General features: G+C 46.4%; 48 protein-coding genes. 29 read left to right on the forward strand and 19 right to left on the reverse strand.

The annotated features are described in order from the left end of the window. Window positions 1-583: BspA family leucine-rich repeat surface protein (locus tag D2V93_RS17365; RefSeq protein ID WP_119620320.1), on the forward strand; the 583-nt coding region annotated here is incomplete at its 5' end. A 242-nt stretch (window positions 584-825) separates the two neighbouring features. On the opposite strand, the gene D2V93_RS18720 is transcribed toward D2V93_RS17365, so the two are convergent. Beyond that, entirely contained in the window at window positions 826-996 is a 171-nt protein-coding gene (locus tag D2V93_RS18720; RefSeq protein ID WP_182850017.1) for a hypothetical protein, read from the reverse strand. 30 nt (window positions 997-1,026) lie between these two features. Between D2V93_RS18720 and D2V93_RS17370 the strand changes: the two genes are divergently transcribed. After that, a complete protein-coding gene (locus tag D2V93_RS17370) occupies window positions 1,027-2,757 on the forward strand; it encodes a BspA family leucine-rich repeat surface protein (protein WP_182850018.1) in 1,731 nt (576 codons plus the stop codon). 442 nt (window positions 2,758-3,199) lie between these two features. Then, window positions 3,200-4,603 carry a dihydrolipoyl dehydrogenase gene (lpdA, locus tag D2V93_RS17380; protein ID WP_119620323.1) on the forward strand — a complete coding sequence of 468 codons (1,404 nt, stop codon included), beginning with the start codon at window positions 3,200-3,202 and terminating at the stop codon, window positions 4,601-4,603. 65 nt (window positions 4,604-4,668) lie between these two features. Here the strand turns inward: lpdA and D2V93_RS17385 are convergent, their stop codons facing one another. Continuing rightward, window positions 4,669-5,865, reverse strand: coding sequence for an acyltransferase family protein (locus D2V93_RS17385; RefSeq protein ID WP_119620519.1), 1,197 nt, complete (start codon window positions 5,863-5,865; stop codon window positions 4,669-4,671). A gap of 130 nt (window positions 5,866-5,995) precedes the next feature. On the opposite strand from D2V93_RS17385, the gene D2V93_RS17390 reads away from it, so the two are divergent. From D2V93_RS17390 to D2V93_RS17420, 7 genes are all read left to right on the forward strand, one after another. Further along, entirely contained in the window at window positions 5,996-6,529 is a 534-nt protein-coding gene (locus D2V93_RS17390; RefSeq protein WP_119620324.1) for an NADPH-dependent FMN reductase, read from the forward strand. A 6-nt stretch (window positions 6,530-6,535) separates the two neighbouring features. Continuing rightward, complete coding sequence (locus D2V93_RS17395) at window positions 6,536-7,825, forward strand: anthranilate synthase component I family protein (protein ID WP_119620325.1); 1,290 nt, start codon at window positions 6,536-6,538, stop codon at window positions 7,823-7,825. A 349-nt stretch (window positions 7,826-8,174) separates the two neighbouring features. Further along, entirely contained in the window at window positions 8,175-9,482 is a 1,308-nt protein-coding gene (gene tilS, locus D2V93_RS17400; protein WP_119620326.1) for a tRNA lysidine(34) synthetase TilS, read from the forward strand. Further along, entirely contained in the window at window positions 9,479-11,458 is a 1,980-nt protein-coding gene (locus D2V93_RS17405; protein ID WP_119620327.1) for a protein-disulfide reductase DsbD family protein, read from the forward strand. The genes tilS and D2V93_RS17405 overlap by 4 nt, the downstream gene beginning before the upstream one ends. Before the next feature lie 83 nt (window positions 11,459-11,541). Continuing rightward, window positions 11,542-13,935: a penicillin acylase family protein gene (locus D2V93_RS17410; protein ID WP_119620328.1), complete on the forward strand. Its 2,394-nt coding sequence runs from the start codon at window positions 11,542-11,544 to the stop codon at window positions 13,933-13,935. A gap of 119 nt (window positions 13,936-14,054) precedes the next feature. Further along, window positions 14,055-15,590: a YifB family Mg chelatase-like AAA ATPase gene (locus D2V93_RS17415; RefSeq protein WP_119620329.1), complete on the forward strand. Its 1,536-nt coding sequence runs from the start codon at window positions 14,055-14,057 to the stop codon at window positions 15,588-15,590. 163 nt (window positions 15,591-15,753) lie between these two features. Then, window positions 15,754-16,164 (forward strand): hypothetical protein, encoded by a 411-nt coding sequence (locus D2V93_RS17420; protein WP_119620330.1) that lies wholly within the window; start codon window positions 15,754-15,756, stop codon window positions 16,162-16,164. On the opposite strand, the gene D2V93_RS17425 is transcribed toward D2V93_RS17420, so the two are convergent. Beyond that, window positions 16,161-16,619, reverse strand: coding sequence for a hypothetical protein (locus tag D2V93_RS17425; RefSeq protein ID WP_313791659.1), 459 nt, complete (start codon window positions 16,617-16,619; stop codon window positions 16,161-16,163). The two genes, D2V93_RS17420 and D2V93_RS17425, sit on opposite strands and share 4 nt — an antisense overlap. A 169-nt stretch (window positions 16,620-16,788) precedes the next feature. Here D2V93_RS17425 and D2V93_RS17430 point away from each other — a divergent pair, with 169 nt between their 5' ends. From D2V93_RS17430 to D2V93_RS17480, 11 genes are all read left to right on the forward strand, one after another. Beyond that, window positions 16,789-17,985, forward strand: a complete 1,197-nt coding sequence (locus D2V93_RS17430; protein ID WP_119620331.1) for an Nramp family divalent metal transporter — start codon at window positions 16,789-16,791, stop codon at window positions 17,983-17,985. Window positions 17,986-18,099: 114 nt separating this feature from the next. Beyond that, window positions 18,100-18,843 carry a 5-oxoprolinase subunit PxpA gene (gene pxpA / locus D2V93_RS17435; protein WP_119620332.1) on the forward strand — a complete coding sequence of 248 codons (744 nt, stop codon included), beginning with the start codon at window positions 18,100-18,102 and terminating at the stop codon, window positions 18,841-18,843. Further along, a complete protein-coding gene (pxpB, locus tag D2V93_RS17440; protein ID WP_072881620.1) occupies window positions 18,840-19,574 on the forward strand; it encodes a 5-oxoprolinase subunit PxpB in 735 nt (244 codons plus the stop codon). The genes pxpA and pxpB overlap by 4 nt, the downstream gene beginning before the upstream one ends. After that, window positions 19,567-20,406: a 5-oxoprolinase subunit C family protein gene (locus D2V93_RS17445; RefSeq protein WP_119620333.1), complete on the forward strand. Its 840-nt coding sequence runs from the start codon at window positions 19,567-19,569 to the stop codon at window positions 20,404-20,406. Before pxpB ends, D2V93_RS17445 begins: the two co-directional genes overlap by 8 nt. A 369-nt stretch (window positions 20,407-20,775) precedes the next feature. Continuing rightward, window positions 20,776-22,452 (forward strand): dihydroxy-acid dehydratase, encoded by a 1,677-nt coding sequence (ilvD, locus tag D2V93_RS17450; protein WP_119620334.1) that lies wholly within the window; start codon window positions 20,776-20,778, stop codon window positions 22,450-22,452. Window positions 22,453-22,500: 48 nt separating this feature from the next. Further along, on the forward strand, window positions 22,501-24,234 hold the full coding sequence (ilvB, locus tag D2V93_RS17455) for a biosynthetic-type acetolactate synthase large subunit (RefSeq protein ID WP_119620335.1): 1,734 nt from the start codon (window positions 22,501-22,503) through the stop codon (window positions 24,232-24,234). Between the two features lie 26 nt (window positions 24,235-24,260). Next, window positions 24,261-24,818: an O-methyltransferase gene (locus D2V93_RS17460; protein ID WP_245978297.1), complete on the forward strand. Its 558-nt coding sequence runs from the start codon at window positions 24,261-24,263 to the stop codon at window positions 24,816-24,818. 1 nt (window position 24,819) lies between these two features. Then, complete coding sequence (ilvN, locus tag D2V93_RS17465) at window positions 24,820-25,347, forward strand: acetolactate synthase small subunit (RefSeq protein ID WP_072881625.1); 528 nt, start codon at window positions 24,820-24,822, stop codon at window positions 25,345-25,347. Window positions 25,348-25,371: 24 nt separating this feature from the next. After that, window positions 25,372-26,847: a ketol-acid reductoisomerase gene (ilvC, locus tag D2V93_RS17470; protein WP_119620337.1), complete on the forward strand. Its 1,476-nt coding sequence runs from the start codon at window positions 25,372-25,374 to the stop codon at window positions 26,845-26,847. A 15-nt stretch (window positions 26,848-26,862) separates the two neighbouring features. Beyond that, window positions 26,863-28,131 carry a threonine ammonia-lyase gene (gene ilvA / locus D2V93_RS17475; protein ID WP_119620338.1) on the forward strand — a complete coding sequence of 423 codons (1,269 nt, stop codon included), beginning with the start codon at window positions 26,863-26,865 and terminating at the stop codon, window positions 28,129-28,131. 163 nt (window positions 28,132-28,294) lie between these two features. Next, complete coding sequence (locus D2V93_RS17480) at window positions 28,295-29,887, forward strand: NADP-dependent glyceraldehyde-3-phosphate dehydrogenase (RefSeq protein ID WP_119620339.1); 1,593 nt, start codon at window positions 28,295-28,297, stop codon at window positions 29,885-29,887. Window positions 29,888-30,073: 186 nt separating this feature from the next. On the opposite strand, the gene leuB is transcribed toward D2V93_RS17480, so the two are convergent. The 4 genes from leuB to leuC all read right to left on the reverse strand — a co-directional run bounded on the left by leuB (window position 30,074) and on the right by leuC (window position 34,881). Further along, entirely contained in the window at window positions 30,074-31,132 is a 1,059-nt protein-coding gene (gene leuB, locus D2V93_RS17485; RefSeq protein ID WP_119620340.1) for a 3-isopropylmalate dehydrogenase, read from the reverse strand. A gap of 112 nt (window positions 31,133-31,244) precedes the next feature. Next, a complete protein-coding gene (locus D2V93_RS17490; RefSeq protein WP_119620341.1) occupies window positions 31,245-32,762 on the reverse strand; it encodes an alpha-isopropylmalate synthase regulatory domain-containing protein in 1,518 nt (505 codons plus the stop codon). Between the two features lie 20 nt (window positions 32,763-32,782). Next, window positions 32,783-33,379 carry a 3-isopropylmalate dehydratase small subunit gene (gene leuD / locus D2V93_RS17495; protein WP_119620342.1) on the reverse strand — a complete coding sequence of 199 codons (597 nt, stop codon included), beginning with the start codon at window positions 33,377-33,379 and terminating at the stop codon, window positions 32,783-32,785. A 92-nt stretch (window positions 33,380-33,471) separates the two neighbouring features. Continuing rightward, entirely contained in the window at window positions 33,472-34,881 is a 1,410-nt protein-coding gene (leuC, locus tag D2V93_RS17500) for a 3-isopropylmalate dehydratase large subunit (RefSeq protein WP_119620343.1), read from the reverse strand. 259 nt (window positions 34,882-35,140) lie between these two features. Here leuC and D2V93_RS17505 point away from each other — a divergent pair, with 259 nt between their 5' ends. The 3 genes from D2V93_RS17505 to D2V93_RS17515 are packed head-to-tail and all read left to right on the forward strand — an operon-like array spanning window position 35,141 to window position 36,967. Next, a complete protein-coding gene (locus tag D2V93_RS17505; RefSeq protein WP_119620344.1) occupies window positions 35,141-35,965 on the forward strand; it encodes a sigma factor-like helix-turn-helix DNA-binding protein in 825 nt (274 codons plus the stop codon). A 43-nt stretch (window positions 35,966-36,008) separates the two neighbouring features. Beyond that, complete coding sequence (locus D2V93_RS17510) at window positions 36,009-36,599, forward strand: FMN-dependent NADH-azoreductase (protein WP_119620345.1); 591 nt, start codon at window positions 36,009-36,011, stop codon at window positions 36,597-36,599. After that, window positions 36,596-36,967 carry a nuclear transport factor 2 family protein gene (locus tag D2V93_RS17515; RefSeq protein WP_119620346.1) on the forward strand — a complete coding sequence of 124 codons (372 nt, stop codon included), beginning with the start codon at window positions 36,596-36,598 and terminating at the stop codon, window positions 36,965-36,967. Before D2V93_RS17510 ends, D2V93_RS17515 begins: the two co-directional genes overlap by 4 nt. 30 nt (window positions 36,968-36,997) lie before the next feature. Here D2V93_RS17515 and recG read toward each other — a convergent pair whose 3' ends face one another. Beyond that, on the reverse strand, window positions 36,998-39,103 hold the full coding sequence (gene recG / locus D2V93_RS17520; RefSeq protein WP_119620347.1) for an ATP-dependent DNA helicase RecG: 2,106 nt from the start codon (window positions 39,101-39,103) through the stop codon (window positions 36,998-37,000). Window positions 39,104-39,149: 46 nt separating this feature from the next. On the opposite strand from recG, the gene D2V93_RS17525 reads away from it, so the two are divergent. Both D2V93_RS17525 and D2V93_RS17530 read left to right on the forward strand, forming a co-directional pair. Then, a complete protein-coding gene (locus D2V93_RS17525) occupies window positions 39,150-41,264 on the forward strand; it encodes a M1 family metallopeptidase (RefSeq protein ID WP_119620348.1) in 2,115 nt (704 codons plus the stop codon). Then, window positions 41,261-42,175 (forward strand): patatin-like phospholipase family protein, encoded by a 915-nt coding sequence (locus D2V93_RS17530; RefSeq protein WP_119620349.1) that lies wholly within the window; start codon window positions 41,261-41,263, stop codon window positions 42,173-42,175. Before D2V93_RS17525 ends, D2V93_RS17530 begins: the two co-directional genes overlap by 4 nt. A 23-nt stretch (window positions 42,176-42,198) precedes the next feature. Here D2V93_RS17530 and D2V93_RS17535 read toward each other — a convergent pair whose 3' ends face one another. The 5 genes from D2V93_RS17535 to D2V93_RS17555 form a co-directional block, all read right to left on the reverse strand. Further along, the gene (locus tag D2V93_RS17535; RefSeq protein WP_072881648.1) at window positions 42,199-42,720 is read right to left on the reverse strand and encodes a DUF7935 family protein; all 522 of its coding nucleotides are present in this window, start codon (window positions 42,718-42,720) and stop codon (window positions 42,199-42,201) included. Between the two features lie 74 nt (window positions 42,721-42,794). Then, complete coding sequence (locus tag D2V93_RS17540) at window positions 42,795-43,568, reverse strand: coiled-coil domain-containing protein (RefSeq protein WP_072881650.1); 774 nt, start codon at window positions 43,566-43,568, stop codon at window positions 42,795-42,797. A 26-nt stretch (window positions 43,569-43,594) separates the two neighbouring features. Then, window positions 43,595-45,169 carry an FMN-binding glutamate synthase family protein gene (locus D2V93_RS17545; RefSeq protein WP_119620350.1) on the reverse strand — a complete coding sequence of 525 codons (1,575 nt, stop codon included), beginning with the start codon at window positions 45,167-45,169 and terminating at the stop codon, window positions 43,595-43,597. Window positions 45,170-45,278: 109 nt separating this feature from the next. Beyond that, on the reverse strand, window positions 45,279-46,565 hold the full coding sequence (locus D2V93_RS17550; RefSeq protein WP_119620351.1) for an amidohydrolase: 1,287 nt from the start codon (window positions 46,563-46,565) through the stop codon (window positions 45,279-45,281). 11 nt (window positions 46,566-46,576) lie between these two features. Next, window positions 46,577-47,116, reverse strand: a complete 540-nt coding sequence (locus D2V93_RS17555; RefSeq protein WP_119620352.1) for a DsrE family protein — start codon at window positions 47,114-47,116, stop codon at window positions 46,577-46,579. Between the two features lie 142 nt (window positions 47,117-47,258). Between D2V93_RS17555 and D2V93_RS17560 the strand changes: the two genes are divergently transcribed. Beyond that, on the forward strand, window positions 47,259-49,589 hold the full coding sequence (locus D2V93_RS17560) for an ATP-dependent helicase (RefSeq protein WP_119620353.1): 2,331 nt from the start codon (window positions 47,259-47,261) through the stop codon (window positions 49,587-49,589). On the opposite strand, the gene D2V93_RS17565 is transcribed toward D2V93_RS17560, so the two are convergent. After that, a complete protein-coding gene (locus D2V93_RS17565) occupies window positions 49,586-50,197 on the reverse strand; it encodes a hypothetical protein (protein WP_119620354.1) in 612 nt (203 codons plus the stop codon). The two genes, D2V93_RS17560 and D2V93_RS17565, sit on opposite strands and share 4 nt — an antisense overlap. Window positions 50,198-50,577: 380 nt before the next feature. On the opposite strand from D2V93_RS17565, the gene D2V93_RS17570 reads away from it, so the two are divergent. Beyond that, on the forward strand, window positions 50,578-51,198 hold the full coding sequence (locus D2V93_RS17570) for an L-threonylcarbamoyladenylate synthase (protein WP_119620355.1): 621 nt from the start codon (window positions 50,578-50,580) through the stop codon (window positions 51,196-51,198). A gap of 51 nt (window positions 51,199-51,249) precedes the next feature. Here the strand turns inward: D2V93_RS17570 and D2V93_RS17575 are convergent, their stop codons facing one another. From D2V93_RS17575 to D2V93_RS17585, 3 genes are all read right to left on the reverse strand, one after another. Next, the gene (locus tag D2V93_RS17575; RefSeq protein WP_072881676.1) at window positions 51,250-52,122 is read right to left on the reverse strand and encodes an OmpA family protein; all 873 of its coding nucleotides are present in this window, start codon (window positions 52,120-52,122) and stop codon (window positions 51,250-51,252) included. A gap of 96 nt (window positions 52,123-52,218) precedes the next feature. Further along, window positions 52,219-53,220, reverse strand: a complete 1,002-nt coding sequence (locus D2V93_RS17580) for a glycosyltransferase family 2 protein (RefSeq protein WP_119620356.1) — start codon at window positions 53,218-53,220, stop codon at window positions 52,219-52,221. A gap of 12 nt (window positions 53,221-53,232) precedes the next feature. After that, window positions 53,233-53,679: a type I restriction enzyme HsdR N-terminal domain-containing protein gene (locus tag D2V93_RS17585; protein ID WP_072881680.1), complete on the reverse strand. Its 447-nt coding sequence runs from the start codon at window positions 53,677-53,679 to the stop codon at window positions 53,233-53,235. Between the two features lie 26 nt (window positions 53,680-53,705). On the opposite strand from D2V93_RS17585, the gene holA reads away from it, so the two are divergent. Next, a complete protein-coding gene (holA, locus tag D2V93_RS17590; protein WP_072881682.1) occupies window positions 53,706-54,707 on the forward strand; it encodes a DNA polymerase III subunit delta in 1,002 nt (333 codons plus the stop codon). Window position 54,708: 1 nt separating this feature from the next. On the opposite strand, the gene D2V93_RS17595 is transcribed toward holA, so the two are convergent. Then, complete coding sequence (locus D2V93_RS17595) at window positions 54,709-55,086, reverse strand: DoxX family protein (RefSeq protein WP_072881684.1); 378 nt, start codon at window positions 55,084-55,086, stop codon at window positions 54,709-54,711. A 99-nt stretch (window positions 55,087-55,185) separates the two neighbouring features. Continuing rightward, window positions 55,186-57,597, reverse strand: a complete 2,412-nt coding sequence (locus tag D2V93_RS17600) for an alpha-ketoacid dehydrogenase subunit alpha/beta (RefSeq protein WP_119620357.1) — start codon at window positions 57,595-57,597, stop codon at window positions 55,186-55,188. Window positions 57,598-57,671 lie beyond the last annotated feature (74 nt).

The following is a 57,671-nucleotide window of genomic DNA, read 5'->3' on the forward strand; positions in this document are numbered from 1 at the left end:
TATGTTCTATGGGGCCACTGCCTTCAATGGGGATATCGGTGGCTGGGACACTTCCCATGTGACCAATATGTCCTTTATGTTCGTCTATGCCGCTCTCTTTAACCAAGACATCAGTGGTTGGGACACTTCGAGTGTGACCAATATGCAGAGTATGTTCGAATTGGCCACTTCGTTCAACCAGGACATCAATGATTGGGACACCTCGAGTGTGACCAACATGGGCAGTATGTTTAATGGTGCTGTTGAATTCAATGGTGCCATCTTAGATTGGGACACGGGCGAGGTAACCAATATGGCCAATATGTTCAAAGGGGCCACCTCCTTTAACGGTATCTTGGATACCTGGGACGTTTCCAATGTGACCAATATGGAAAACATGTTGGACAACTCGGGGATGAGTGCCTTGAGCTATGGTAGTACCTTAGTAGGCTGGTCCCAGCTTCCCAATCTTCCCTCAAACATTGTTTTGGGTGCTGTTGGCCTGTCCATAGATTGTAGCCATGCCCCGAGTGTTAACGCCTATACCTTTCTCCGTGCAAACAAGAGCTGGGATATCAATGACGATAGTGGCCATTGCTTCTAAGTACCTCGTGAGAAGATTATTTTTTTAAGACCAAGACCGGGAGGACCAAGTGTCCTTCCGGTTTTTTATTTTATTGCAAATTGGATTGTTGGATGTTTCGATTGTTGGGGTTTGGATTTTTTATTGGCGTTGCTTGTCATTCTGAAAACGCGGAGTGTTTGAAGAATCTTTGGCTCCAGTAGGAGATTCTTCGCTTTGCTCAGAATGAAAATGATTAAGGTATTCCCTTGTTGAATTATTGTTCATTGCAAATTGGATTCTTGGATGCTTCGATTATTGGAATTTGAACTTTCACCCCCTGTTCCCTTCACCTTAAACCTGTAACCCAGTCCCATCAACCCAAAGACCCCATCCGTCAATCCAGCCTTGGCATCCGTCAGATCGTGCCCGAAACATTCTCCGGAACGCCCCATCTTGCCAAGATTAACTGTAAAAAAATGATTATGAAAAACATCACAAAAAAATTGGGTATCGCCATCCTCGCCATGGCCCTGCTATGGTCCTGCGGCAAGGACGATGCACCCACACCGCCCAAGAACGCCACCCCGGTGATCGCCGCACAGGAATTCACCGCTTCTGAGGACATTGCCGATACCGTGGTAATCGGTACCGTTGTGGCCACCGATGCCGACAAGGACGCCCTCACCTTCAGTATCAAGACCAATGACAACGAGTTCTTCGAGATCACGGCCACAGGGGCCCTGAGCCTGGCACCGGGCAAGACACTGGACTTTGTCAACAAGACACAGCACACCATCACCGTGGAGGTCAGTGACGGTGAGGACAGTGCAACGGCCACCATCACCATAAAAGTGACCCAGGCCACCGCACAGAACATTCTACCTGTTATCGGCAATTTTGAATTCACCGTGGCAGAGGACATTGCCGACACCGAAGTGATCGGTATCGTTGAGGCCTTCGATGTTGATGGGGATGAACTGACCTACGAAATAACGGACAATGCGGACGGTCTTTTTGAAATCGATGGGACCACTGGCGAACTTTCCCTTGCAACAGGCAGGAGCCTCGACTTTGAGACCGCCACACAGCACAACATCACCGTGCAGGTAAGCGATGGTGCGGGCACTGATTCGGATATAGTAACCATCAATGTCACGGACGTGTACGAGTCCCTTGCCAGCGACCCCAACGCCTTTGTCACCACTTGGAAGACCACCGTGGCCAATGAGGAAATTGTTATCGGTACGAACATAAACCTTACGTATGACTACACCATCGACTGGGGCGATGGCACGGTGGAAGAGATCGGCACCAGCGACAGACCTTCCCATGTCTACGCCTCGGCCGGTAACCACACTGTGGCCATTTTGGGACAGTTTCCTGCCATCGTCATGTTTGAGAGTGCTTCGTCGGAACTTCTGCTGTCCTTGGATCAATGGGGCAGCATCCAATGGGAAAGCATGAACGGGGCCTTTGGCACATGCCAGAACATGACCTATAAAGCCACCGACATACCCGACCTTTCCCAAGTGACCGATATGTCCTATATATTCTATAATGCAAGCTCTTTTAATGGAAACATCGGGAATTGGGACACCTCCAACGTGACCATTATGACAGGAATGTTCAACGGAGCCACATTGTTCAACCAAGACATCAGCGGTTGGAATACTTCCAATGCGACCAATATGTCCGGAATGTTCGGTGGAGCCACTTCTTTTAATCAGGACATCAGCGATTGGGACACCTCCAATGTGACCGGTATGAACTATATGTTCTCTGAAGCCACGGCCTTCAATCAAGACATTGGCAACTGGAACACTTCCAGTGTAACAAATATGACCTTCATGTTCAATGAGGCCACCTCCTTCAATCAGGATATTGGCGGTTGGGACACCTCCAATGTCACCTTGATGTTCGGCATGTTCAAAATTGCCACGGTCTTTGACCAAAGTATAGGTGGCTGGGATATTGGAAATGTGACCGATATGCGAAATATGTTCGATGGTTGTGGGATGTCGGTAGCCAGTTTCAACGCAACTATAGTGGGTTGGAATGCCTTTGTGGAACAAAATGGTGGTCCTATGGACATCACTTTAGGTGTAGATGGCCTTACCTTTTGCGCTAATGGCCTTTCCGCTGGTAACAATTTGGAGTTCAACCATGGATGGACATTTACCGGAACCTATTCAGGACAGTTAAGCTGTAATTGATTTCCAACAAGATAGAATAGCATGCAATACTAACCACCGGGAGGCTTTAGGATCTTTCGGTGGTTTTTATTTACTGATGTCTGAAATCAGAGGTCAGAAGTGTCACGTTGAGCGTAGTCGAAACGTCGGAAGTATTTCGTGCCTATTCGTGAAATTCGGTCAAAATAGACCATAGAACATGGACAATAGAGAATAGACTTTTGTTTTTGGGGTATTCGGTAACTGAGTTATTCGTCATTGCTTATTGTACATTGTTTACTGCCCAACCCGCATCCCGAAATTTTGCTCCTTCCTTGCACTTTCACCTTTGACCCTTCAACCCAAAACCCGTAACCCGTAACCCACAACCCGAAACTTTCCGCATCCCACTGTTCCAACGAAAAAACATTCGTATTTTTACCACTGTTTTTAAAGAACGGATTATCCTTACAAACCATACAATATGAATCAATATGATGTAGCTGTCATCGGCTCGGGCCCCGGAGGCTATGTGGCAGCGATTAGATGTGCCCAATTGGGAATGAAAACCGCAATCATTGAAAAGTACGACACCTTGGGAGGCACCTGCCTCAATGTGGGCTGTATTCCCTCCAAGGCCCTTTTGGACTCATCGCACCACTACGAGGATGCCATAAAGCACTTTGCCGAGCACGGAATCGATATTCCTGGTGAAGTTAAGGTGAACCTAAAGCAGATGATCGCCCGCAAACAGGATGTCGTGGAACAGAACACCAAGGGCATCGAGTTTTTGATGGGCAAGAACAAGATAGATGTCCTGCACGGACTCGGAAGTTTCAAGGATGCCACCCACATTGCTGTTGAAAAAGATGGAAAAACGGAGACCATCGAGGCAAAGAACATCATCATTGCCACGGGATCCAAACCCTCTACCTTGCCGTTCATTCAACTGGACAAGGAACGCATCATCACGTCCACTGAAGCGCTTAAGCTAAAGGGAATCCCCAAACATCTGATCGTTATCGGGGGAGGGGTCATCGGTCTGGAATTGGGCCAGGTATATAAGCGCCTTGGTTCCGAAGTGACCGTTGTGGAATATATGGACCGCATTATCCCAACGATGGATGCCGCCCTTTCCAAAGAATTGATGAAAGTGCTGAAAAAGCAAAAAATGGCCTTCAACCTGTCCCATAAAGTGAAAGCAGTGGAGCGCAAAGGAAAAGAGGTCATTGTAAAGGCAGACGACAAAAAGGGACAAGAAGTGGTATTGACCGGCGATTATTGCTTGGTCTGTGTGGGACGTAGGCCCTATACCGATGGACTGGACCTTGAAGCAGCTGGCGTGAAACTGGACGACAGGGGCAGGGTAGCGGTGAACGATCACCTACAGACCAACGTATCCAACATCTACGCAATCGGGGATGTGATCAAAGGGGCCATGTTGGCACACAAGGCCGAAGAAGAAGGCGTTTTGGTGGCCGAACTCTTGGCCGGACAAAAACCGCACATCAACTACGACCTCATTCCCGGAGTGGTCTACACCTGGCCGGAAGTGGCCGCTGTGGGCAAGACCGAAGAGCAGTTGAAGGAAGAAGGCGTGGACTATAAAGTGGGGCAGTTTCCCATGAGGGCATTGGGCCGCTCACGTGCCAGTATGGACCTGGATGGGTTTGTAAAAATATTGGCGGACAAAAAGACCGATGAGGTGTTGGGCGTCCACATGGTGGGTGCGCGTTGTGCCGATTTGATTGCTGAGGCTGTTACCGCAATGGAATTCAGGGCTTCTGCCGAGGACATTGCAAGAATGAGCCATGCACACCCGACGTATGCCGAAGCTGTCAAGGAAGCTGCCTTGGATGCAACGGACAAAAGGTCGTTGCATAGTTAGTCAATAGATAAGAAAAAGTAAAAGGGCATTCGGTCTATCAAGATGGGATGCCTTTTTTGTTGAGGTTAACCTCTTGCGGTGCGGAACAGTCTTTTGAGGATCAAGCCTGCCCGGGACAACAGTTCCTTCAGCACGGAAAATGAGATGTCCTTGATTTCGAGCACTTGTTTCTTCGCAGTCTCCAAAGCCCAAGCAATGCTGGACTTGATACTCTCTTCGTATTGGCTATATTTCAAAGCCAAAAAGGTACAGACGAACATAAACAGCACAGCTCCGGGGATAACCACAGAAGGGGTCAGGGAATGGTGGAAGAACCGATAGAGCCCCAATCCCGTCAAACTTCCATAGAGAACCATATAATGGATCACATAGATGGAAAGGGTGCTGGAGCCAATATTCAGGATGGTGCGGTTGTTTATAAGCCGTCGAAGCAACATGAACACAGCAAATACCACAAATACATTGCCCAATCGGATAAACAGGTAGTTGTTGAGTTGCAGCAAGTTGAAAAGTTCTACTCCCGTCCATTCGTAAATGGCAAGGAAGGTTGGTGACAATGCATAGCACAGAACGGCGCCAAGTCCCAACGAAATGGCAATGGCCACTGGATAAAGGTATTTGAAATCCTTGAACCTCAAGAACAAGATAGAAATGAAAGCTCCGATGGTGGCATATCCAAGCCATGGGATGATGGTAAATACAGAGCCGTTGGCCTTGGTGAAATAATTGGCGATGAATTCCGGTAAAAAGGAAAAGGACCACTGCTTGTAAAGTGGTTCAAACAGGAACAGGACCAAAGTAATGCCCAGCAGGACCAATGGAAACATATGCTTTCTTCTGTTGATGGTCAACAGATAGATCCCGATCAAGGCCAAAATGGAAAGCCCGATACAGTGCAGTACGTCCACAAAGTAAAAAGAAGGGTAAATTTCCCCTTTGAGCAGTCCAAAGAGATTGGAACGTAACAAATAGCCAATAAAAACGAGTTGAAGCCCGCGGCGAATACCTTTGACCACTCTTGGGTTGTCCATCCCTTTTTGGGGCATCCGCACGAGTAGGTAGGTAAAAATGAACCCGGAAACCGTAAAGAAAACAGGCGCTGTGATTCCCCGGAAATAAAGCCAAACACGGAAGGCACCATTGTTGAGGTCCCTAAAGGCCGGTTCCAAAAGCCCATCGATGAAATGTCCTTGGAGCATCATCAATATGGCCCAGGCACGCATGGCATCTACAAAAAATAACCTGTTGGTCTTAACTGTCATTTGGTTCAATCTCTTCCTATATACTTGTTTTGCAAGTACTTTGGATGCTTTCCGCGCCAAAATTATACAAAATACTTACAACTCTGCCCCAATTGGGGTATTTTAGCGAAACAATCAATGATTTTTTTCTATGGCAGCGATTTTGGCATTCGCCGGAAGCAATTCTTCAACATCCATCAATTTCAGGCTTGTACAATTTACCACTTCTTTGGTGGAAGGGCATGACCTTAGGTTGTTGAACATGACAAAATATCCATTTCCGATGTTCAGTGAGGATGATGAAAAAAGAAAAGGATATTCCAATGCTTTGGTGGAGTTCAAGGAGGAAATCCAGAAAGCAGATGGACTCATACTCTCCGTGAACGAGCATAACGGTAATCCATCGGCCTATTTTAAGAATGTTTTGGATTGGCTGTCCCGTTTGGACCGGAAATTTTTGGAAGGGACAAAGGTGCTCCTCATGTCCACTTCGGGAGGTAAACGAGGCGGTATGGGTTCTTTGGGTGTGATACAGAATATGTTGCCAAGGTTTGGAGCAGAAATCACCGCGACGTTTTCCCTGCCTTCGTTCCATGATACTTTTTCCGAGGACGGGATTCTGGATGAATCCTTGAAAGCAGAACACCAAAAAGCGCTACAGACTTTTTTGGATTCGTTAAAATAATGGGCATTGCGTACACAGCGTTCCTTTAAGACAGCATCACCTTTACAAAGTAAGAACGCCCTTTTGGAATGGTCCAAAAACTACACGGATGTGGTGTGGTTGGACAGCAACGGGCATCGGGGCAACTATTCATCCTTTGAAGCCTGTCTGGCCGTTGGGAAATCCAAGGGATTTTTCCATTTGGAAGAACTTAGGAGCTACTTTGAACACCGGTCTGACTGGCTGTTCGGCTATTTTTCATACGATTTGAAAAACCAGTTGGAGGATTTGATCTCCTGCAATGGGGATGGAATTGGGTTCCCTGACCTGTATTTTTTTCAGCCCCGTAAAATTATCATTTTGGATGGGGGCCAGCTCCAGTTCAACTACTTGGAAGCTGATGTGCCTGACATGGAAAAAGATTTTGCGGACATTGTCTCATTGTTGGGTGAAGATAGGACCAACAATGTCAAGACTTCCCCCATTCCCATAAAGATGCGTATCCACAAGGATGCCTATTTTGAAAAAGCGAACCGTTTTTTGGAGCACATCCATCGTGGTGATATTTATGAGGCCAATTTTTGTCAGGAGTTTTATGCCCAAGATGTACAGATAGCCCCTTTGGAGACCTATAAAAAGCTGAACTCCATATCCGAACCGCCGTTTGCGGCCTTTATGCGATTGGATGAAAGGTATTTGTTGTGTGCCTCCCCGGAGCGGTATTTGAGAAGGCAGGGCGAAAAAGTAATTTCACAGCCCATAAAGGGTACCGCACCACGGGGAAGGGATGCCGATGACGATTTGCGCATACGGGAACAACTGGCCAAAGATGAAAAGGAAAGAGCAGAGAACATCATGATTACGGATTTGGTGCGGAACGATCTTTCCAAAAACGCCATCAAAGGAAGTGTGGAAGTTGAAGAACTCTGCAAGGTATATGGATACAAACAAGTAAACCAAATGATCTCAACCATTACTTCAAAAATCTATCCAGATATAAACCCTGTTGACCTGATAAGGGAAACCTTCCCGATGGGCAGCATGACAGGCGCACCAAAGATATCCGCAATGAAGATCATTGAAGCTTTGGAGGAGACCAAACGAGGTCTGTACAGTGGGGCAGTGGGCTATTTTGACCCTCAAGGAAATTTCGACTTCAATGTGGTGATACGGAGCATTTTGTATAACGAAAAGCACAGGTTTGTCTCCTATTCCGTGGGAAGTGCCATCACTGCAAAGTCCGACCCCGAAATGGAGTATCAGGAATGCCTGCTGAAGGCGAGGGCCATGCGAAGTGTTTTGGGCGAAGAGGTTTAAGGTTAGAGGTTTAGGGTTTGAAGTTTCAAGTTCAAATTTCAAAAACATAAAAACAAGAGGCCAACATTGAGCATCAAGTGTCAAATCATAAATTCCAGTGGGCAGTAAACAGTTTGCAGTGAACTTTGTCATTCTGAGCAACGCGAAGAATCTCTTGCAGGATGAGATTCTTCAAACACTTCGTGTTTTCAGAATGACAGGAATGGTTGTCTTTTCTCTTTGTTCTTTGTTCTTCCTACATCGGGCACCAAGCTTGAAGCACCAAATTCCAATAACGAAATAACTCAGTAACTGAATAACCCATAACAGAATAACCCAATAACTCAACAACGAATCGTATTTTTGTGGTATGCTGGAAAAGTTCAAAAAGCATGTGGACCTCGATTTGCCTTTCTTGAAAGGAAAGCGCTTGTTGGTGGCCTGTAGCGGGGGAGTGGACAGCGTGGTTCTGGCCCATTTGACCCAAAGGTCGGGACTGAATATGGTATTGGCCCATTGCAATTTTGGGCTGCGTGCCGCGGAAAGTGATGGGGATGAAGATTTTGTGCGTCGTTTGGCGGAACAATTGGGTGTAGAGGTCTTGGTGAAACGTTTCGATACGGAAGCCTATGCGGAGAAGAACCGGGGTTCCATCCAAATGGCCGCAAGAGACCTGCGCTATCAATGGTTTCAAGAGGTTTTGGAAAAAGAGGGCTTTGACTTTTTGGTGACGGCCCACCACGCTGATGACAACGTGGAGACTTTTCTTATCAATCTTTCTCGTGGCACGGGCATCGAAGGCCTTTTGGGAATACCCGAAGTAAACGGAAAAACAGTCCGGCCCCTACTTGTCTTTTCACAAGAAGAAGTGATGGCATATGCCCAGGCTGAACATATCCTATGGCGGGAGGATAGCAGCAACACCAGTAACAAATACCTTCGGAACAGGATACGGCACGAAGTAGTGCCCAAACTGAAAGAACTGCACCCTACTTTTCTTCAAAACTTCATGCGCACCCAATCCCATCTGCTCCAGACCCATACTTTGGTGGACAACCATATCCAGACCATCAAAGCAAAGCTTTTTGTGGAGAATGGCGGAAGCATTACGATCGATATTGGGGAGTTGGAGCGTTTACAGCCCACAGCAGCTTATTTGTATGAAGTCTTTAAAGCATATGGTTTCACGGAATGGGACGATGTACACCACCTTTTGACTGCCATGAGCGGCAAGGAAGTGGTTTCCAAGACCCATAGATTGGTGAAGGATAGGCAACATCTGATCCTTTCAGAATTGGAGAATATACCGAAAAGATCATACTTGATCTTTGAAAATGAAGAACAGCCGGATCTACCTCTCAATTTAAATCTGGAAGATGTTAATAGCATTGAAAAATCAGGGCAGAATACCATCTTTATGGATAAGGAAAAGTTAAACTTCCCGTTGGTGTTAAGAAATTGGGAAAAAGGCGACTATTTTTATCCTTTTGGTATGCAAGGAAGAAAAAAGCTGTCCAAGTTTTTCAAGGACGAGAAGATGGATGTGGTGTCCAAGGAAAAACAATGGCTGCTTTGCTCGGACAACGATATTGTTTGGGTAGTGGGCAAAAGGGCAGACGAACGTTTCAAGGTCGAGGATTCAACCCGACAAATAGTAAAGATTACATGGGCTACATGAGAACAGCACTACTTTTTTTAGGACTTTTTTTAATCAACCTTTCCCTGTTTTCGCAAACAGATGCCAATCCGGCCGTCTGGAGTCATGAAGTCAATAAAATATCGGACACGGAATACGAACTGGTCTTCAAGGCAAAGATCATGGACGGGTGGCACATCTATTCCCAATATACGGCCGAAGGGGGTTCCCTGCCCAGTGAATTCACTTTTGAAAAAGCCGGCGAGGACTACGAACTTATGGGCCAAGCGGAAGAAAGTGAGACCATTACCGAATACAGCGACATTTTTGAGGTAGATGAGACTTTCTTCAAGAAAGAGGCCATCTTTACCCAGAAGATCAAACTGCTCGACCCGGAGGTCAACCAGATTTCGGTGAACCTGTTTTACCAGATCTGTAAGGAAGTCTGTATCCCCTTGGACCATCTTTTCCAGGTTTCTTTGGATGGAAGCGATTTTGTGGCAACTACCCAAGAACTGGATGGACATAGTGTGGCCTTGGGTGAATCGTTGAAGGTAGATTTCAAGAACAAGCACCTCCTGAACCAAGGAAGTTCCGTGGACGCCGAAGGGAAGTCCAACCTTTGGATGATCTTTGGGCTTGGATTTTTGGGCGGCCTCATCGCTTTGTTGACCCCTTGCGTGTTCCCCATGATCCCGTTGACGGTTTCTTTTTTCACCAAACAGTCGCAGAACAAGTCCAAGGGCATCGGAAACGCCGTTCTCTATGGATTTTTCATTGTGTTGATATACTTCTTGTTGAGTTTGCCCTTCCATTTGTTCAATTCGGTGGACTCGCAGATACTGAACACCATTGCCACCAATGTTTGGCTCAACGTGTTCTTCTTCGTCATTTTTGTCTTTTTTGCCTTTTCGTTTTTTGGCTATTACGAATTGACCCTGCCCAGCTCTTGGGCCAATAAAATGGACTCCGCCTCATCCAAAGTAGGAGGGGGATTGGGCATCTTCTTTATGGCGCTGACCTTGGCTATAGTGTCCTTCTCGTGCACCGGCCCTATTTTGGGAGGGCTGTTGGGAAGCACTACGCTGGCAGAGGGCAATGTAGCGACCAACCTATCGACAGGAATGGTCGGTTTTGGTCTGGCCTTGGCCCTGCCATTTGCGTTGTTTGCCATGTTTCCGGCCTGGTTGAACTCCCTGCCCAAATCGGGCGGATGGATGACCACCGTGAAAGTGGTCTTGGGCTTTTTGGAACTGGCTCTGGCCTTCAAATTCTTGTCCAATGCCGATTTGGTAGGCAATTGGGGATTATTGAAGAGAGAGATCTTCGTGGGCATCTGGATAGTGCTTTTTGTGTTGATGACCCTGTATTTGTTTGGGCTGTTCCGCTTTGCGCATGACGGTCCAAAGAAAAAACTGACCTCCGCCCGAAAAGTCTTCGGGATATTGAGTCTGGCCTTTTCGGTGTACTTGATATTGGGCCTTTTCCAAGTGACCCATCTGAAACTGTTGAGCGGATTTCCGCCTCCGGATTTTTACAGCGTGGTCGAAACCGAAAGCGATTGCCCCCTTGGCTTGGATTGTTTCAAGGACTTTGAGGAAGGTGTGGCCCATGCCAAAGCCGTGAACAAACCCATTCTGCTCGATTTCACGGGATGGGCCTGCGTGAATTGCCGAAAGATGGAAGAAAATGTATGGAGCCATAATACCATCTACCCCCTTTTGAAAGACGAATATGTGCTGATCTCCCTCTATGTGGACGACAGAAAGGAACTTCCCGAAGCAGAAAGGTTCAACTTCAAATATGACTCTGGACGGATAAAGGCCATTGAGACCGTGGGACAAAAATGGGGGACTTTCCAGACCATCAACTTCAATGCCGCGTCACAGCCCTACTACGTCTTGCTTTCTCCCAATCTGGAAATTTTGAACGACGCCGTCCAATATGTGGATGTGGAAACCTATGGGGAATGGCTAAGATCGGGCTTGGAAAAACATCACCTTTCCATGGACAAATGATGGACAACTCCTCCCACTTTTTTTTCATGGGATCGGGAAATTAGTTTTACCTTAGGGAGGTAATCGACTTAACCTAAAGGGAAGTGAAAAAACTAAAAAAAGGACTTTTGGTTCTTGCAGGCTTAATCCTGTTGGCAATCATTGGCATTGCTATTTTCTTGAATGGGCTCAAGCCCGATTATAGTGGAAAAAAGACATTGCCGGGACTGGACAGTGCGGTCAAAGTACTCTATGACACCTATGGGATTCCCCACATCTATGCGGACAATGAAGAAGATGCACTTAAGGCATTGGGCTATGTGCACGCCCAGGACCGTTTGTGGCAAATGGAACTTTTGAGACGGGTTGCCAAGGGTAGGCTATCCGAAGTATTTGGCAAAGACCTCTTGAAAACAGATAAGTTCTTCCTTTCCCTAGGCATTGATGACAATTCAACAGCAACAGTGGCCAGCATGGACCTGAATAGCAAAACGGCCATTCTTTCCCAAGCCTATTTGGATGGCATCAACGAATTCATCGAGAAGGGACCAACACCCCTCGAGTTTTACCTCACAGGCCTGGATAAGGAACCTTTTTCTTTGGAAGACATACACAATGCAGTGGGCTACATGGCCTTTAGTTTTGCCATGGCACATAAGACAGACCCTCTGCTCACCAGCATGAGGGACAAATTGGGCGAGGAGTACATGAGGGACCTTGCTATTGATTCAGACACCTCAACGGTTTGGATCAAGAACTACAAAGGATCTAACATGGATTCACTGGCTTCAAACATCATGGTAAGTGTCACGACGGCCTTGGAAAAATTGCCCATTCCGCAGTTTGAGGGGAGTAATAGTTGGGTAATTGCCCCCCAGAAGACCAAGAACGGCAAGGTGATCTTTGCCAACGATCCCCACATTGGATTTGCCCAGCCAACGGTGTGGTACGAGGCGCATATCAGCACGCCCACCTATGAAAAATACGGCTATCATTTGGCAGGGGTACCTTTTCCCTTATTGGGGCACGATAGGAATTTGGCCTATGGGCTGACGATGTTCGAAAATGATGACATTGACTTTTATTACGAAGAAACACATCCATCCGATAGTACCAAATACAAAACTGCCGATGGATGGAAGGAGTATGGATATGTGACCAAGACCATAAAGGTAAAAGGAGAGGATGATGTACCATTCACCTACCGAAAAACGCATCACGGACCTGTGTTGAACCACATTGCCGATCAGATTTCCGGGGATAGACCCGTGTCCATGTCGTGGATATACACCAAACCCAAGAACGAGGTGATGGATGCCCTTTACGGATTGAGCCATGCTGCCAATCTGGAAGAATTCAAGAATGCCCTGCCCAAGATCCACGCACCTGGACTGAATGTGATGTACGGCGATGCAAAGGGCAATGTGGGCTGGTGGGCCACTGCAAAACTTTATCAAATGCCGGACAGCCTGTCCACCAAGTATATTTTGGATGGCACCTCGGGAAAAGAGGAACCATTGCGCTATTTGGATTTTTCAGAAAACCCAAGTGCCGAAAACCCACCTTGGAACTATGTCTATTCGGCCAACAACCAGCCCGACTCCATTGCAGGGATGTTATACCCGGGATATTACCTGCCCGAGAACAGGGCAAGAAGGATAGTCCAGCTTTTGGATGCCAAGGACGATTGGGACAAAGAAGCTGTTTCTGAAATGATATTGGATGTGACCTCCACGGTAAACACGCAACTGGTGACCGAACTGATAAAACTGTTCGATGTGTCCCTCTTGACCCAGGAGCAATTGGTTCTGGTGGATTCCCTTGAGAATTGGAACGGAGAATATACGTTGACGAGCACCAGCCCAACATTGTTCCATCGTTGTGAATACTACATGGTGAAGAATACCATGGAGGACGAATTGGGGACAGAAATGTTCAACCAGTTTTTGGCCACACACATTTTCAAGCGACAGATTGCTTGGGGGGCTAAAATGGAAAGCGGAAAATGGTGGGACAATGTCCATACCAAGGACGTGGTGGAAACACGGAAGGACATAGTCATGAAATCCTTTGCCGATGCATGGGAGTCCTTGGTCAGTGATTTTGGGCCAGATCCGAGTGAATGGACTTGGGACAAAGTACATACCTTGGAACACCAACATCCTATCGGCCAAGTGGAATCCCTTCGCAGCTATTTCAATGTGGGCCCATTTCCTGTTGAGGGGACCCGGGAGGTCATCAACAACCTATCCTTTCCATACGACAGCACAGGATTTTACAAAGTAAGTTCAGGGCCTTCCACACGAAGGATCGTTGATTTTTCGGATATTGAGAACAGTATCAGCATATTGCCCACAGGACAATCCGGGAACCCGCTCAGCAAGCATTACAAGGACCAGGCTGAAATGTACGTAAAGGGGGAGTTCCGAAAAATGATGATGAACAGACAGGAGATTGAGGAAAAGGCCGAATCTGTGCTCACCTTCACCAAAGAGTGATTTTTCATCCATTGGCCGAGAAGGGCTATCCATCAATTCAAACCACGCTATTGTCAATCAATGAGCTTTTGGTAAATAGGCTTTGCCTATTTTTTGCCCTTATTTGACAAAAAATCCAAATGCTGATAAAAATTTATGGTAGTGCCGTTTTTGGCATTGAAGCGACCACTGTCGTAGTGGAAGTCAATGTGGACAAGGGCGTAGGCTATCATTTGGTGGGATTGCCCGATAACGCGATCAAGGAAAGCAATTACCGCATAGCCGCCGCTCTACAGAACAATGGGTACAAGATCCCCGGAAAAAAGATAACCATCAATATGGCCCCTGCCGACCTCAGAAAGGAAGGCTCCGCCTATGACCTCACTTTGGCGTTGGGAATTTTGACCGCTTCGGGCCAAATCAGGTCGGAGGGCATCCAAAATTATATCATTATGGGCGAATTGTCGTTGGACGGTAGCCTTCAACCCATAAAGGGAGCCTTGCCCATAGCCATAAAAGCACAACAGGAAGGTTTCAAAGGATTTATTCTTCCAAAGGAAAATGCCGTTGAAGCTGCCATTGTAAAGGATCTCGAGGTCTACGGTGTGGAAAACATCAAGGAAGTGATGGACTTTTTTGATGAGGATATACCTTTGGAACGAACCTATGTGGATGCCCGTCAAGAGTTTTATGAACATCTCAACTTCCCGGAGTACGATTTTGCCGATGTAAAAGGCCAGGAGAGCATTAAGCGATGTATGGAAATTGCGGCGGCTGGCGGACACAATATTATTTTGATAGGTCCACCAGGAGCGGGAAAGACCATGTTGGCCAAGCGGTTACCTTCCATTTTACCCCCAATGACCTTGCATGAGGCCTTGGAGACCACCAAGATCCACAGTGTGGTTGGAAAGGTAAGGAACAAGGGTTTGATGAGCCAACGCCCGTTCAGAAGCCCGCACCACACCATTAGTTCTGCTGCTTTGGTCGGCGGCGGAAGTTATCCGCAGCCCGGGGAAATCTCATTATCGCACAATGGTGTACTTTTCTTGGACGAGCTTCCCGAATTTGAGCGCAGGGTCCTCGAAGTGATGCGACAGCCCATGGAAGACAGGGAGGTCACCATTGCAAGGGCCCAGTACACAGTCACCTATCCCAGTAGTTTTATGCTGGTGGCGAGCATGAACCCAAGTCCCGGTGGCTATTTCAACGACCCCGACGCACCTGTCACATCTTCCCCTGCGGAGATGCAACGTTACTTGGGCAGGATATCCGGACCGCTGCTGGACAGGATCGACATCCATATTGAAGTGACCCCAGTGCCTTTCGAGAAACTCTCTGAAGAACGAAAAGGGGAGAGCAGCATGGACATCAGAAAAAGGGTAGAAGTGGCAAGGGACATCCAGACAGCCCGATTTTCAGCATGGGAGCATATCCATTACAATGCGCAGATGGATACCAAACACATACGACAGTTTTGCCCTTTGGACGAATCTTCCAAGGAATTGTTGAAGAACGCCATGCAACGGTTGAACCTTTCGGCACGGGCCTATGACAGGATCTTAAAAGTGTCAAGGACGATTGCCGATCTGGAAAATGAGGAAAGCATCAACCGGAACCATATTTCGGAAGCCATTCAATACAGAAGTTTGGACAGGGACGGATGGTTGGGTTGACCCCATTTCCTGATGCATCAAAAAAATGGGGCTGAAGTGATGGAATTGGCAATGGAACGGTCTTTTAGGAGAAGAAGTGTAAAAAATACGTTAAAAACACTTACTGATCTGTATTTGAGTGGTTTATGATGTATTTTTGCGCCGTTTTTCAAAATTCATAAGAATGCAATGTGTGGAATTAAACCCAGTGGGCAACTTTGACCCATGGGAGCAGGAGAAGATAGATGAGTTGCTACATCAACATATAACAAGTTCTTTAAGTAATAGATTGGTATTCGAGAACGAGAGTGTCAAGCTTTGGGACCTTCATCTGGCCCCAGGCGAACGCATTCCCTTCAGGAGGCACAACACCAACTTTGGCTGGGTTTGCACCACGGGCGGATTGGCCCTTACCCGGTACGGAAATGGTAAAATAAACATGATAAAGCTGAATCCCGGAGACACCGAATATTTTGAGTACAGGGGCAAAAACTACGTGAACGACCTTGAAAACATCGGTGAGCATCCTATCATTATCAATATCCTTGAATATAAGGAGACCAAAAAGGACAGCAGGTTCCAGTTTAGTGACTAGATGGCCTTGATGTTTGCCTTGAGTCCGGAGATGATCCCAAGAATGTTCTGTACGGTATCTTCCAAGTAATAGGCAATGGCCAAGTGGGGAATTCGAATAGTGGTAAATCCATTTTTGAACGAATGCATGGCATCTTCAAGATCGCTTATGGCCTGTTCGTGGGTGATCCTACTGTAGTCCCGGTCTATTTCAATGTTCAGTTTCACCCTTGAAATGGCAATATCGACCGATTTTTTACCGTCCCACCATTCCAACATCGGATAGGCACCAGCATCCTTCAATGCGTAAAAGAGATGGATGGCTTCTGGGGGAGTATCGTTATCAAGGATGACTTTTTTGATAAGTCGTGTATGTCTTTCGCAAAGTTGAACACCGAGGGAATCCATGGATGCCCTGTATTGAAGATGATCAATACTTTTGCCACAATCCTTACAGGTCATAAGTGTGTTTGTCAAGTTTAAGTTTTGTAGTACGATTTGGTATTCATAATAACTTTCACTTTTAGAAATTCGTATAATCGGTCGATATAAAACATCCCATTTTTAGACGAAATACATTTTTTTGGATGAAATACATGGTTTGTCCCAATATCCTGTTAAATTCATTGCGCAAACCAACTGAACAATGTTTAAAAAAATCGGACCTGGAGTATTGGTCGCAGCGGCCTTTGTGGGACCGGGAACCATAGCCATGTGCACCTTGGCCGGGGCACGTTTCGGGTATGCTCTGATATGGGCCTTGGTAGTCTCCATTTTGGCGACCATCGTGCTACAGGGAATGGCGGGTAGGATAGGGGTGGTAACCCAAAGTGGACTGGTGGATGTGATGCGCCAGGAACTGAAAGTGCCTTGGATAAGGAAAACGGTCATCACCGTGGTTTTGGCCGCCATACTCATCGGCAACGCTGCTTATGAGGCCGGAAACATCGGTGGCGCCACTTTGGGGTTGGAACAACTAGTCGGCCAAGAATGGACAAAACCATACTTGCCTATACTGATCGGGTTTTTCATATTCCTGTTGCTCTGGTTCAGCAGTTATAAGGCCTTGGAACGCATTTTTGTGGGTTTGGTGGGCATCATGGGGGCTAGCTTTGTCGTTTGCGCCATCATTGTCAAACCTTCCGTCGCGGAAATCGTGAAAGGGATGTTCGTGCCCAGACTGCCCGAAGGAAGTTTGTTCACCGTCATCGCCTTGGTAGGCACCACGGTGGTGCCCTACAATCTTTTTTTGCATACCTCTTTGGTGAAGGAGAAATGGAAGTCCGTGAGCGGGATAAAGGAGGTCAAATGGGACACGATTGTATCCATTGCCTTGGGAGGAATCGTATCCCTGGCCATTTTGGTGACAGCATCTGCGGCTCCCATTGCAGATGTGAACCAAGTTTTGGACATGGCAAAGGGGTTGGAACCCTTGTTCGGCAAAATGGCTGTTTACTTTATGTCCGTTGGACTATTGGCTGCGGGAGTCACTTCGGCCATCACCGCGCCATTGGCGGCGGCCTATGTGGCCAGTAGTTGTTTTGGATGGTCTGGGGGCATGCAGGACAAGCGATTCAAGTGGACCTGGGCCTTTGTGCTTTTCTGTGGGGTCATCTCCTTGTCGTTTGACATCAAACCCATCGAGGTGATACAATTTGCCCAAGTGGCCAATGGTCTGTTGTTGCCCATTATGGCGATGTTGCTGCTTTGGGTGGTGAACAAGAGGTCCGTCATGGGACAATATCAGAACACAATGTTGCAGAATGCTTTCGGACTGGCCATTGTATTGTTCAGTATTTTTCTGGGAATGAAAAGCATCCTTAAAGTAATGGGAGTGTTTTAATATGAAGTCAAATGTCAGAAGTGTCACGTTGAGCGTAGTCGAAACGTCGGAAGTCAGAAGCCTAAAACCAATAACATAATAACCCAATAATTAAGTAACATATCAACCTAGCAAATGAAAACATGGCAAGTGGACATCAACTGTGACGTAGGGGAGGGAATTGGCAATGAGAGCGATGTTTTCCCCTACATCAGCTCGTGTAATATTGCCTGTGGCGGACACGCGGGCGATGTCCAGAGCATGTGGGAAGTCATCCTATTGGCCCAAAAGTACCGTGTGAAAATAGGTGCCCATCCATCGTACCCCGACAAGGCCAATTTTGGAAGGGAAGTGATGGATATTCCTGCGGATGTGCTTATACAAAGCATAAAAAATCAATTGGGCACATTTTATGGTGTCCTAAAAAAGGAAGATGCCCAACTGCACCATATCAAGGCACATGGCGCATTGTATAACCAAACGGCAAGAGATGTTGGTGCGGCCGATGTCTATTTGGAGGCCATCAAAGAATATCGGGATACGGCCATTGTTTACGCCCCATTCGGGTCAGTGGCGGCAAACAGGGCCGAAAGCATGGGTTTTGAGGTATGGCACGAAGCCTTCGCGGATAGAAACTACAATCCAGACTTGAGTTTGGTGTCCAGAAAAAGCGATAAAGCCCTTATTGAAGACCCCAAAAAGGTTTTGGACCACATATTGCCCATAATAAAAAAAGGAACTGTTGCCACAGTGGATGGAAAAACCCGAAAAATAGAGGTAAAAACCCTTTGCGTGCATGGGGATACTCCTTCGGCATTGGAAATATTGATGTATCTTTCACGGGAATTACCCAAACATCAGGTGAACCTAGAAAAGTGAAAAGTTACCCCATCACCATCAAACCATTTGGAGAACGGGCCGTCTTGATCGAATGGCCCAACAAAGTTGAAGAATCCATTCTGGCAGACATCCTCGATTTCATGGATGCCTTTAAGCAGCGCAAATTACAAGGTTGGGAGATGTCCGTGGCCTATAATTCCTTGACCATGGTCTATAATGAAGACCATTTGGATTTCGAAGAGGTCAAAAAACTCATTTTGGACTGCCATGCAGAACAAGTAAGCCCAACCATCAAAAGGAAACGACATTTGTGGACCATTCCGGTGTGCTATGACCTGGAATTCGGAATCGATATCGAAGAAGTTTCCAAAACTTTGGGGCTGTCCGTAGACGAACTCATCCATCAGCATACGTCCCATCAATATGTGGTCTATGGCATCGGATTTTTGCCAGGTTTCATGTACTTGGGAGGGCTCCCAACATCCCTTGAAATTCCAAGAAGGGCCGAACCTCGGTTGGAGGTGGCCAAAGGTTCCGTGGGATTGGCGGCAAAACAAACGGGCATTTACCCACAGGACTCCCCAGGAGGCTGGAACATCATCGGGAATTGCCCGGTCACCTTGTTCGACCCCAATGCCAAGGAGCCTTGTTTTGTAAAGGTCGGGGACAAAATCCAGTTTGAAAAAATATCGAAGGCAGCATACGAGTTGCACAAAATAGAAGGGGAAGTGGGCATTTATAAACCAGAAAAAGTAGAGTTGGATGCTTAAAGTGTTGAAATCCGGTTTTTTTGTGACCATTCAAGATTTGGGGAGATTTGGATACCGTGACATCGGCGTCCCTATTTCGGGAGCCATGGATGTGTTGTCGGTAAAAAAGGCCAACCTTTTGCTGGAGAACGACCCCAATGCCGCGGTCATGGAGATTACCATGACGGGGCCTACGCTCCTATTTGATGAGCCTACCTATATCTGTCTGTCCGGGGCCCATATTGCTGCCACCCTGAACAACCAGCCCATAGAAAACTACCAAGTGGTGAAAGCCAGCAAAGGCGATATTCTGTCCTACGGCAGATTGGATGATGGTTTTAGAAGTTATTTGGCCGTAAAGGGTGGTTTCCAGACGGATGTGGTCTTGGGGAGCCGTTCACAATTTGTTCCCGTGACCAAGAAAAAAAGGCTCAAGGACGGTGATGAGGTGAAATACGGCAAAATGCTTTCGTACAGTCCCATTATTTCTGAGGTCAAGATCGAGGAACACTTCCATAAGAACTATTTGGAAGTGTACAAGGGCCCTGAGTTTTCTATCCTGTCCGATGCCCAACTGACCGAAATTTTTACAAAGACGTTCACCGTTTCCAAGGAAAACAATAGGATGGCCTACCAACTTTCGGAGACCATAACCGGGCATTCCCATTCCATGCTCACCTCAGGCACTTTGCCGGGCACGGTGCAGTTTACCCCAGCCGGAAAGCTGATCGTTCTGATGAAGGATGGCCAGACTACCGGAGGGTATCCACGCATCTTGCAACTTTCAGAAGATTCGATATGTACCTTGGCCCAGAAAAAGTTGGGGGATAAGCTTACCTTCAAGCTGGTTTAAAATTTGGGTTATTTTTTGTTCAAATGAAGGAATCGACCCATTTTTTTCGTAACATTGAAGCATGAAAAGAAATAATTTCGTCATCAGCGTGGTCATTATTGTTCCAGATCTGGAATGATACAGTCGTGCTGTTAATGAAAAGGGCCTGTATCAAAAGCTGATACAGGCCCTTTTTCTTTACCGGTAAAAATAATTGAATGTTGGATTTTAAAATGGTTTAAGTGGTTGATTTACAGTGATTAAAGTTTATTATGTTCCAAATGGATTTAAACAGCCCTTTTCTGTTAAAAATCTAAGGCTTTTTAAACATCTATCTTTGGTTTGCAGAGATAAATTCAGTAGAACGCTGCATTAGAATGAAATTTGATAATGGAATTGAACAAGTTTAGCAAGAACGTGACCCAAGACCCTACGCTGCCGGCCGCCCAGGCCATGTTGCATGCCATAGGGCTTACAGACGAAGATTTACAAAAACCATTGATAGGGATTGCCAGTACGGGATATGAAGGCAATCCATGCAACATGCACCTCAACAAACTGGCGGTGGATGTGAAAAAAGGGGTAGAGTCCACCAACATGGTAGGACTCATCTTCAACACCATTGGGGTGAGTGATGGGATTTCCAATGGTACACCGGGGATGAGATATTCCCTTCCGTCAAGGGACATCATTGCGGATTCCATTGAAACCGTGATGCAAGCCATGAGTTATGACGGTTTGGTGACCGTGGTGGGCTGTGATAAGAACATGCCTGGCGCTTTGATGGCCCAGTTACGTTTGAACAGGCCTTCGATCTTGGTCTATGGAGGTACCATAGCCCCAGGGTGCCACAACAATAAAAAATTGGACATCATTTCCGCTTTTGAAGCCTACGGACAGCGGGTAGCGGGAACCATTGATGAAACAGAATTCAAGGAAGTGATCCACAAGGCATGTCCGGGAGCTGGGGCCTGTGGCGGAATGTACACGGCCAATACCATGGCATCTGCCATTGAGGCCATGGGCATGTCCATGCCGTTCAATTCGTCCATTCCGGCAGAAAATGCTGCCAAAGGAGCTGATTGCGAGTCCGCGGGTTCTGCCCTGTTGCATTTGTTGAAAGAAGACATCAAACCAAGGGACATCGTGACCAAGAAATCCCTTGAGAATGCATTTCGATTGGTGACAGTCCTTGGGGGTTCCACCAACGCCGTGCTCCACTTTATGGCCATTGCGCATGCTGCCGAGGTAGATTTTACTTTGGAGGATGTGACCAGGATCAGCGATAACACCCCTTTGTTGGCCGATTTGAAACCCAGCGGGAAATATGTAATGGAAGACCTGCACAAAGTGGGTGGGGTGCCAGCGGTCCTAAAATACATGTTGAAAAAAGGAATGCTTCACGGTGACTGTATCACTGTCACCGGAAAAACATTGGCCGAAAACCTATTGGACGCTCCAGATTTGACGGAAGGACAGGATATCATCAGAACTTTGGAACAGCCCATCAAGGAAACGGGCCATATCAGAATATTGTTCGGCAACTTGGCCTCCGAAGGTGCCGTGGCCAAAATCACCGGAAAGGAAGGATTGAGCTTTACAGGAACCGCAAGGGTCTTTAACAGTGAGACCGAAGTGAACCATGGCATCCACAATGGAAAAGTGCAGAAAGGTGATGTGGTGGTCATTCGTTACGAAGGACCCAAAGGTGCGCCCGGTATGCCTGAAATGCTAAAACCGACCTCGGCCATCATGGGAGCGGGTCTCGGAAAGGACGTGGCCCTGATCACCGATGGAAGGTTTTCTGGAGGATCGCACGGCTTTGTGGTGGGACACGTTTCCCCCGAAGCACAAGTTGGTGGCGGAATCGCATTGGTCAAGGATGGGGACACCATCACCATAGATGCCGTGAAGAACACCATCAACATGGACATTTCAGATGAGGAGCTGGAAAAGCGAAGAAAAGAGTGGAAACAGCCAGAATTGAAAGTAAAATCAGGCAGTTTGTACAAATATGCCAAGACGGTTTCATCGGCATCCAAAGGATGTGTAACGGATTTGATATAACAACAAGCTCCAGAAGAGCATAGCGGGACAATCCCAAAATATAGGCTTATGGAAACATTAAAAGCGGAAAAGAAGGACGCGAAAAAAAAGACAGCGATACGTATCACCGGAGCTGAGGCCATCATCCATTGTTTGTTGGCAGAGGGTGTGGATTTGATATATGGATACCCGGGAGGTGCCATCATGCCCGTGTATGACGAATTGTACAAGTTTCAGGATAAGCTGACCCATATCCTTACCCGACATGAGCAAGGGGCTACCCATGCTGCACAGGGGTATGCTCGCGTAAGTGGAAAAGTAGGTGTGGCCATGGCCACATCCGGTCCAGGTGCCACAAATTTGGTTACTGGTATCGCCGATGCCCAGATAGATTCCACCCCACTGGTGTGTATCACCGGACAGGTGGCAAGACATTTGTTGGGCTCCGATGCCTTTCAGGAAACGGACATTGTGGGCATTTCTACCCCAGTGACCAAATGGAACTACCAAATTACCCGTGCAGAAGAAATCCCTGAGATCATGGCAAAGGCATTCTATATAGCTAGGTCAGGACGACCAGGTCCTGTGTTGGTGGACATTACCAAGAATGCCCAATTCGATGAATTGGATTTTGTGTATGAAAAATGCACAGGGGTGAGAAGCTACAAACCAGCTCCTAAGCCGGACGTGAACGCCATTGAAAAAGCAGCGGAATTGATCAACAACGCCAAAAAGCCCTACATCGTTTTTGGACAAGGGATTATTTTGGGCGAGGCCGAAGAAGAACTCAAGGCATTGGTGGAAAAAGCGGGAATCCCAGCAGCTTGGACCATTTTGGGTCTTTCTGCCATGGACACCGACCATCCATTGAATGTGGGTATGGTGGGCATGCATGGAAATTATGGCCCCAATGTCCTGACCAATGAATGCGATGTCCTGGTTGCCATCGGAATGCGTTTTGACGATCGGGTGACCGGAAACCTTGCAACCTATGCCAAGCAGGCCAAAATCATCCATTTTGAGATAGACCCCGCCGAAGTGAACAAAAATGTGCCCGTGGACGTTGCAGTTTTGGGCAATGCCAAGCAAACCTTGGGATTCTTGTTGCCCTTGGTCAACAAGAATGAGCACAAGGAGTGGGTGGCCGAGTTTGAGAAAAAGCGACAAATAGAATACGATACCGTAATCGACAAGGATATCTATCCCACTAAGCCGGGCCTTACCATGGGTGAGGTGATTGAACAGATCAATGTGGCTTCTGGGCATAAGGCGGTCATTGTTTCCGATGTGGGACAGCACCAGATGATTGCCTGTAGATACGCTAAATTCAAACAAACAAAGAGCAACATCACCTCTGGTGGCTTGGGAACCATGGGATTTGCCCTTCCGGCGGCCATCGGTGCCAAAATGGGAGCCATGGATAGGGAAGTGGTGGCCATCATCGGTGATGGTGGGTACCAGATGACCATTCAGGAGCTAGGGGTCATTTTCCAGCACAATTTGCCCGTAAAGATTGTGGTCCTCAACAACGATCACTTGGGTATGGTGCGCCAATGGCAGGAACTTTTCTTCGAAAGACGTTATGCCTCCACGGTAATGACCAATCCTGATTTTGTGAAAATAGCCGAAGGCTATCACATCAAGGCCAGAAGGGTAGTGGAGCGCTCCGATTTGAAGGATGCTGTGGAAGAAATGATGGCCTCCAAAGATCCTTATTTCTTGGAAGTCAGGGTAGAGAAGGAAGATAACGTGTTCCCAATGGTTCCGACGGGAGCTTCCATCTCCGATATCTTATTGAAGTAAGAATGGACCAGGCCAATATTTTAAAAATGCCGTCAAGGTATTCGGCATTGCTTGAGAAGTCAAGGGAAATAGGCTTTGGCATGTCTTCTGACGTGTATATTGGTACCCTTTTGAAAACTTTGGTGGCCTCCAAACCCAATGGAAACTTTTTGGAGTTGGGCACGGGAATCGGATTGTCTTTGGCTTGGATGGTCGAAGGCATGGATGGAAATTCTAAAATTATCAGTGTCGATAACGATTCGGAACTCATTCAGATTGCCAATGCCTTTTTTCATGGTGAATCTAGGTTGGTATTGGTTTGTACCGATGGTGGAGAATGGCTGGAATCGTACAACGGAGCCGCTTTTGATTTGATTTTTGCAGATGCTTGGCCCGGAAAGTATAGTCATTTGGATAAAGCATTGGAATTGCTGAAAACGGGTGGGTTTTATGTGATTGATGATATGCTAAAACAACCCAATTGGCCATCAGGACACGAAGAAAAAGCCAAGGAATTGGTTCGAATATTGGAAAAGAGAGAAGATATAACACTTACAAAGATGGATTGGTCCACTGGACTTATCGTTGCAGTTAAAATAAAATAGCATGGAAAAACAATGGTTTACCATTTCGGTATACTCCGAAAATCATGTGGGATTGCTCAACAGGATATCAGGAATATTCTTGAAGAGACACATTAACATAGAAAGTTTAAACGTTTCAAAATCAGAGATTGAAGGCGTTTCAAAATTCACGATTGTAATTTATTCCACAGAAGACTGGGCCATAAAAATCGTCAATCAGATTGAAAAGCAGGTGGAGGTCATCAAAGCGTATTACCACACCGATGATGAGACCATTTATCAAGAGTCGGCCTTGTTCAAAATCGCATCGAACCTACTGTTCGATGAACGCCAGATCCAGAACATCATCAAAGATAGCAACTCCCAGATCGTCACAGTAAGCCGTGAGTTCTTCGTGCTGGCCAAAACAGGCCGTAGGCATGAAATCGATGAGATGCACGATGCGCTTGAACCTTATGGCATCATGCAGTTCGTTCGTTCGGGGCGCATTGCCGTAACAAAAGCGGCCATGCCGATATCCGAAATATTGACAGAATTTCAAGAAAACTAAATAGCATAAAATCAAATCATAAAAATGGCAAATTACTTTAGTACACTATCGCTTCGTGAGCAATTGACCCAATTGGGAAAATGTAGGTTTATGGACCCCAGCGAATTTGCTGATGGTGTTTCAGCTTTAAAAGGGAAGAAAATTGTGATCATAGGCTGTGGGGCCCAAGGGTTGAACCAAGGCCTCAATATGCGTGATTCCGGATTGGATGTATCGTATACCTTGAGGGAAGCCGCAATCAAGGAAAAAAGGCAATCCTTTAAAAATGCATCGGAGAACAACTTTGTTGTGGGCACCTACGAGGAATTGATCCCGACCGCCGACATGGTCATCAACCTGACCCCGGACAAGCAGCACACGAAAGTGGTAGGGGCTGTAATGCCGTTGATGAAAAAAGGAGCTACTTTGTCCTATTCCCACGGGTTCAATATCGTGGAGGAAGGGATGCAGGTCCGGGAGGATATCACTGTGATCATGGTGGCTCCAAAAAGTCCGGGTTCCGAAGTGCGCGAAGAGTACAAAAGAGGTTTCGGTGTACCAACCTTGATCGCCGTTCATCCTGAGAACGATCCTGAGGGAAAAGGGTTGGAGCAAGCCAAGGCCTATGCAGCGGCTACTGGCGGTGATAAGGCCGGGGTGTTGGAATCTTCATTCGTGGCCGAGGTAAAATCGGATTTGATGGGGGAGCAGACCATTCTTTGCGGTCTGTTGCAGACAGGTTCCATTCTTTCTTTCAACAAGATGGTTGAGAAAGGGGTTGATGCCGGATATGCCTCCAAATTGATACAATACGGATGGGAGACCATCACCGAAGGATTGAAACAAGGGGGCATCACCAATATGATGGACCGTTTGTCCAACCCTGCCAAGATAAAGGCCTTTGATTTGGCCGAAGAATTGAAAGTGATCATGAGACCCTTGTTCCAAAAGCACATGGACGACATCATGAGTGGTCATTTCTCCAAGACCATGATGGAAGATTGGGACAATGGCGATAAAAATCTATTGGACTGGCGTGCCGCTACTGGCGAAACTGCTTTCGAAAAGACTCCTGCCGGCAATGTGTCCATTTCCGAGCAAGAATACTACGACAACGGTGTGTTGATGGTTGCATTTGTAAAATCCGGGGTTGAATTGGCCTATGAGACCATGACCGAATCAGGGATCATCGGCGAATCCGCTTACTACGAATCGCTTCACGAGACTCCATTGATCGCTAACACCATTGCTAGGAAGAAGTTGTTCGAGATGAACCGTGTCATTTCTGATACCGCTGAGTATGGTTGCTACTTGTTTGACCATGCCTGTAAGCCTTTGTTGACGGATTTCATGAAAAAAGTGGAAACCGACGTGATTGGCAAGAAGTTCGGAGAAGGAAAGGACAACGGTGTGGACAACATCAAACTTATCGCCGTCAACAAGGCCATCCGTACCCATGATGTGGAAGTAGTGGGAGCAAGACTCCGTGCATCCATGACAGCTATGAAGCCTATAGCATAAATTGTATTTGGCCCCATGAGCAAAGAAACTGTGGAAACGTATTTTCCGCAAATAGCGGATATTCATCAAGCGGCAAAAATCATCGCCCAAGTGGCGGAAGAAACTCCTTTGCAGCAAAGTATCCGTTATTCCAAGGCTTATGGGGCCAATATATTTCTTAAGCGGGAAGACCTTCATCGAGTCAGAAGCTATAAGATCCGTGGGGCCTATAACAAGATATCTTCTTTGTCCAAGGAACAATTGGACAGGGGCGTGGTCTGTGCCAGCGCGGGAAACCATGCCCAGGGTGTGGCATTTGCCTGCAGCCATTTGAAGGTAAAGGGTACCATTTACATGCCTGTTGTTACACCAAAACAAAAAATCGACCAGACCAAGATGTTTGGCGGAGATTGGGTGAAAGTGGTTCTGGAAGGGGACACTTTTGACGATTCCAACAGGGCGGCCCAAAAATATTGTGAACACGAAGAAAAGACCTTTGTCCATCCGTTTGATGATGAAAAGATCATTGAAGGGCAGGCAACAGTAGGCTTGGAAATCCTTGAACAAAGCGATGTTCCCATCGACTACCTTTTTGTGGCCGTGGGTGGTGGAGGCTTGGCCTCTGGACTGTGTGGTGCTTTTCAAGCGTTGTCGCCGAAGACCAAGATCATTGGAGTGGAACCTGAAGGGGCGCCTTCCATGAAAAGGTCCATTGCAGAAGGAAATTTGGTGCAGTTGGGAACCATTGACAAGTTTGTTGATGGAGCAGCCGTACAACAAGTGGGACGATTGACCTATACCATTTGTAGGGACCATTTGTATAAAATGGAAACCGTGCCCGAAGGAAAGGTATGCCAGACCATTTTGGACCTATATAACCGTGATGCCATCGTAGTGGAACCCGCCGGGGCATTGACCATTGCTGCCCTTGATAATTTTGCGGAGGAAATCAAGGGAAAGAATGTGGTCTGTGTGGTGAGTGGTAGCAACAACGACATTACCCGAACAGCCGAGATCAAGGAGCGGGCATTGCTGTATGCCAATCTTAAGCACTATTTTATAGTGCGGTTTCCGCAGCGACCTGGGGCATTGAAGGAGTTTGTGGCCGATATTTTGGGACCGGATGATGACATCACCCATTTTGAATATTCCAAAAAGTCGAGCAGGGAAAATGCACCTGCAGTAGTGGGAATAGAACTGAAGTCTGCCGACGACCTGGAACCATTGATCCATCGTATGAAGGCCAATAACTTTTTTGGGGACTATCTCAACGATAAGCCTGATTTGTTCCAATATTTGGTGTGATTTCCACAACAATTTTTCTGTATGTTTTGATATTGGGTCGGCTAAATCGTTTTTGTGTTGAAACCCATGTAGAACCAAAGCTTTCCCAAATGTTTTTATGTTAGCTTTGTAGAGGCCCACCGACCATTTTTTTGAGAACACTAATTCTATAAACGAAAAATTTATGTCAACAACCAAGACCGTGATACCGGAAGCGTTTCAAATCAAGGAAGAAATCCATCAAAAGACCTATTTGGTCAACGGAGAGCTGCGCAAATGGAACGGAGCAACAACTCCTGTGGTCTCCACGATATCATCTACCAAGGAATATGTGCCAACAGTTTTGGGCAGTATCCCGGATATGGGTGAGACCGAGGCTTTGGAAGCTTTGGATTCGGCAATGGCAGCCTATGATAAGGGAAAAGGGGTTTGGCCCACCATGAAGGTCAAGGACCGCATTGAATGCATGGTGTCCTTTGTGAAAAAGATGGAGAAGAAAAGAGAGGAAGTGGTCAAGCTTCTGATGTGGGAAATAGGAAAGTCCAAAACGGATTCGTACAAAGAGTTCGATCGTACCGTTGAGTATATTTATGATACGATCGAGGAATACAAGCAATTGGACCGCAACAGTGCCAAGTTTGACAAGCATGATGGGGTGTATGCCCATATCCGTAGGGGTCCTCTGGGCGTGGTTTTGTGCCTTGGTCCCTATAATTATCCCTTGAACGAGACTTTTGCTTTGCTCATTCCGGCCATCATCATGGGGAACACGACCATTTTTAAGCCGGCCAAGTATGGGGTTTTGCTTATCACGCCTCTTTTGGAGGCATTTCAGAGCAGTTTTCCCAAAGGAGCTGTCAATATACTCTTTGGTCGTGGAAGGGCCGTGGCGGCGCCTATAATGAAGACGGGGAAGGTTGATGTCCTGGCCTTGATTGGCAACAGTAAATCGGCCAATGCATTGCAGGACCAACATCCAAAGAGCAACCGACTTCGTCTGGTCTTGGGCTTGGAGGCCAAGAACCCGGCCATTGTGCTCCCCGATGCCGATTTGGACCTGACCATAAACGAATGTATTGCAGGGACTTTGTCCTTTAATGGGCAACGCTGTACGGCGCTCAAAGTGGTGTATGTCCACGAAGATATCAAGGATGAATTCTTGAGACGTTTTTCGGAAAAAGTAGATGCCCTGAAATTTGGTAATCCATGGGACGATGGAGTGAGCCTTACTCCGCTGCCAGAACCGGACAAACCTGCCTATATCCAAGAACTTTTGGACGATGCAAAGGCCAAGGGGGCCAAGGTCATCAACAAGAAGGGCGGAAAGCATTTTGACAATTACATATGGCCTGCGGTGCTCTATCCGGTATCGAAGGATATGAGGGTGTATGAAGAGGAGCAGTTTGGGCCGATCATTCCTGTGCTTTCCTTCAAGGATATTGAAGAGCCCTTGGATGATATGGCGGAATCCAACTACGGACAACAGGTGAGTCTGTTCGGCAAGGACGTCTATACGTTGTCACCATTGATCGATACGTTGGCCAACTTGGTGTGCCGAGTGAACCTGAACAGCTCTTGCCAACGAGGCCCGGACGTCTATCCGTTCACGGGAAGAAAGGATTCGGCACAATCCACATTGAGTGTGCACGATGCTTTGAGGTCCTTTTCCATCCGAACCTTTGTGGCGTTCAAGGACAATGAACTGAACACCCAAACCGTGGAGCAATTGATGGAGGCCAAGGTAAGCAACTTCTTGAGCACGGATTATATTCTGTAGAAAAGTGATGACTACTGAAAAATAAAAAGCCCCGAAGAATCGGGGCTTTTTGATTACTATTATTTAGGAAAAAATCCGTCAACCTGAACTTATTTCAGGTTCTCACAATTTCAATAATAACAAGATAAGATTCTGAAATAAATTCAGAATGACGAATCCCTATATTTTTGAGACGGATCAGGCAATTTAAATGTTTTTGGCCAGCCAGTCCCCAACTTCGCTGGTTTTGTATGCTTTCCCGCCATCGGCAAGATCTTCGGTCACTACACCTTCGGCCAATGATTTGTTTACCACTTCACGGATGGCTTCGGCCTCGTCCTTTAAACCAAAAGCAGTCTCGAACATCATGGCTGCAGAAAGTACGGTGGCCAGTGGGTTGGCGATGTCCTTTCCGGCCGCTTGTGGATAAGATCCGTGGATAGGCTCGAACAAAGAGGTCTTTTCGCCCAAGGAAGCCGACGGCATCAACCCCATGGAACCTGATATCACGGATGCTTCATCAGTAAGGATGTCCCCAAATAGGTTTTCGGTGATCAATACGTCATAGGAGCTGGGCCATTGCACCAAACGCATGGCCACTGCATCCACAAACTCATAGGAAACCTGTACCTCTGGATATTCCTTTTCCAAATTCTGTACAGTTTCCCTCCATAGACGTGATGTTTCCAATACGTTCGCTTTGTCCACGCAACACAGTTTTTTAGATCGTTGCATGGCCATTTCAAAACCTTTTCGAGCCAAACGTTCTACTTCGGCACGGGTGTAAGTGCAGGTGTCGTATGCGGTATTGTCATTGTCTTCCCGGCCTCTTTTTCCAAAATAGATACCTCCGGTCAATTCGCGCAAAAAGACCAAATCGGTCCCTTCAATGCGTTCCCTTTTTAAGGGTGATTTATCGATCAAGGATGGAAAGGTGAACGTTGGGCGGACATTGGCGAACAATCCCAGTTTTTGGCGCATTTTCAACAAACCTTGCTCGGGACGGACCTTGGCGGATGGATCGTTGTCGAAACGTGGGTGTCCGATGGCCCCGAACAATACGGCATCTGCGGCCACGCATACTTCATGGGTTGCATCGGGGTAGGGTTCTCCAACGGCATCTATGGCGGCAGCTCCGGTAAGGGCCGGTGTCCAGTTGATTTCATGGCCGAACTTTGCAGCTACGGCATCGGATACTTTTACAGCTTGGTCGATCACTTCCGGGCCAATTCCATCCCCGGCCAAAAGGGCTATGTTTAGTTTCATTTATCTGTGGTTATTGTGTTATTAAGTTACAGGGTTATTTGGTTATTCCAATCAGTCTTTTGTCTTTACTCTTTTTTCTTTTTGCTCTTGTGTTTGAACTTGTGCCTTGAACTTATACTAGGTTGAGCATTTTTTCCGTAGCCTTTATGGCAGATACCGTTTGGTCGGAATCCAAGCCACGGGTGATGAAATCCTTCTCCTTGGTCTGCCAGGTGATTATGGTCTCGCAAAGGGCATCAGAATTGCTCCCTGGAGGTATGCGCACGGCATAGTCCACCAATTTGGGAAGCTCACGATTCTCTTTTTTGTACACTTTCTTCAGGGCGTTGATAAAGGCATCAAACTGACCATCGCCTTGGGAACTTTCCTCGTACAGCTTTCCTTCAATCTCAATGGAAAGGGTAGTGGAGGGTTTTAGACCTTTGGAGTGGGTCAGTACGTAGGATTTCACAAAAACCCTTTGTTGGTACAAGTTGCTATCCAATACATCTGAAATGATGTAGGGCAGATCTTCCTTGGTGACCCGTTCTTTTTTGTCGCCCAGTTCAATGATGCGTTCGGTGACCTTCTTCAGTTCATCATCGTTCAAGGTAATGCCAAGCTCCTGCAGATTCTTTTGGATATTGGCTTTTCCTGAAGTCTTTCCTAGGGCATATTTTCGCTTTCTGCCAAAACGCTCTGGTAACAAATCGTTAAAGTAAAGATTCTTTTTACTGTCTCCATCTGCGTGTATTCCAGCGGTTTGTGTGAAAACATTGTCTCCAACAATAGGTTTATTGTCAGGTATGCCGAAACCGGTAAACGCCGACACCAGTTTACTCACCTTATACAGTGAGGATTCCTTGACACCAATGTTGATTTCCGGTAAAAAATCATTGATCACGGCCACTACGCTGGCCAATGGGGCGTTTCCTGCCCTTTCACCCATACCGTTGACGGTCAGGTGTAATCCATGTGCTCCCGCTTTTACCGCTTCCATGACATTGGCGACACTGAGGTCATAATCATTGTGCCCGTGAAAATCAAAATGGGAGTTGGGGTACCTGTCAATGATTTCTTTGAAAAACGCACCTGTCTCCGTATGTGTGAGCACTCCCAAAGTGTCGGGCAGTAAAATCCGCTTGATAGGTTGCTGGGTCAGAAAGTCCAAAAACTGAAAAACATACGCCTTGGAATTTCGCATCCCGTTGCTCCAATCCTCTAGGTACACATTGGTTTCGATACCGAGTTCTTGGGCTTTGAAAATAGCATTTTCAATTTCCTTAAAATGCTGTTCTGGAGTCTTTTTGAGTTGATGTGTTAAATGATTGATTGAGCCTTTGGTGAGTAGGTTCTGTACCTTTGCACCTGCCTCAATCATCCAATTCAAGGAAACACCATTGTCCACAAAAGTGAGCACTTCCACCTTGGAAAGGTACCCTTCCGAAGCGGCCCATTCCGTAATGTTTTTAACGGCTTTCAGCTCTCCCTCGGAGACGCGGGCTGAGGCCACTTCAATCCGGTCTACCTTAAGTTCTTCCAATAACAGCTTGGCCAAAGTGAGCTTCTCGGAAGCTGAAAAGGAGACCCCAGAGGTTTGTTCACCATCCCTAAGGGTGGTGTCCATGATTTCAATGGTACGTTTTTTCATTCTCTATATGGGTACCCAATTTAAAGGGGGGTGTTCTCGGCAAATGCCTCTATGTCTTTTTTGATGTTCAGCAAATAGTCAATATCATCAAAACCATTGAGCATGTTCTGTTTTTTGTACCCGTTGATCTCAAAGCTTTCGCTTTCGCCGGTGGCCAAAATGGTAATGGTCTGCTCGGACAGGTCTATTTTCAGTTCCGTTTTGGGGTCGGCCTCAATGGTGGTAAAGATCTTATCCAGAAAACCAGCACTCACCTGAACGGGAAGCACACCCACATTCAGACAGTTGTTGCGAAAAATGTCTGCAAAAAAGCTGGACACCACGCATCGAAACCCATAATCGTAAACGGCCCATGCGGCGTGTTCCCTAGAGGAACCGGAACCAAAGTTTTTGCCACCCACCAGGATTTTTCCGGAGTAGATGGGGTTGTTCAGTACAAAATGCTCCTTTGGCGTGCCATCGGAATTATATCGCCAATCGCGGAACAGGTTATCGCCAAATCCTTTTCGCTCCGTGGCTTTTAGGAATCGGGCAGGGATGATCTGGTCGGTATCCACGTTTTCTATGGGCAATGGTACCGCCGAACTTGTCAATATGTTGAATTTATCGTATGCCATTTTTCTTTCAATTATCAGTTATCAAAGTTCAATTAACAATGGATTTTTTATCGCTAGCTAATTGTTCACTGGTCATTGTTCATTGTAAATTGTTATGCAAATGCTTCTTCCATGAGTTCCCTTGGGTCGGTAACCTTCCCGGTCACTGCTGCAGCGGCTGCTACCAACGGACTTGCCAATAGGGTTCTGGCACCTGGGCCTTGTCTTCCTTCAAAGTTTCTGTTGGACGTGCTCACCGCATATTTTCCTGCGGGGATTTTATCGTCGTTCATGGCTAAACAAGCAGAACAACCGGGTTCCCTGAGTTCAAATCCAGCTTCTTGTAGGATGTCCAAGATTCCCTCTTCTTTGATGGCTTCTTCCACCCTGTGCGAACCGGGTACCAGCCAAGCGGTCACATTTTCCGCTTTCTTTCTTCCCTTGATGATGGAGGCAAATGCCCTGAAATCCTCGATCCTACCATTGGTGCAGCTTCCTAGGAACACAAAGTCGATGGGTTTGCCAATCATGGCATCCCCTTCGTGGAACGCCATATATTCCAATGATTTTTTGTAGGTGGCCACACCGCCTTCCACGGCTTCTGCGAGTGGAATATCGTTTTTGATGCCCATGCCCATACCCGGGTTGGTTCCGTAGGTAATCATGGGCTCTATTTCGGAAGCCTCAAAAGTAAGTTCCTTGTCAAAAACGGCATCACTGTCAGAATACAGGGTTTTCCAGTATGCCATGGCGTTGTCCCAATCAGCTCCTTTGGGTGTGTATTCGCGACCTTTGATGTATTCGAAGGTCTTCTCATCGGGAGCGATCATACCGCCACGGGCACCCATCTCGATACTGAGGTTGCAAACGGTCATACGGCCTTCCATGGACATGTTCTTGAACACATCTCCTGCATATTCCACAAAATAGCCGGTGGCACCGGAAGTGGTCAATTTGGAGATGATGAACAAAGCAACATCCTTGGGTGTAACGGCCTTGCTCAGGCTTCCGTTGATGTTGATGCGCATTTTCTTGGGCTTTGGCTGCATGATGCACTGCGTGGAAAGCACCATTTCCACCTCGCTGGTCCCTATTCCAAAGGCAATGGCACCAAAAGCTCCGTGTGTTGATGTGTGTGAGTCCCCGCACACGATGGTCGCGCCGGGAGCTGTGATTCCATTTTCCGGACCAATGACATGGACAATACCATTTTTCTCATGTCCAAGACCCCAATAAGGGATGTTGTGCGCTGCGGCATTTTCTTCCAAGGCCCTTAATTGGTTGGCGGATAGTTGGTCCTTTACGGGCAAATGTTGGTTCAGGGTAGGGGTGTTGTGATCGGCGGTCGCAAACGTCCGCTCGGGATACAGCACCTTGATGCCCCTGTTCTTCAATCCTAAAAAAGCCACGGGACTGGTGACCTCGTGCACCAAATGCCTGTCTATGAACAGCACATCGGGGCCATTTTCAATATGTTTTACCACATGGGAGTCCCACACTTTGTCAAATAGTGTCTTGCTCATTGTATCAATCTAATTTTGTAAGCTTTCAAAGTTAAGGTTTGAATGCAAATCTATTTTTTAAAGCCCATTAAAATTACGATGTCCAACGGCTGTTTCAATGAAATATTCGAAATGTTAACAAATGCATTGGTCCAGATCTAAATTATCACAACTGAAGAGTTTGTTCCCCATTTTTAGGTATAATTTGGATTTATGTATAAAAAAGAGATCGATGCTGTCACGTTTTATACCACTATCTTGTTTTAAGATATAAAACGTTATGGAAAACATTCATAAAACCTTGACGACCTATGCCTATAACATCTCAGGCTCGATGGAGGATGCCAAGGACGTGGTTCAGGATGTCATTGAAAAGCATATAGGGGCCGATAGATCACATATTGAGGATGAACGGAATTATTTGATCAAATCTGTTGTCAACCATGCCATAAACCTGAAAAAAAGAAAATCCTATAAGTCCGTATATGGAGAATGGCTTCCTGACCCGGTAGACCTGAATCAGGCCGATAGCCATGTTATAAAAGAACAAACAGCTTCATATTCCCTTTTGGTGCTGATGGAGAAACTGAACGCATTGGAACGCGCCGTATTTATCTTAAAAGAAGGTTTTGCCTATAAGCACAAAGAGATTGCGGATGTATTGGATATCCAGACCGATCATTCGAGGCAGTTGTTCCTTCGGGCAAAGAAATCACTGAAGAAGACGAGTTATATTGAAAAAAGAACAGAACCAGAGATTTTGAAAGCCTATATAAACGCCATTTCGAATGCGGATCTGGACAAACTCGAATCATTGTTGGTAGAAGATATTGAGCTCATGGCCGACGGGGGCAGTACGGTTAAGGTCATCACAGGAAGTCTGGTCGGGGCCAACAGTACAGCAAAGCTGCTCCAAAATGTCTATGGACTGTTCTTGCAGGACAAAAAATACTTTATCACCGAGATCAATCATCAACCTGCTGTCGTCTTCCATGAAAATGATAAGGTCTATAACTGCCAAATCTTGGTTTGCGAGAACCATCGCATTGCCAGCCTGTACTCCATTGTGGATCCCCAAAAATTAAAACTGCTAAAAGTCCGGTGACTTGTCACGTTTTTTTCATTGAGATTGTCTTCAATAAAAAAACATGATGCAGACTTTATTAAGGATTGACAGTAGTCTCAGGAAAGAAGGCTCGTATAGCCGCATGTATGGGGACATTTTTGTTCAAATGTGGAAAGAAAGGAACCCAGGCTCAAAAATCAATTACAGAGACCTCAACAAGGATCGGATACCCCATTTGACGCAAGAGGTCACACAGGCCTTTTTTGGCAGAGCCGAAGATGATGGGTTACTAGAGATTTCGGACATGCTTTGTGAAGAGATATGGGGAAGTGATGCGGTGCTGCTGACCTGTCCGATGTACAATTTTGGAATTCCTTCTACACTGAAATCCTATTTTGACCATGTCATCAGGGTCAATCGAACTTTTCGATATCATGGCGACCAAGGTTATGAGGGGCTATTGAAAAACAAAAAAGCCTATGTGATCACTTCCATGGGAGGGAAAAAGACCGATCTGGAAACATCCGAACCTTTTGAGCAGTACCTACAACAATTATTGGGGTTTATGGGAATCGAGGATATTAAGATGGTATCCATAAACGGGACCGCATCGGAAGATTTCATTTTAGGCCAAGAAATACATTACATAAACCAAGTAAAACAAATGATATGAATCAAACAATCCAAATAGAACAAGCCGTAAAAGATTTTATTAAGGCCGGGGATACGAACGATATCCAACTACTGGATCGGGTGTTGCACAAAGATTATCAAAATGTGCAAGATGGTTTTTTCGATAAGCCAGGCCTATACCAGTTCTCCAAGGAGGAATATAGACGATTGGTAGGGGAGAAAACGTTTGGAGGTGTACCCCGAACAATCACCGTCCATTCCATCGAAGAATACGGAAGCCATTTAGCTGTGATGAACGTTACTTTGGAAAGTGAAGCGCTGTTGTTCAATTCTGTGATCGTGGTCGTCAGGAAAAGGTCGGATTGGCAGATATTGAACAACTTTCCAAAGATTGTTGGAAAAGGATAAGGCCTATTTTTGGGGATGCACCGGGTATGCTCAACTGATATAATTCCAAATCGTCTTTTGGGCCATCATTCGGGTAAAGGCCCGGAGCACTGGTGCATTCTCCTCTTTTTCCAATTTGGGGTCGTTTTTCAGCAATTGCAAGACATGATACCGAGCGGTCTGTAAAATTTGGTTGTCCTTGACGATGTCCGCAATCTTTAAGCTGAGCAGCCCACTTTGTTGCGTGCCCATCAAATCGCCTGGCCCTCGCAGCTTTAGGTCAACCTCGGCAATCTCAAACCCATCGTTGGTGCTGGTCATGGTTTGCAAACGCGTTTTGGCATCTTCGGACAATTTATGGCCTGTCATCAAAATACAAAAACTTTGTTCGGCACCTCGGCCCACACGCCCACGAAGCTGGTGCAATTGGGAAAGCCCGAAGCGTTCCGCACTTTCAATGATCATCACCGAGGCATTGGGCACGTTCACCCCGACCTCGATGACCGTAGTGGCCACCATGATTTGGGTCTCACCTTTTACAAAGCGCTCCATTTCATAGTCCTTGTCCGCAGGTTTCATTTGTCCGTGCACAATGGAAATTTGAAACTCCGGTTGTGGAAAGTCCCTGGCAATGCTCTCATAGCCATCCATCAGATCTTTATAATCCATAGCCTCCGATTCTTGGATCAGCGGATATACGATGTACACCTGCCGTCCTTTTTTGATTTCCTCTTTGAGGAACCCAAACACTTTTAGACGATTATTGTCAAACCGATGTACGGTGGTCACGGGTTTACGACCGGGTGGGAGTTCGTCGATTACGGAAACATCCAAATCCCCGTACAGACTCATGGCCAAGGTTCGGGGAATAGGGGTTGCCGTCATCACCAACACATGTGGAGGGATATCATTTTTATGCCACAATTTGGAACGCTGCGCCACCCCGAAGCGATGTTGTTCGTCCACAATGGCCAGTCCTAGGTTGTGGAACTGGACCTTATCCTCCAAAACGGCATGGGTGCCCACCAAAATGTTCAGGTTCCCGTTTTCCAGCTGATTGTGCAGCAGGGTCCGTTCCGATTTTTTTGTGGAACCCGTCAACAAGGCAATCTTGATGTCCATTTGCCCCAAAAGTTCCTTGAGTCCATTGTAATGTTGGGTAGCCAAGATTTCCGTGGGGGCCATCAAGCAGGCTTGGAATCCGTTGTCGATGGCCAATAGCATGCACATCAGGGCCACAATGGTTTTTCCGGACCCCACATCGCCCTGTAACAAGCGGTTCATTTGAGCATTACTGCCCATGTCGTTGCGGATTTCCTTGATCACCCGTTTTTGGGCTTCCGTGAGTTCAAAGGGGAGATGGTTTTGAAAGAACGTGGTGAAATGTTCCCCCACATTTTCAAAAGGCAGCCCCTTGATCTTTTGTTTGCGGAGCATTTTTTTGGAAATCAATTGCATCTGCACAAAAAACAGTTCCTCAAATTTTAATCGGAACTGTGCCCGCGCCAACAACTCTTGGTTTTTTGGAAAATGGATGTTGAACAGCGCCTCCGCCTTTGGGATCAGCCGCAACTCTTCAAGAATGTCTTTGGATAATGATTCAGGAAAATAGCCTTTGGATTCCAATAAAAGCTGTTGCGCCATTTTGGAAACGACCCTGTTGGTAATGCCCGAAGCGCTCAGCTTTTCGGTGGATGGGTAGATGGGCTGCATGGCAATTTTCAGCCCTTGTTGATGATGGTGCAACAGTTCCATTTCCGGGTGCGGTATGGAAAAAGTGCTGCCGTATTGCGAAACCCGACCGAACACCACGTAGGGTTCGTTGATTTTTAAATTTTCCTTGATCCATTTATGGCCGCGGAACCAAACGAGTTCCATTTGTCCCGTTTCGTCCACAAAGGTGGCCACGAGGCGTTTTCCACGTTTTTGTTCCACCATTTTGAGGTGGATGATCTTCCCGACCACCTGCACATCGGCACCACTGGGCTGCAATTGGTTGATCTTGTAATAACTGGTGCGGTCCAAGTAACGATTGGGAAAGAGATGGAGCAGGTCCCGATAGGTCTCAATGCCCAGTTCGGCCTTCAGGACATCGGCCCGGTTGGGACCGACACCTTTGAGATAGGCTATGGGAGTTTGTAGAAAATTGGGATTCATCGAACTAAAATATGTAATTTGGAAGGACTTTTGATAGGATGATGGCATGAAGCTGAACCCGATTCTTATTTTTTTCCTATTTGTGCAATTCCTGAGCGCCCAGGTTCAGGACAAGGTGGATTTTAAATTTTGCGGAGCCGACATTTACATTCAACCTTCTGAAAAAAAAATATCTGGAAGATATAGTATTGAATTTTTGGCTCTTGAAAACGTAGAATCAATTTTTTTGGATGCTCATGATATGACTTTTGATAATATTGAATTAACCAGATACCAGACTCATAAAAGTGTTGAGGTTAATTTTGATGAAGTCATAACTGCAAATAAAATCATGATTAATGCACAATTCCAAGAAGGAGAATATTATACATTAACTTTTGAATACAGAGTAAGTCCAAAACAGACTGTTTATTTTTTGGGCTGGGACGATGAAATCGTAGGAAATGAACAAATCTGGACACAAGGACAGGGAAAATATACCAGTCATTGGTTGCCCAGTTTAGATGATATGACCGAAAAGACGACTTTTGATTTAAACTTTGTCCTTCAAGAAAGTTATCCAGTAATCTCAAATGGAAAACTAGAAAAAAAAGATACTCTACCAGATTCGAAGGCCTTTTTCTGGCAGTTTGACATGAAAAAACCCATGAGCAGCTACTTGCTAGGCTTTGTGATTGGAGATTTTGATAAAAAGGAGCTCAAATCTTCGTCCGGAGTACCCATTGAACTGTATTACGAGCCCAAGGACAGTTTAAAAGTAGAGCCCACCTACCGCTACACCCAGCATATTTTTGATTTTTTGGAAAAGGAAATTGGAGTACCCTATCCGTGGCAGAACTACAAACAGGTGCCCGTTCAGGATTTTTTGTACGCGGGTATGGAAAACACCACCTGTACCATTTTTTCCAACCAATACGTGATCGATTCCACGGCTTTTGTGGACAAAAATTACGTGAATGTCAACGCGCATGAACTGGCCCACCAATGGTTTGGGAATCTGGTCACCGAAACCAGTAGCGAGCACCACTGGTTGCACGAGGGTTTTGCTACGTATTATGCCTATTTGGCCGAAAAGAATTTATTTGGTGAAGACCATTTCTATTGGCATTTGCTGGGAACGGCTGAAGCCTTGAAAAGCATTTCGGAGGACGACCAAGGGGAGGCACTCAGAAACCCAGGTGCGGGCAGCCTCACGTTTTATGAAAAAGGGGCGTGGGCCTTGGCAATGTTGCATGAAAGGGTGGGGGACTCCAATTTCAAGCGAGGAATCCGCAACTATCTCCAAAAATACGCCTATCAAAATGTGACCATCCCCGATTTTATGCAGGAAATGGAAAACGTTTCAGGCATGGACCTTTCCGAGTTTGAACGGGAATGGTTGGAAGATCCCAATTTCCGATATGCCGAAGTCCAATCGTTTTTGATGCAAAAGAATACCTCCATCAAGCGTTTTTTTGAATTGAAGGAACAAATAGGTGAACAAGCGGAAACTGCGGAAAATCATTTGAAGGACATCTGGGACTCCTTGGGCTCCAGCCAACTGAAACAACATTTGGTCTTGGCGTATGCGAACCATTTTTCGCCCGGGTTCCTATCGGTCATTCTCCGCACGGGCGACCTCAAAGTAAGGCAGGCCGTTATTCTTTCCCTGGAAAAGATACCTGCGGAACTACAACAGGAAACCGAGAGCCTTCTCCTGGACCAGAGCTACACGACGATCGAAAGTGCATTGTATAAACTCTGGGGAGATTTTCCCGACAATAGGGAAAAATACCTTGACGATACCGAAGAATTGGAGGGGTTTCCCAACAAGAACCTTCGGGTGTTGTGGTTGACCTTGGCGTTGGTGACCCCTGGCTACAATCCGGGAATGAAACCTTCCTATTTTGAGGAATTGAACGGGTACACAGGGCCCGAACACCATTTTGAGACCCGCTTGTTGGTGTTCCAATATTTGAATACCATAGGGGGCTACAGCGATGAGACACTAAAGAATTTGGTGGAGGCATGTGGCCACCATGTATGGCATTTTAAAAAATCAGCTAGGGATATTTTGAAGGAATTTTTGAAGAACAAAGAAGGTTTGGCCCGGGTAAAGGCAATTTATCCTTTGCTGAACCAACAAGAAAAGCAATATTTGGACAAAACATTGGGAGAATGAGGGCATTGGTCATTTCAGGTGGGGGGAGCAAAGGTGCTTTTGCAGGGGGTGTGGCCCAATTTCTGATTCAGGAAGCCCAACACAAGTACGATCTTTTTGTGGGTACTTCAACAGGAAGTCTCCTGATTTCCCATCTTGCCCTCAACAAATTGGATAAGATCAAGGAAATCTACTCCTCGGTGAATCAGGACAGTATTTTCAACAACTGTCCGTTTGTCATCAAAAAAAAACACGGGGTCGAAATCATAGCCATCAACCACTGGAACGTGGTGAAAAATTTCATCCGTGGGAAAAAGACCTTTGGCGAGAGTGAGAACCTGCGAAAGCTGATACGGCAGTCCATTACGATGGAAGAGTTCAACGAGCTCAAGGAAAGCCATGCGGATGTGGTGGTGACGGTGTCCAACCTCTCACTGAACCAAGTGGAATACAAATCCGTGAACGACTGTACTTACGACGAATTCTGTGATTGGATCTGGATTTCTTCCAATTACACCCCTTTTATGAGTTTGGTGAAGAAAGATGGCTGCGAATATGCCGATGGTGGCCTAGGCAGTCTGGTGCCCATCGAGGAGGCTTTGAGCCGTGGTGCGACGGAAGTGGATGTGGTGGTGCTGCACACCGAGGTGAACTATCTTAACCGGATGTCTTCCAAAAACCCCTTCGACCTCATTACTACCATTTTCAGTTTCATGCTGGATAGGATCGAGAACCAGAACATCCGTATCGGAAAGCTGGTGGCCAATCAAAAGAATGCCATCATCAATTTTTATTACACGCCCACTGTTCTTACTACCAACTCTTTGATATTCAATAAAGAACGAATGACCTTATGGTGGAAGCGCGGCTATCTATATGCCAAGAACAAGAACGAGGAAACCAGTCCTATCGACCCTGAACATCAGGAATAAATTCCAGACCTTTTAAAGGTGGATCAGTTCCAAAGGTCTCCCACCTCTTTTTTCACATAGGCCAATGCGGTATTGGAAGGTGATTGCTTTTCCATGGTCTGGTTGAGGATATCCTCCCGAAGCTTGTCAGGAGAGTCGGTCTCGCTCATCCCGGCAGATCGGATGATTTGGATGGTGGCGTTTTTAGCCGTTTTGATAATGTTCCAGCATTCATCGGACATGTAGATCTGTTGTGAAAGATTGTGCTCGAACTCGGTCTCAATCTGTTTGATCAACAAATTCTCATAATCACTTTTGCTCTTGCTTTTTGGCGCCACTCTTACCACAAGACTGTTCAAGGCGATACGTTCCAAAAAAAGGGCCATTCGCTCATAGGCCTGTAACCGAACCGGAAGGGTGTCTTTTTGGGAGTCCTTGTGCAATAGGAAGCGTCTTCGGCCTTCTTCGTTTCGAGTGTGCAGCCTGAAGAAATAGAATGCGATTGCGCCGGTCACAACGGCAGGCAGTAAATAGGCAAAAAGCTGAAGGATATCATCTCCACTCATAGGATAGTTTGGTTTTTTATTGATTTTACATTACCATGAACGCACCAAAATCCCAAAAAGTATTTCAAACTGCCTTATTGTGCCGCTTTTGCACTTTCCTTGGCCTTAGCATAAAAACCCTTGTAATCGGGCTGTAGTCTTATGTTGATGCCTTCCTTGAAGTTGCCATCCTTGACCACAATGTTTATTTGGTCCGAAGGGATCTGCAGCACACCGACCAACTCTTTGGCAACGGCCGCTGCTTGGTCAAAAGTAGGCCCGAACTCCCCGGTAATGTTGAGACCTTCCACTTGGGTCCTGAAGGATGGATTGGACTTGATGACCTTGGCCACATTGACCAACCAGGCCTTTCCTGCTTCCGTAAGCTTTGTGGAAGTATCCGAACCAAAAAGGACGTCCAGTTTGTTGGAAATGACGATGCCCCCTTCGGCAACATTGACATTGGCATTTTCGCCCAAGGTCTGTTTTATTCTAGTAAGGGAAACAATGGCCGTGGAATCGTTGGCGGAAATCATGTCGTTGATACCGCTGAGTTGTCGTTCTTTTCGGGCAAGGGCAGCCATGGCCCTGTTCACGTTTTCCGAGTTCTGCTTGGAGAGCTCGGAGAAATTGCTCAAGTTGCCCAAAAGAGTGGCGTTTGCATCGCGTAGCCCAATGTTTTCGGTTTCCAGGGTCTCGGCTTTGGCATTGCTGGAAGAAATTTCCCGCTTGGCCTTGGCCAGTTCCTGTTCCACCTCGGATATTTTTGATTTCAGGTTGTCAATCTCGGCAATGAGCTCACTTTTTTTCTGAGCGAACACTCCTGTGGAAAGAACAAGCAATAGTATAATGGGTAATTTAGTTTTCATAAAAGGTAAAATATTTGGGGACTAAGTTATAATGTTTTTTCATAAGTTGGTTTACCGCCCAGATGCTGGCAATCATAAAGCTCCTGCATGGAATGGAACCCTACTTGCTCTTTCTGGTATTTGTAGACCGTTCTTAAATTGCTGCTAAGATAGTCATCGTCCACGTTCACTTGGATATCTTCCATATGAAATTGGCAGGGATGCTCATAACCCGCCGCATGGGTAATCTCCAACAGTTCCTTTCTGAACGTTTTGAAGTATTGGGCCAACCTGTCCGATTTCAAGGGTACGTTGATCCCGTTCTGAAGCCATTTGTTCTGGGTGGCCACGCCCGAAGGGCACCTGTTGGTATGGCAAACCTGTGCTTGTATGCAGCCTATGCTCATCATGGCCTCCCGGGCCACATTGATACAGTCCGCTCCCATGGCAAAGGCCATGGCCGCTTTGGCTGGAAAGCCCAATTTACCACTGCCGATGAACACGATGCGGTCCGTGAGCCCCCTGTCCAAAAAGATTTTATAGATTGAGGTGAAGCCGTAGGTCCAGGGTAAGGAAACATGGTCCGCAAAACTGGGAGGGGCCGCACCGGTTCCTCCTTCGCCACCGTCAATGGTGATGAAGTCGGGTCCTTTGCCCTTCTTTTTCATCAGATCGGCCAGTTCTTCCCATTGCTCCACTTTCCCAACGGCTCCTTTGATGCCCACAGGAAGTCCTGTTTCTTCTGCAATGGCTTCAATAAGGTCCAAAAGTTCGGGAATATTGCTGAATGCCTTGTGGGTAGGAGGGGAGATGACGTCCTTTCCGATTTCCACCCCACGGATCTTGGCAAGCTCCTTGGTGATTTTGGCCCCTGGTAGCACACCGCCCTTTCCAGGTTTGGCCCCTTGCGACAATTTGATTTCCACGGCCTTGATGCAGGGATTTTCATCCACCAAGATCTTCATTTTTTCCATGGAAAAGTTTCCTTCCTTGTTCCTGACTCCAAAATAACCCGTCCCAAAGTGAAAGATCACATCCCCACCTTTTCTGTGGTATGGGGAAAGTCCACCTTCGCCTGTATTGTGGTAAGCCTGGCATTTTTCCACTCCCTTGTTGAGGGATTCCACCGCCGCAGCGGATAGGGAACCAAAACTCATGGCGGATACATTGATCACCGATGCGGGCCTATAGGGTTTTCTGCGTTTGTTGTAGGCCCCCATCACCTTGGCGCAGGGCAGAAAATAAGGATTGGCAATGTTGGGGTGTTTTTCAGGGACCTGAAACCCGATCATGGCATTCTTGACAAAAATGTGCTGGTGGGCATAGATGTCCCTGTCCGTTCCAAAACCTTCGTAATTGTTTTCCTTTTTGGCAGAGGCGTATATCCAACTGCGTTCAATGCGGTTGAATGGCAGCTCTTCACGATTGTTGGCCACAAAATATTGGCGCATTTCAGGTCCGATGCTTTCCAGCCAATACCGTAGATGGCCCACTACAGGAAAATTATGGCTGATGGTATGTGCCTTTTGAAAGAAGATGTCGCGAATGGCGACAATCATTAAAAAGATAAGAATCCATCCCCACCAAGAGATCGATGACAAAAAATCCAAGATTGCTTCCATGCAAAATTTTCAGGTACAGGTTACAAATATCAAGCCCTACAACCCAAAATCCAAATAAATCTCGTTAAAGGGTATGGAATGTTTTTACTGCAAACACAGGTGTTTTAGCCTACTTGGCCCTGTCCAGATAATCCAGCGCAATTTCCGTCATGGCCTTTACGCCGAGCAATAACCCACTATCATCAATCTTAAAATCGGGTGTGTGGTGCGGAAAGTGGTCATTAGGTCCGGCATTGGGGTCTTTTCCTCCCAAAATGAAGAAGAATCCGGGTATTTTTTCCTGATAAAACGAAAAATCCTCTGCTCCGGTGATGGCCTTGATCAAATGTACATTGTCATCTCCGGCGACTTCTTTCAGGCTGGGAAGGGAGGCTTCGGTCAGGGCAAGGTCATTGTAAGTGATGGGAACACCCTTGTCAATTTCCACGGTGGCTTCGGCCCGGTATGCCTTGGCAATGGTGGAGGCCATTTCCTTCATCCGCTCGTTGATCTGTTTTTGCATGTCGTAGTCCAACGTGCGGATGGTGCCGATCAGCTCCGCACTTTCTGGGATGATGTTGTTCCGAACACCGCCACTCATCTTTCCAACGGTAATGACCGCTGCTTCCTTGGTGAGTTCCATTTCACGGCTTATGATGGATTGGAAACCGTCCACGATTTTGGCGGCCACAAAAATAGGGTCCACACCGCCCCAAGGAGCGGAGCCGTGCGTCTGTTTTCCTTTGATGTTCACCACAAAACGCTGCGCTGCAGCCATGGCACCTCCTGGTTTATAGGCAATTTGCCCCACAGGAAGGTAAGAACCGATATGGAGCCCATAAATGGCATCTACCTTTGGGTTTTCCAGGACACCTTGCTTCACCATGAGCTCGGCACCACCTTCCTCGCCAGGAGGAGGGCCCTCCTCGGCAGGTTGGAAAACGAATTTTATCGTACCGCGGATTTTGTCCTTGTTTTTGGAAAGTACCTCGGCGACTCCCATCATAATGGCGATGTGGGTATCGTGACCACAGGCGTGCATGACACCGACCTCTTGGCCTAAATATTCTGAGGTTACCATGGACTTGAAGGGAAGGTCATTTCTTTCAGTGACAGGAAGCGCATCAATATCCGCCCTGAGGGCCACCACTTTTCCCGGACGGTTGCCTTTCAGTAAGCCCACAACGCCTGTATGGGCCACTCCTGTCTGCACTTCAATACCCAGAGCTCTTAAGTGCTCGGCTATCTTTTCTGCGGTATTGAACTCTCTGTTGCTCAGTTCTGGATGTTGGTGGATGTCCCGACGCCATTCGATCACTTTGGATTCCACTGCTGCAATATCTTTTTCCAGACCGTGGTTTTGGGCTTGTATGGAAAAGCTGATCAAAAGAAAGGTGTACGAAATAAAAATTTTCATAAATCACTGTTTTATAGTTTGATAAGTCGGTATCCTTCATTCTGTAGTTGAATGCTCGCCGTCATGGCGGACAATGCAATCTTTACGCCGGGTATCAAATCTTCCTTTGGAAAATTCCTAGAGAATGAGGATTGGCCACAATAGATGATCTCTACATCAGCATCCAACAGGGCCTTGACAAGGCCTAAATTGGGATTGGGGACACCAAACCTGGCACGGTATGCCTCGTCGTGGGTAATGTCCTTTGAGGCTTGGTTGTGGACGATAATGGCGACTTTAAGCTGTGCTTTGGGCACTCCGCTTTGGGCATGCATATTAAGGAACCGGGCGGCTGTTTCCAGTTTCTTGTTGATTTCGTCATGGGAAGTTGGACTGTCCATGACATCAAAGACCACCTTGAATTCTTGGGAGGTATCGGTTTTGAAGTCGGGGTTTTCAATGTTCCAGACCTCACCATAAGTTTCTATGATGGGCCCCGCCTTTTTTTCTTGTGAAAGGCCCGAAAGGCAATAAAGAATCAAAAAGACTAGTGGAAAGTAATGACGGTTCATATAGGGTCAATAAGGGTTGAGGCTTAAATATATTTAAAAATGGAGAACAAACGCTTCCAGTGTTTATAAATATTGAAAGGATGATTTTAGCAAAAGGCCATTATTGGTTAATTTCACGCCTACTTTTTAAAGACCCTGGCAATTGAGTACTTTTTTGGATGAATTGAACGATGCGCAGCGTGCCCCAGTCCTTCACAAGGACGGTCCGTTGATGGTGATTGCGGGGGCCGGCTCTGGAAAGACCCGTGTGCTGACCTACCGCATTGCCCATTTGATGGAGCAAGGGGTGGACTCCTTCAATATTCTGGCCCTTACTTTTACCAACAAGGCTGCCCGCGAAATGAAAAAGCGGATTGCCACCATTGTGGGCAATTCCGAAGCGAAAAACCTTTGGATGGGGACATTCCATTCTGTTTTTGCCAAATTGCTCCGATTTGATGGGGACAAATTGGGCTTCCCCAGTAATTTTACGATCTACGATACCCAGGATTCCCAACGATTGATTGCTTCCATTATCAAAGAAATGGGGCTGGACAAGGATATTTACAAGTACAAGCAAGTCCAGAACCGTATATCTTCCTACAAGAACAGTTTGATCACCGTCAAGGCCTATCTGCAAAACCCTGAACTGGTGGAGGCGGATGCCATGGCCAAACGACCACGCATGGGGGAAATCTATCAAAACTATGTAGATCGTTGTTTCAAGGCAGGTGCGATGGATTTTGACGACCTGCTGCTGCGCACCAACGAATTGTTGACCCGTTTTCCGGATGTGTTGATGAAGTATCAGGACAGGTTCCGATATATTTTGGTGGATGAGTACCAAGATACCAACCATTCGCAATACCTCATTGTCAAAGCCTTGTCCGATCGATACCAGAACATTTGTGTGGTAGGCGACGATGCGCAGAGCATCTATTCGTTCCGTGGAGCCAATATTAGCAATATCCTGAATTTTCAACGAGATTATGATGATGTGGCCGTGTATCGATTGGAACAGAACTACCGATCTACCAAAAATATCGTCAACGCTGCGAATTCCATCATTGCCAACAACAAGAACCAGTTGGAAAAAAATGTATGGACCTCCAATGACGATGGTGGACAGATCATTATACACCGAAGTGTGACCGATGCGGAGGAAGGTCGATATGTGGCGGGTTCCATTTTTGAGAACAAGATGCAACACCAGCTCCAAAACGGGGATTTTGCCGTGCTCTATCGTACCAATTCGCAATCAAGGGCCATTGAAGATGCCCTGCGGAAGCGGGACATTCCGTATCGGATCTATGGAGGACTCTCTTTTTATCAGCGTAAAGAGATCAAAGATGTGTTGGCCTACCTGCGGTTGGTCATTAACCCAAAGGACGAGGAAGCATTGAAAAGGGTCATCAATTTTCCTGCACGGGGCATTGGACAGACCACTATTGACAGGCTTGTTGTGGCGGCCAACCAATACGGACGTTCCGTTTTTGAAGTGATGGAGCATTTGGACAAGCTCAATCTCAATATCAATGCAGGGACTAAACGTAAGTTAGATGACTTTGTCACCATGATCAAGAGTTTCCAGATCATGAACGAAGGGGGGGATGCTTTCACGCTTTCGGAGCATGTGGCCAAAAAAACGGGTCTGTTGTTGGAGTTCAAAAAAGATGGTACGCCCGAGGGCATTGCCAAAATGGAAAACATTGAAGAGCTCTTGAACGGGATCAAGGATTTTGTGGAAGGCCAAAAGGAACTGGCGGATGCCACGGGGAGCCTGACCGAGTTTTTGGAGGATGTGGCATTGGCCACTGACATGGACAAGGAGGTGGGCGATGATGACCGTGTGGCCCTGATGACCATCCATTTGGCGAAGGGTTTGGAGTTCCCCTATGTTTATGTAGTGGGGATGGAAGAAGACCTGTTCCCATCGGCCATGAGCATGAACACCCGTAGCGAACTGGAAGAGGAGCGAAGGCTGTTCTACGTGGCCCTTACCCGTGCAGAAAAGCAGGCCTACCTTACCTACACGCAGAACCGGTACCGATGGGGCAAGCTCATTGATGCCGAACCAAGCCGGTTTTTGGAAGAAATCGATGAAAAATATGTAGAAAACCTTACCCCGATCAACGATGGGTATCGATATAAGTCCTTGATCAATGCAGATATCTTTGGAGAGGTGGACAAGAGCAAACTGCGCCAAGTGAAACCTCAGAACGGTACACCGCCATCGGTGCAACACCCCAACGAAAACCAATTGCGAAAGTTGAGGAAGTTAAAACCGGAACTTTCGGCACCAACGAAAAGTGGGAGCGACATCGATCCCGGGTTGGTAGAAGGGGCCTTGGTGAACCACACTCGGTTTGGAAGGGGTAAAATACTTAGTATCGAAGGTGTGGGAAGTGACAAAAAGGCCGAGATCTTGTTTGACCAAGGTGGAGTCAAAAAGCTATTGCTCCGCTTTGCCAAGTTGGAGGTATTGGACAGTTAGTCATTACGCTGTTCACGGATGTACCTTTTTCCATTGAAGGCCAAGGAGTGCTGTATGATGGAGTTGCTCCTTATCTCAGGGAACAATATGCGTGATCCATTCATTTCTATCTTAAAACCCAACGAATCGGAAAACTTGGGATTTTTTTGGATTTGGGCGATGGAGATGGAACTTTCATTATTGGGAAAGGCAGGGACCTCTTCTAGATAACCGCTCTTCAAAATATACGCATTTAGGCGTGAATAATGACTGTCGCCTGAATTGATATAGCCATGTAGTATATATAGATTTTCTCCTTTTAATGATTTTACTTGATGAATCCCATCATAAGTTACAGGCGTGTCGTAAAGTGAACTGGGTTGAATAGAGCTTCCTGTATTGTACAATGCGATGTTTTTGATTCGGTTCCCCGTGGCATCCATTTTGGTGTGCCAAGAGAAGATGCCCAATTTTTTATCCTTGGATAGTGTAAAAGTGAAATCATGTTTTTTTTGGGCATATATTTCATCTATTTCGGTCAGCAGATTGGAGGTGCGTATGCCCTCTACTGTTCTCCGTATGCTTTCGTTCAATAGAATGGTTTCTTCAGAGGAGGAGCGTTTGTCCATGGTTGTTAACTTATGGAAAAGACTGTCAAGGGACGCGACCACTTCTTTTCCTGTTTTAGGACTGCTTTCTTGTTTAGGCAGCATGTTTCGACAACTTATTAGAGAAAGACCCATCAAAGTGGTCAACAAAAAGGAATGCTTAACAGTCATCTGACATGGGGCATGTTTGTACATAGACACAAAGTTGAATGTTTTATTCTGGATTTTATCAATCAATTTACCAATGGCCCATTTAGATTGACCAATGGGCCGTTTGGTACCATAGATGCAATGATGGGGCGGTGGTTGGGTGCATTAAAGAATATTTAACGCATCACCACTTTTAAGCATAATATTTGTTAATTTGTTGGAAGGGAGACATACGGTCTTCCGTATTGGACATGGCAGAACTTATACGACTTTACGAAGAAAACCCAAACCCGCGACAGGTGGAAAAGATAGTGGAGGTGCTCAGAAGGGGCGGACTTGTGATCTATCCCACCGATACCGTATATGGTTTGGGGTGTGACATTACCAATTCCAAAGCCCTACAACGCATTGCACGGATAAAGGGAATTAAGTTGGAAAAGGCGAACTGGTCCTTCGTGTGTGCAGATTTAAGCAACTTGTCCGATTATGTGAGACAGATAGATTCCTCCACCTTCAAGATTTTGAAAAGAACCCTTCCGGGGCCGTATACTTTCATTCTTCCGGGAAACAATAACCTTCCCAAGGATTTCAAAAAGAAGAAAACGGTGGGCATCCGTGTCCCGGACAATGCAATAGCACAGGCTTTGGTGACCGGATTGGGAAACCCTATTGTTTCCACTTCCATTCGCGATGAGGACGATATTTTGGAATATACCACCGATCCTGAACTCATTTTTGAGAAATGGCAGAACTTGGTAGACATTGTCATTGATGGGGGTTACGGGGGCAATGTGGCTTCTACGGTGATCGACCTTTCGGAAGGTGAACCACTGGTCGTTAGGGAAGGAAAGGGAAGCTTGGAAATATTCTAGAAACAAAAAAGCGGCCTTTTGGGCCGCTTTTCTTATATGTATTTTACTGGATTATTTGCCAGTACCTCCGATAGTTGGATCTTTCATTCCTTCCTCGATCATGTTATAGAACTGATCGATTTTTGGAAGTACAACGATACGGGTCCTTCTGTTCTTTGCCCTGTTGGCAGATGTATCATTGTCAACGAGTGGGATGTAGTAGCTACGTCCGGCAGCAGTCATTCTGGCAGGATCTACTCCAAAGTCATTTTGAAGAATCCTGACCACAGATGTTGCCCTCTTCACACTCAAATCCCAGTTATCGGCAAGTTCTGAAGTTTTGATCGGCACATTGTCCGTATGCCCTTCTACCATGAACTCAAAATCAGGCTTGTTGTTCACCACTTTGGCCACTTTGCCCAATACTTCTTTAGCTGCATTGGTCACATTGTAGCTTCCGCTTCGGAACAATAGTTTGTCGGAAATGGAAACAAATACAACTCCTTTTTCCACGCTGATCTCGATATCCTCATCATCCAAGTTGCCAAGCACACCTTTCAAGCTTTGTACCAAAGCAAGGTTTACAGAGTCCCTACGGGTAACGGCATCTTGCAATTTTCTGATGGTAAGGTCTTTTTCTTTAAGACTCTCCAAAGATTTTTCAAGGTTTTCAGCACCTTTGGTGGTAAGGGTTGTCAAGTTGCCCATGTTATTGATGAGCTCTTGGTTGTTGGCTTTCAAGAAAGCGTTTTGGTCTTCAAGGGTCTTCAACCTTGAACTTGCGGTTGCTTTTTCTTCCAGACAGTCGTTAAGTTTTACTGTAGCTGAATTCAATAGGTCTTGGGTTTCTTTATGCTTGGCCTCCAGTTCAGCATATTTTTTTTGTGATACACATGAAGACAATAGAACTGTCAGTGCCAGTGTTCCTAGAAAAGCTTTTTTCATAGTTCAGAATATAATTTAAGGATTGTTAGATATATCAATGTAAATCAATGTTGGCCAAAATTAGAGAAAAAGCAAGGTTTCCATATTTCGGCATCGTTAATCTTTTACTAAAATGTTAAAATTCTTTACTTGATGTACGAAATAGGACCAAACTATGGATGTCACGATATGGTACTTTAATATAAAATTAGCTTTTTCCCGCTTTCTGTACATCTTCCTAAAGTTACCATAAAAACTGATATGGGCATGTAGAATGGCCAGACAATGATTGATTTTCAGTTGGAAAACGAACCTGGCGGCAGCAATACCGTCCAATATCAACCGCAAGAAGACAATGGGCAAAGCTTTTTTTCGGGGAAGGTTCTTGGTGATGGAATATAGGGAGTTCCTAAAGTTGAGAAAAGTCTTTTTCGGGTTCATATTGGAGAGGGTGGAGCCCCCCAAATGGTATATGTGGCTCTGTCCCACATAATACACTTTGTGTCCGGCATTTTGGGCCCGCCAGCAAAGGTCTATCTCCTCTTGATGGGCAAAATAGTCTTCATCGAACCCGCCCAGCGACCTGAAGGTCTCACTTTTGATGAACATACAGGCACCCGTGGCCCAGAATATTTCCCTGACATCATCATATTGCCCATGGTCCTTTTCGATGGACTGGAAAATCCTGCCCCGGCAGAACGGATAGCCCAATGCATCCAAGAACCCGCCTGCGGCACCGGCATATTCAAAATGGTCCCGTTGTTTCAGGTCCAATATCTTGGGCTGGATGATGGAAACCCCTGGTATGGTTTCAAAGCCTTTCTTGATGGGTCCCAACCAATTCGGTGTGACCTCTACGTCAGAGTTCAGGAGGCAAAAGATATCGGCTTCAATGTTTCTCAGCCCATCGTTGTAGCCTTTGGCGAAACCTCCATTGGAAGTGTTCCGTACAATGCCGATAGAAGGATAATTCGCCTCCAAAAAAGGAACGGAACCATCGGTGCTGGCGTTGTCCACCACATAAATATCGGCACCCTCGGAGTGTTCCATGACGGAGGGCAGGAACCTTTTGAGCAAGGCTTCCCCATTCCAGTTGAGTATGACTACGGCGACTTTCAAAACGGTGGCAAATTAACGGCTAAAATCAGGAATTTCCTTTAAAAAGCTGTATTTTTCATTCTCATGGTCCATTTCGCAACAGTAGTGCTCCAGGCCGTTGGTCACCATCAAGTAGGTTGATTTTAATTGATAATTGTAACGGGCAATCTGGTCAAAAACGGTTTGTTCCACTTTGACCTCTGGTGCCTTGCACTCCACTAATAGAAAAATGGAGCCGTCAGGATTGAAGACCACCACATCGTAACGTCTTTTCAGCCCGTTCACCATGAGTTGTTTTTCTACATTGATAAGGCTCTTTGGAAAGTTTTTAGTGAACACCAGATAGTGCAGCACGTGTTGCCTTACCCATTCCTCAGGTTGCAGCACCACAAATTTTTTACGGATACCATCAAAGATGTACTGTCTATTTTGGCTATTTTTGATTCGGAAGGTATAGTTGGGAAAGTTCAATGCTTGCATTCCACAAAATTGATGATTTTTTCTGAATGGACAGGGTAAAAGAGATTGTAGCGGAAATAAACAAAGGGGTTCCCAAACCCATTTACTTTTTGATGGGGGAAGAGCCCTATTACATTGATAAGATTTCCCAATACATTGCCGAGAATGTGCTGACGGAAGATGAAAAAGGATTCAACCAAATGGTGCTCTATGGAAAGGACACCAGTGTTGAAGAAGTGGTCTCCAATGCCAAAAGGTATCCCATGATGGCCAATCACCAGGTCGTTATCGTAAAGGAAGCCCAACATCTTTCCCGCACCATCGAGAATTTTCTTTCCTATGCGGAAAACCCACAGCCTACAACGGTACTGGTCATTTGTTTCAAATACAAGAAACTGGACAAACGAAAGAAACTGTATAAGGCCATCCAGAAAAACGGGGTGCTTTTTGAAAGCAACAAGTTGTACGAGAACCAAGTGGCAGATTGGGTGCGAAAGACACTCGCCGGAAAAAATTATAGCATATCGCCCAAATCCTGTGTAATGCTTGTGGAATTTTTGGGTACCGATTTGAGCAAGATCAGCAATGAACTGGACAAATTGGCCCTAGTGGTGCCGCCGACTGCTGAGATTACGCCGGAGCTGATAGAAAAGCATATAGGCATCAGTAAGGACTTCAACAATTTTGAGCTGAAAAAGGCAATAGGGGAAAGGGATGTGAAGAAAGTCTCCCGGATCATCGATTATTTTTCGCAAAACCCGAAAGACAATCCTTTTGTGGTCACGGTCACTCTTTTGAACACCTTTTTTATCCAGCTATTGCAATATCATGGCCTGAACGACCATTCTCCGGGGAATGTGGCCAAAGTACTAGGGATAAACCCTTATTTTGTGAATGAGTTTTCCGTAGCGGCCAAAAATTATCCCATGAAAAGGGTCAGTGGCATCATTTCAAGCCTCAGAAACTTGGATTTGAAAGGAAAAGGTGTCGGTGCCAACAACATGGACCAATCCGATCTACTGAAGGAACTGTTGGCGGAATTTGTTTGAACTAGCTTTTGTCCACACTGTACTTTCCGGGGCCCAATAGCATGACCACCACGAAAACGGTGAGATAGAGCAAGGCCATTTCTTTTCTTCCAAAAGGATCGGCACCGTGTATGACGAACCCGGCAACGAGCATAGTGATTGCAGTAGGTATGGCGGCCCATCTCGTTTTAAAGCCAATAATGATCAGAAGAGGGCAGATGAACTCCCCGATAACGGCCAAGAATAGGGTAGGAGCCTGTCCAATGCCGAAGGGATCTGCAAATTCGGTATTTCCATTGATAAGGTTCATGAGTTTAGGGTAGCCATGGGTCAGCATAAATGCTGAAGGAACGATTCTTAAAAGTGCCAAGCCCAAATGTACCAACGTATTATTTTTCATCCACGGGGAATTTTAGTTGTCGTGAAAATAAAAATTATGTTTCGAATAACACAACATTAATTGACGAAAAGTGGTTTTGAATTGACGGATAAGGGAAAACTACCTTAATTGAGGATAGGATTCCGGATCAGCCTCGTGCATGATTTCGTATACTTTTTCAAAGATATCCTCTGCATTGGGTTTGGAGAAATAATCCCCGTCCGAAGCGTATGCGGGTCGGTGTGCTTTTGCGGTCAAAGTCTGTGGGGCACTGTCCAGATATTGATAGCCTCCCTGTTTTTCCATGATTTCCTGTAGCAGATATGCTGAACATCCACCTGGGACATCCTCATCTATAATGAGCAGCCTGTTCGTCTTTTGAAGGCTTTTCACCACATCGTGTTCCAAATCGAACGGCAATAGGGACTGTGCATCAATGACCTCTGCGTCGATTCCAACTTCCATAAGTTCCTGCGCCACTCTTTCCACAATGCGTAAGGTAGACCCGTAGGACAGAAGGGTAATGTCAGTTCCCTCTTTCAGGGTTTCCACTTTTCCAATGGGGGTAAGGAACTCCCCAAGGTTGGCAGGTATTTTCTCCTTTAAGCGATATCCGTTCAGACTTTCGATGACCAGTGCTGGTTCGTCGCTCTTCATCAATGTGTTGTAGAACCCAGCTGCTTGTGTCATGTTCCTTGGGGTCAAGATGTACATTCCCCTCAACAAATGGATGAGTCCACCCATTGGTGATCCGGAATGCCAGATGCCTTCCAATCGGTGCCCTCGTGTACGGACAATGAGCGGTGCCTTTTGCTTGCCAACAGTTCGGTAGGTCAAAGTGGCCAAGTCATCGCTCAAGGTTTGGATGGCATATAGTATGTAGTCCAGATATTGTATCTCTGCGATGGGCCTCAATCCCCGAAGGGCCATTCCAATTCCTTGTCCTATAATAGTGGTTTCCCGGATTCCTGTGTCGGCAATACGCAGTTCACCGTATTTTTTTTGGAGGCCCTCCAGTCCTTGGTTCACGTCGCCAATGTTTCCGGTATCCTCGCCAAAGATCAATGCTTCCGGGTATTTTCCAAAGAGCACATCAAAGTTGTCCCGAAGAATGATCCTGCCGTCCACTTCCTCCGCATCATTGGAATAGGAGGGTGGCAAAGCTTTTACATTGGTGGCCCTATTGTCCAGTTCACTGTACAGATGGGAACTGAATTTATATTCGCTTTCTTCTAAAAACCGGTCTACCCACGTTTGCAATTCTTTTTTCTCAGGGGTTGTTTCCCCAATCAGATACCTGAGCGCTTTTCGGGACTTGGCGGCCAGATCTTTTTTTAGGGGCTCTTCAATGGCGATAAGGTCATTTTTGGTCTTTAGGATAAAGGTGCGGTTGGGGCTGCTGTTCGCGGCCTTGTCCAACAAGTGGACGAGCTGTTTCTTAGCTTCCAAATGGGGTTTTAGGAACTCTGCCCATGCATCCTTTTTGGAGGCCCTGACCTTATGCTTTATTTCCCTGTCGAGTTTTTTGAGGTCTTCTTCCGTACTGATGCCATTTTCCAATATCCATTCCCTGAACCTCTTGTTGCAATCGTTTTCACGTTCCCATTCCAAACGCTCGGCAGATTTGTAACGCTCATGGGAACCGGAAGTGGAATGTCCCTGTGGTTGTGTAAGTTCCGTTACGTGGATGAGCACGGGCACGTGACCTTCTCGCGCTATGTCCGACGCATTTTCAAAAGTATGGATAAGGGCAGTGTAGTCCCACCCCTTTACTTTTAGGATTTCATACCCATCATTTTCTCCATCCCGTTGCAATCCGCTGAGTGCTTCGGAGATATCACCTTTGGTGGTGTGGTATTCGGCCGGGACCGAAATCCCGTATTCATCGTCCCAAATACAGATGACCATAGGTACTTGCATCACCCCGGCGGCGTTCAAGGTTTCAAAGAAATGCCCCTCACTTGTGCTGGCATTGCCAATGGTGCCCCAAGCGACTTCATTTCCATTGTTGGAAAAGTTGGTCTGGTCCAGTCCATCTACATTCCTGTATATTTTAGAAGCTTGCGCCAACCCAAGCAAACGGGGCATTTGGCCCGCCGTACAAGAGATATCGGCACTGCTGTTCTTTTGCTTGGTAAGGTTTTTCCAAGTACCGTCCTCGTTCAGGCTATGGGTGATGAAATGTCCGCCCATTTGCCTTCCTGCACTCATGGGTTCCTTTTCTAGGTCGGTAGTGGCGTAAAGTCCATGGAAAAATTCCTTGGGGCTTAAATAACCAAGGGCCATCATAAAGGTCTGGTCCCGGTAGTATCCACTCCTGAAATCCCCATCTTGAAAGGCTCTGGCCATGGCCAGTTGCGGGAGTTCCTTTCCATCGCCAAAAATCCCAAATTTTGCCTTTCCCGAGAGTACTTCACGCCTCCCTAGAAGACTACACTCCCTGCTCATCACGGCAATCTCATAATCTTGGAGGATCTGCGATCTGAAATCTTCAAAGGAAATGTCGTTGCTTGTACTTGGGTCGGGTTTCATGTGCCGTTGCAGGTTTTTGCGAAAGTACTAAAATACAATCAAATCAGCAACAGCAAGGCAAGTTAATAAAATAT

The sequence above is a fragment of the Flagellimonas taeanensis genome, from assembly GCF_003584105.1.
GTDB lineage: Bacteria > Bacteroidota > Bacteroidia > Flavobacteriales > Flavobacteriaceae > Flagellimonas > Flagellimonas taeanensis.

What these genes read in the sequence shown, in the direction of transcription:
- leuD (WP_119620342.1), bottom strand. Translation starts at nt 33,379, where the DNA reads ATGGCATACGATAAATTCAACATATTGACAAGTTCGGCGGTACCATTG.
- D2V93_RS17540 (WP_072881650.1), bottom strand. Translation starts at nt 43,568, where the DNA reads ATGAAAACTAAATTACCCATTATACTATTGCTTGTTCTTTCCACAGGA.
- D2V93_RS17490 (WP_119620341.1), bottom strand. Translation starts at nt 32,762, where the DNA reads ATGAAAAAACGTACCATTGAAATCATGGACACCACCCTTAGGGATGGT.
- ilvC (WP_119620337.1), top strand. Translation starts at nt 25,372, where the DNA reads ATGGCAAATTACTTTAGTACACTATCGCTTCGTGAGCAATTGACCCAA.
- D2V93_RS17570 (WP_119620355.1), top strand. Translation starts at nt 50,578, where the DNA reads ATGGCAGAACTTATACGACTTTACGAAGAAAACCCAAACCCGCGACAG.
- D2V93_RS17445 (WP_119620333.1), top strand. Translation starts at nt 19,567, where the DNA reads ATGCTTAAAGTGTTGAAATCCGGTTTTTTTGTGACCATTCAAGATTTG.
- D2V93_RS17585 (WP_072881680.1), bottom strand. Translation starts at nt 53,679, where the DNA reads ATGCAAGCATTGAACTTTCCCAACTATACCTTCCGAATCAAAAATAGC.
- D2V93_RS17535 (WP_072881648.1), bottom strand. Translation starts at nt 42,720, where the DNA reads ATGAGTGGAGATGATATCCTTCAGCTTTTTGCCTATTTACTGCCTGCC.
- D2V93_RS18720 (WP_182850017.1), bottom strand. Translation starts at nt 996, where the DNA reads ATGGGGCGTTCCGGAGAATGTTTCGGGCACGATCTGACGGATGCCAAG.
- pxpA (WP_119620332.1), top strand. Translation starts at nt 18,100, where the DNA reads ATGAAAACATGGCAAGTGGACATCAACTGTGACGTAGGGGAGGGAATT.
- D2V93_RS17370 (WP_182850018.1), top strand. Translation starts at nt 1,027, where the DNA reads ATGAAAAACATCACAAAAAAATTGGGTATCGCCATCCTCGCCATGGCC.
- D2V93_RS17575 (WP_072881676.1), bottom strand. Translation starts at nt 52,122, where the DNA reads ATGAAAAAAGCTTTTCTAGGAACACTGGCACTGACAGTTCTATTGTCT.
- D2V93_RS17545 (WP_119620350.1), bottom strand. Translation starts at nt 45,169, where the DNA reads ATGGAAGCAATCTTGGATTTTTTGTCATCGATCTCTTGGTGGGGATGG.
- D2V93_RS17390 (WP_119620324.1), top strand. Translation starts at nt 5,996, where the DNA reads ATGGCAGCGATTTTGGCATTCGCCGGAAGCAATTCTTCAACATCCATC.
- D2V93_RS17460 (WP_245978297.1), top strand. Translation starts at nt 24,261, where the DNA reads ATGCCGTCAAGGTATTCGGCATTGCTTGAGAAGTCAAGGGAAATAGGC.
- D2V93_RS17420 (WP_119620330.1), top strand. Translation starts at nt 15,754, where the DNA reads ATGCAATGTGTGGAATTAAACCCAGTGGGCAACTTTGACCCATGGGAG.
- D2V93_RS17505 (WP_119620344.1), top strand. Translation starts at nt 35,141, where the DNA reads ATGGAAAACATTCATAAAACCTTGACGACCTATGCCTATAACATCTCA.
- D2V93_RS17415 (WP_119620329.1), top strand. Translation starts at nt 14,055, where the DNA reads ATGCTGATAAAAATTTATGGTAGTGCCGTTTTTGGCATTGAAGCGACC.
- ilvN (WP_072881625.1), top strand. Translation starts at nt 24,820, where the DNA reads ATGGAAAAACAATGGTTTACCATTTCGGTATACTCCGAAAATCATGTG.
- lpdA (WP_119620323.1), top strand. Translation starts at nt 3,200, where the DNA reads ATGAATCAATATGATGTAGCTGTCATCGGCTCGGGCCCCGGAGGCTAT.
- D2V93_RS17525 (WP_119620348.1), top strand. Translation starts at nt 39,150, where the DNA reads ATGAAGCTGAACCCGATTCTTATTTTTTTCCTATTTGTGCAATTCCTG.
- D2V93_RS17430 (WP_119620331.1), top strand. Translation starts at nt 16,789, where the DNA reads ATGTTTAAAAAAATCGGACCTGGAGTATTGGTCGCAGCGGCCTTTGTG.
- D2V93_RS17555 (WP_119620352.1), bottom strand. Translation starts at nt 47,116, where the DNA reads ATGAACCGTCATTACTTTCCACTAGTCTTTTTGATTCTTTATTGCCTT.
- D2V93_RS17530 (WP_119620349.1), top strand. Translation starts at nt 41,261, where the DNA reads ATGAGGGCATTGGTCATTTCAGGTGGGGGGAGCAAAGGTGCTTTTGCA.
- D2V93_RS17480 (WP_119620339.1), top strand. Translation starts at nt 28,295, where the DNA reads ATGTCAACAACCAAGACCGTGATACCGGAAGCGTTTCAAATCAAGGAA.
- D2V93_RS17550 (WP_119620351.1), bottom strand. Translation starts at nt 46,565, where the DNA reads ATGAAAATTTTTATTTCGTACACCTTTCTTTTGATCAGCTTTTCCATA.
- ilvD (WP_119620334.1), top strand. Translation starts at nt 20,776, where the DNA reads ATGGAATTGAACAAGTTTAGCAAGAACGTGACCCAAGACCCTACGCTG.
- D2V93_RS17565 (WP_119620354.1), bottom strand. Translation starts at nt 50,197, where the DNA reads ATGGACAAACGCTCCTCCTCTGAAGAAACCATTCTATTGAACGAAAGC.
- ilvB (WP_119620335.1), top strand. Translation starts at nt 22,501, where the DNA reads ATGGAAACATTAAAAGCGGAAAAGAAGGACGCGAAAAAAAAGACAGCG.
- D2V93_RS17600 (WP_119620357.1), bottom strand. Translation starts at nt 57,597, where the DNA reads ATGAAACCCGACCCAAGTACAAGCAACGACATTTCCTTTGAAGATTTC.
- leuB (WP_119620340.1), bottom strand. Translation starts at nt 31,132, where the DNA reads ATGAAACTAAACATAGCCCTTTTGGCCGGGGATGGAATTGGCCCGGAA.
- D2V93_RS17595 (WP_072881684.1), bottom strand. Translation starts at nt 55,086, where the DNA reads ATGAAAAATAATACGTTGGTACATTTGGGCTTGGCACTTTTAAGAATC.
- tilS (WP_119620326.1), top strand. Translation starts at nt 8,175, where the DNA reads ATGCTGGAAAAGTTCAAAAAGCATGTGGACCTCGATTTGCCTTTCTTG.
- D2V93_RS17385 (WP_119620519.1), bottom strand. Translation starts at nt 5,865, where the DNA reads ATGACAGTTAAGACCAACAGGTTATTTTTTGTAGATGCCATGCGTGCC.
- D2V93_RS17510 (WP_119620345.1), top strand. Translation starts at nt 36,009, where the DNA reads ATGATGCAGACTTTATTAAGGATTGACAGTAGTCTCAGGAAAGAAGGC.
- holA (WP_072881682.1), top strand. Translation starts at nt 53,706, where the DNA reads ATGGACAGGGTAAAAGAGATTGTAGCGGAAATAAACAAAGGGGTTCCC.
- leuC (WP_119620343.1), bottom strand. Translation starts at nt 34,881, where the DNA reads ATGAGCAAGACACTATTTGACAAAGTGTGGGACTCCCATGTGGTAAAA.
- D2V93_RS17515 (WP_119620346.1), top strand. Translation starts at nt 36,596, where the DNA reads ATGAATCAAACAATCCAAATAGAACAAGCCGTAAAAGATTTTATTAAG.
- ilvA (WP_119620338.1), top strand. Translation starts at nt 26,863, where the DNA reads ATGAGCAAAGAAACTGTGGAAACGTATTTTCCGCAAATAGCGGATATT.
- recG (WP_119620347.1), bottom strand. Translation starts at nt 39,103, where the DNA reads ATGAATCCCAATTTTCTACAAACTCCCATAGCCTATCTCAAAGGTGTC.
- D2V93_RS17405 (WP_119620327.1), top strand. Translation starts at nt 9,479, where the DNA reads ATGAGAACAGCACTACTTTTTTTAGGACTTTTTTTAATCAACCTTTCC.